Source organism: Actinomadura alba (assembly GCF_014323705.1).
Taxonomy (GTDB): domain Bacteria; phylum Actinomycetota; class Actinomycetes; order Streptosporangiales; family Streptosporangiaceae; genus Actinomadura_C; species Actinomadura_C alba.
In genome coordinates, this window is sequence record NZ_JABVEC010000011.1 from 1 (window position 1) to 55343 (window position 55343).

Annotated in this window: 60 protein-coding genes and 1 pseudogene (1 of these 61 running past the window's edge); 24 read left to right on the top strand and 37 right to left on the bottom strand. The window is 69.6% G+C overall.

The features are described 5' to 3' along the window. From HKK74_RS16030 to HKK74_RS16040, 3 genes are all read right to left on the bottom strand, one after another. A partial coding sequence (locus HKK74_RS16030; protein WP_187244026.1) for a DNA-3-methyladenine glycosylase I occupies window positions 1-557 on the bottom strand: 557 nt, incomplete at its 3' end. After that, a complete protein-coding gene (locus HKK74_RS16035) occupies window positions 554-982 on the bottom strand; it encodes an SRPBCC family protein (protein ID WP_222722349.1) in 429 nt (142 codons plus the stop codon). The genes HKK74_RS16035 and HKK74_RS16030, both read right to left, overlap by 4 nt. Then, window positions 979-1521: a hypothetical protein gene (locus tag HKK74_RS16040; protein WP_187244027.1), complete on the bottom strand. Its 543-nt coding sequence runs from the start codon at window positions 1519-1521 to the stop codon at window positions 979-981. The genes HKK74_RS16035 and HKK74_RS16040 overlap by 4 nt, the downstream gene beginning before the upstream one ends. 85 nt (window positions 1522-1606) lie before the next feature. Between HKK74_RS16040 and HKK74_RS16045 the strand changes: the two genes are divergently transcribed. After that, window positions 1607-2233 carry a hypothetical protein gene (locus tag HKK74_RS16045; protein WP_187244028.1) on the top strand — a complete coding sequence of 209 codons (627 nt, stop codon included), beginning with the start codon at window positions 1607-1609 and terminating at the stop codon, window positions 2231-2233. A gap of 102 nt (window positions 2234-2335) precedes the next feature. Next, window positions 2336-2851 (top strand): hypothetical protein, encoded by a 516-nt coding sequence (locus HKK74_RS16050; protein WP_187244029.1) that lies wholly within the window; start codon window positions 2336-2338, stop codon window positions 2849-2851. 597 nt (window positions 2852-3448) lie between these two features. Here HKK74_RS16050 and HKK74_RS16055 read toward each other — a convergent pair. The 4 genes from HKK74_RS16055 to HKK74_RS16070 form a co-directional block, all read right to left on the bottom strand. Further along, entirely contained in the window at window positions 3449-4042 is a 594-nt protein-coding gene (locus HKK74_RS16055) for an LOG family protein (RefSeq protein WP_187244030.1), read from the bottom strand. Next, entirely contained in the window at window positions 4042-4842 is an 801-nt protein-coding gene (locus HKK74_RS16060) for an LOG family protein (RefSeq protein WP_187244031.1), read from the bottom strand. The genes HKK74_RS16055 and HKK74_RS16060 overlap by 1 nt, the downstream gene beginning before the upstream one ends. A 152-nt stretch (window positions 4843-4994) precedes the next feature. Continuing rightward, window positions 4995-6050, bottom strand: coding sequence for a succinyl-diaminopimelate desuccinylase (dapE, locus tag HKK74_RS16065; protein ID WP_187244032.1), 1056 nt, complete (start codon window positions 6048-6050; stop codon window positions 4995-4997). Window positions 6051-6099: 49 nt separating this feature from the next. Further along, the gene (locus HKK74_RS16070) at window positions 6100-6936 is read right to left on the bottom strand and encodes a 2,3,4,5-tetrahydropyridine-2,6-dicarboxylate N-succinyltransferase (RefSeq protein WP_187244033.1); all 837 of its coding nucleotides are present in this window, start codon (window positions 6934-6936) and stop codon (window positions 6100-6102) included. A gap of 128 nt (window positions 6937-7064) precedes the next feature. Here HKK74_RS16070 and HKK74_RS16075 point away from each other — a divergent pair, with 128 nt between their 5' ends. The 3 genes from HKK74_RS16075 (at window position 7065) to HKK74_RS16085 (ending at window position 8571) form a co-directional block, all read left to right on the top strand. Beyond that, entirely contained in the window at window positions 7065-7838 is a 774-nt protein-coding gene (locus tag HKK74_RS16075; RefSeq protein WP_312881525.1) for a hypothetical protein, read from the top strand. A gap of 68 nt (window positions 7839-7906) precedes the next feature. After that, complete coding sequence (locus HKK74_RS16080) at window positions 7907-8161, top strand: CopG family transcriptional regulator (RefSeq protein WP_187244034.1); 255 nt, start codon at window positions 7907-7909, stop codon at window positions 8159-8161. After that, entirely contained in the window at window positions 8158-8571 is a 414-nt protein-coding gene (locus HKK74_RS16085; RefSeq protein ID WP_187244035.1) for a type II toxin-antitoxin system VapC family toxin, read from the top strand. The genes HKK74_RS16080 and HKK74_RS16085 overlap by 4 nt, the downstream gene beginning before the upstream one ends. Window positions 8572-8574: 3 nt before the next feature. Here the strand turns inward: HKK74_RS16085 and HKK74_RS16090 are convergent, their stop codons facing one another. The 9 genes from HKK74_RS16090 to fdxA all read right to left on the bottom strand — a co-directional run bounded on the left by HKK74_RS16090 (window position 8575) and on the right by fdxA (window position 15577). Next, window positions 8575-9717 (bottom strand): acyl-CoA dehydrogenase family protein, encoded by a 1143-nt coding sequence (locus HKK74_RS16090; RefSeq protein ID WP_187244036.1) that lies wholly within the window; start codon window positions 9715-9717, stop codon window positions 8575-8577. Between the two features lie 93 nt (window positions 9718-9810). Further along, window positions 9811-11442 (bottom strand): polyamine aminopropyltransferase, encoded by a 1632-nt coding sequence (locus HKK74_RS16095; RefSeq protein WP_187244037.1) that lies wholly within the window; start codon window positions 11440-11442, stop codon window positions 9811-9813. 22 nt (window positions 11443-11464) lie between these two features. Continuing rightward, entirely contained in the window at window positions 11465-11956 is a 492-nt protein-coding gene (locus HKK74_RS16100) for a DUF350 domain-containing protein (RefSeq protein ID WP_187244038.1), read from the bottom strand. Continuing rightward, the gene (locus HKK74_RS16105) at window positions 11956-12153 is read right to left on the bottom strand and encodes a hypothetical protein (RefSeq protein ID WP_187244039.1); all 198 of its coding nucleotides are present in this window, start codon (window positions 12151-12153) and stop codon (window positions 11956-11958) included. Before HKK74_RS16105 ends, HKK74_RS16100 begins: the two co-directional genes overlap by 1 nt. Next, window positions 12150-12557, bottom strand: a complete 408-nt coding sequence (locus HKK74_RS16110) for a DUF4247 domain-containing protein (protein WP_187244040.1) — start codon at window positions 12555-12557, stop codon at window positions 12150-12152. Before HKK74_RS16110 ends, HKK74_RS16105 begins: the two co-directional genes overlap by 4 nt. Window positions 12558-12615: 58 nt before the next feature. Next, on the bottom strand, window positions 12616-13101 hold the full coding sequence (locus tag HKK74_RS16115; RefSeq protein ID WP_187244041.1) for a DUF2617 family protein: 486 nt from the start codon (window positions 13099-13101) through the stop codon (window positions 12616-12618). Continuing rightward, on the bottom strand, window positions 13101-13697 hold the full coding sequence (locus HKK74_RS16120) for a DUF4178 domain-containing protein (protein WP_187244042.1): 597 nt from the start codon (window positions 13695-13697) through the stop codon (window positions 13101-13103). The genes HKK74_RS16115 and HKK74_RS16120 overlap by 1 nt, the downstream gene beginning before the upstream one ends. A 324-nt stretch (window positions 13698-14021) precedes the next feature. Further along, complete coding sequence (gene dapC, locus HKK74_RS16125; protein ID WP_222722350.1) at window positions 14022-15134, bottom strand: succinyldiaminopimelate transaminase; 1113 nt, start codon at window positions 15132-15134, stop codon at window positions 14022-14024. Window positions 15135-15253: 119 nt separating this feature from the next. Further along, window positions 15254-15577, bottom strand: coding sequence for a ferredoxin (gene fdxA / locus HKK74_RS16130; protein ID WP_187244043.1), 324 nt, complete (start codon window positions 15575-15577; stop codon window positions 15254-15256). A 96-nt stretch (window positions 15578-15673) separates the two neighbouring features. Between fdxA and HKK74_RS16135 the strand changes: the two genes are divergently transcribed. Then, window positions 15674-15934 carry a putative acetyltransferase gene (locus HKK74_RS16135; RefSeq protein ID WP_187244044.1) on the top strand — a complete coding sequence of 87 codons (261 nt, stop codon included), beginning with the start codon at window positions 15674-15676 and terminating at the stop codon, window positions 15932-15934. Window positions 15935-16013: 79 nt separating this feature from the next. Here HKK74_RS16135 and HKK74_RS16140 read toward each other — a convergent pair whose 3' ends face one another. Together HKK74_RS16140 and HKK74_RS16145 are read right to left on the bottom strand one after the other, a co-directional pair. Further along, window positions 16014-16922: a hypothetical protein gene (locus HKK74_RS16140; protein ID WP_187244045.1), complete on the bottom strand. Its 909-nt coding sequence runs from the start codon at window positions 16920-16922 to the stop codon at window positions 16014-16016. A gap of 246 nt (window positions 16923-17168) precedes the next feature. Continuing rightward, window positions 17169-17359 (bottom strand): annotated as a pseudogene (locus tag HKK74_RS16145) (enoyl-CoA hydratase-related protein); the annotation flags it as partial. 349 nt (window positions 17360-17708) lie between these two features. Between HKK74_RS16145 and HKK74_RS16150 the strand changes: the two are divergent. The 5 genes from HKK74_RS16150 to HKK74_RS16170 all read left to right on the top strand — a co-directional run bounded on the left by HKK74_RS16150 (window position 17709) and on the right by HKK74_RS16170 (window position 21938). Further along, window positions 17709-18554 (top strand): class I SAM-dependent methyltransferase, encoded by an 846-nt coding sequence (locus HKK74_RS16150; protein ID WP_187244046.1) that lies wholly within the window; start codon window positions 17709-17711, stop codon window positions 18552-18554. A gap of 64 nt (window positions 18555-18618) precedes the next feature. After that, window positions 18619-19287 (top strand): cysteine--tRNA ligase, encoded by a 669-nt coding sequence (locus HKK74_RS16155; protein WP_187244047.1) that lies wholly within the window; start codon window positions 18619-18621, stop codon window positions 19285-19287. Window positions 19288-19407: 120 nt separating this feature from the next. Continuing rightward, window positions 19408-20439: an LLM class flavin-dependent oxidoreductase gene (locus HKK74_RS16160; protein ID WP_312881526.1), complete on the top strand. Its 1032-nt coding sequence runs from the start codon at window positions 19408-19410 to the stop codon at window positions 20437-20439. 171 nt (window positions 20440-20610) lie between these two features. Beyond that, window positions 20611-21174 (top strand): hypothetical protein, encoded by a 564-nt coding sequence (locus HKK74_RS16165; RefSeq protein WP_187244048.1) that lies wholly within the window; start codon window positions 20611-20613, stop codon window positions 21172-21174. Further along, a complete protein-coding gene (locus HKK74_RS16170; RefSeq protein ID WP_187244049.1) occupies window positions 21168-21938 on the top strand; it encodes a hypothetical protein in 771 nt (256 codons plus the stop codon). Before HKK74_RS16165 ends, HKK74_RS16170 begins: the two co-directional genes overlap by 7 nt. Here the strand turns inward: HKK74_RS16170 and HKK74_RS16175 are convergent. The 3 genes from HKK74_RS16175 to HKK74_RS16185 form a co-directional block, all read right to left on the bottom strand. Then, complete coding sequence (locus tag HKK74_RS16175; RefSeq protein ID WP_187244050.1) at window positions 21879-22595, bottom strand: C40 family peptidase; 717 nt, start codon at window positions 22593-22595, stop codon at window positions 21879-21881. The two genes, HKK74_RS16170 and HKK74_RS16175, sit on opposite strands and share 60 nt — an antisense overlap. A 73-nt stretch (window positions 22596-22668) precedes the next feature. Continuing rightward, a complete protein-coding gene (gene rraA / locus HKK74_RS16180; RefSeq protein ID WP_187244051.1) occupies window positions 22669-23157 on the bottom strand; it encodes a ribonuclease E activity regulator RraA in 489 nt (162 codons plus the stop codon). A 59-nt stretch (window positions 23158-23216) separates the two neighbouring features. Continuing rightward, window positions 23217-23672: an Lrp/AsnC family transcriptional regulator gene (locus HKK74_RS16185; protein WP_187244052.1), complete on the bottom strand. Its 456-nt coding sequence runs from the start codon at window positions 23670-23672 to the stop codon at window positions 23217-23219. A gap of 174 nt (window positions 23673-23846) precedes the next feature. On the opposite strand from HKK74_RS16185, the gene rocD reads away from it, so the two are divergent. Beyond that, on the top strand, window positions 23847-25040 hold the full coding sequence (gene rocD / locus HKK74_RS16190; protein ID WP_187244053.1) for an ornithine--oxo-acid transaminase: 1194 nt from the start codon (window positions 23847-23849) through the stop codon (window positions 25038-25040). Window positions 25041-25169: 129 nt separating this feature from the next. On the opposite strand, the gene HKK74_RS16195 is transcribed toward rocD, so the two are convergent. The 4 genes from HKK74_RS16195 to HKK74_RS16210 are packed head-to-tail and all read right to left on the bottom strand — an operon-like array spanning window position 25170 to window position 28534. After that, window positions 25170-25688 carry a flavin reductase family protein gene (locus HKK74_RS16195; protein ID WP_187244054.1) on the bottom strand — a complete coding sequence of 173 codons (519 nt, stop codon included), beginning with the start codon at window positions 25686-25688 and terminating at the stop codon, window positions 25170-25172. A gap of 7 nt (window positions 25689-25695) precedes the next feature. After that, window positions 25696-26265: a DUF6113 family protein gene (locus HKK74_RS16200; protein WP_187244055.1), complete on the bottom strand. Its 570-nt coding sequence runs from the start codon at window positions 26263-26265 to the stop codon at window positions 25696-25698. Window positions 26266-26284: 19 nt separating this feature from the next. Then, window positions 26285-27169: an N-acetyl-1-D-myo-inositol-2-amino-2-deoxy-alpha-D-glucopyranoside deacetylase gene (gene mshB, locus HKK74_RS16205; RefSeq protein WP_187244056.1), complete on the bottom strand. Its 885-nt coding sequence runs from the start codon at window positions 27167-27169 to the stop codon at window positions 26285-26287. A 9-nt stretch (window positions 27170-27178) separates the two neighbouring features. Then, window positions 27179-28534 carry a serine/threonine-protein kinase gene (locus HKK74_RS16210; protein WP_187244057.1) on the bottom strand — a complete coding sequence of 452 codons (1356 nt, stop codon included), beginning with the start codon at window positions 28532-28534 and terminating at the stop codon, window positions 27179-27181. Between the two features lie 98 nt (window positions 28535-28632). Between HKK74_RS16210 and HKK74_RS16215 the strand changes: the two genes are divergently transcribed. Both HKK74_RS16215 and HKK74_RS16220 read left to right on the top strand, forming a co-directional pair. After that, window positions 28633-30711, top strand: a complete 2079-nt coding sequence (locus HKK74_RS16215) for a S9 family peptidase (protein WP_187244058.1) — start codon at window positions 28633-28635, stop codon at window positions 30709-30711. A gap of 84 nt (window positions 30712-30795) precedes the next feature. Further along, window positions 30796-31422, top strand: coding sequence for an arsenate reductase/protein-tyrosine-phosphatase family protein (locus tag HKK74_RS16220; protein ID WP_187244059.1), 627 nt, complete (start codon window positions 30796-30798; stop codon window positions 31420-31422). Between the two features lie 99 nt (window positions 31423-31521). On the opposite strand, the gene HKK74_RS16225 is transcribed toward HKK74_RS16220, so the two are convergent. Then, a complete protein-coding gene (locus HKK74_RS16225) occupies window positions 31522-32007 on the bottom strand; it encodes a hypothetical protein (protein ID WP_187244060.1) in 486 nt (161 codons plus the stop codon). A gap of 38 nt (window positions 32008-32045) precedes the next feature. Between HKK74_RS16225 and HKK74_RS16230 the strand changes: the two genes are divergently transcribed. Beyond that, window positions 32046-32195, top strand: a complete 150-nt coding sequence (locus HKK74_RS16230) for a hypothetical protein (protein ID WP_187244061.1) — start codon at window positions 32046-32048, stop codon at window positions 32193-32195. Between the two features lie 21 nt (window positions 32196-32216). On the opposite strand, the gene HKK74_RS16235 is transcribed toward HKK74_RS16230, so the two are convergent. The 3 genes from HKK74_RS16235 to HKK74_RS16245 all read right to left on the bottom strand — a co-directional run bounded on the left by HKK74_RS16235 (window position 32217) and on the right by HKK74_RS16245 (window position 37145). Next, window positions 32217-33944: an ABC transporter ATP-binding protein gene (locus HKK74_RS16235; protein WP_187244062.1), complete on the bottom strand. Its 1728-nt coding sequence runs from the start codon at window positions 33942-33944 to the stop codon at window positions 32217-32219. Window positions 33945-34107: 163 nt separating this feature from the next. Then, entirely contained in the window at window positions 34108-35913 is a 1806-nt protein-coding gene (locus HKK74_RS16240; RefSeq protein ID WP_187244063.1) for an ABC transporter transmembrane domain-containing protein, read from the bottom strand. Window positions 35914-36128: 215 nt separating this feature from the next. Beyond that, window positions 36129-37145 carry a LysR family transcriptional regulator gene (locus tag HKK74_RS16245; RefSeq protein WP_187244064.1) on the bottom strand — a complete coding sequence of 339 codons (1017 nt, stop codon included), beginning with the start codon at window positions 37143-37145 and terminating at the stop codon, window positions 36129-36131. A 78-nt stretch (window positions 37146-37223) separates the two neighbouring features. Here HKK74_RS16245 and HKK74_RS16250 point away from each other — a divergent pair, with 78 nt between their 5' ends. From HKK74_RS16250 to recD2, 7 genes are all read left to right on the top strand, one after another. Then, window positions 37224-37910 (top strand): succinate dehydrogenase cytochrome b subunit, encoded by a 687-nt coding sequence (locus HKK74_RS16250; protein ID WP_312881527.1) that lies wholly within the window; start codon window positions 37224-37226, stop codon window positions 37908-37910. A gap of 54 nt (window positions 37911-37964) precedes the next feature. Further along, entirely contained in the window at window positions 37965-39902 is a 1938-nt protein-coding gene (locus HKK74_RS16255) for a fumarate reductase/succinate dehydrogenase flavoprotein subunit (protein ID WP_187244065.1), read from the top strand. Window positions 39903-39913: 11 nt separating this feature from the next. Continuing rightward, a complete protein-coding gene (locus HKK74_RS16260; protein WP_187244066.1) occupies window positions 39914-40666 on the top strand; it encodes a succinate dehydrogenase/fumarate reductase iron-sulfur subunit in 753 nt (250 codons plus the stop codon). A gap of 100 nt (window positions 40667-40766) precedes the next feature. Beyond that, window positions 40767-41612: an SAM-dependent methyltransferase gene (locus HKK74_RS16265; protein ID WP_312881528.1), complete on the top strand. Its 846-nt coding sequence runs from the start codon at window positions 40767-40769 to the stop codon at window positions 41610-41612. Between the two features lie 101 nt (window positions 41613-41713). Then, window positions 41714-42724: an LLM class flavin-dependent oxidoreductase gene (locus HKK74_RS16270; protein ID WP_187244067.1), complete on the top strand. Its 1011-nt coding sequence runs from the start codon at window positions 41714-41716 to the stop codon at window positions 42722-42724. Then, the gene (locus tag HKK74_RS16275; protein WP_187244068.1) at window positions 42721-43785 is read left to right on the top strand and encodes a Gfo/Idh/MocA family protein; all 1065 of its coding nucleotides are present in this window, start codon (window positions 42721-42723) and stop codon (window positions 43783-43785) included. Before HKK74_RS16270 ends, HKK74_RS16275 begins: the two co-directional genes overlap by 4 nt. 170 nt (window positions 43786-43955) lie before the next feature. Next, on the top strand, window positions 43956-46229 hold the full coding sequence (recD2, locus tag HKK74_RS16280; protein ID WP_187244069.1) for an SF1B family DNA helicase RecD2: 2274 nt from the start codon (window positions 43956-43958) through the stop codon (window positions 46227-46229). A 335-nt stretch (window positions 46230-46564) separates the two neighbouring features. Here recD2 and HKK74_RS16285 read toward each other — a convergent pair whose 3' ends face one another. Beyond that, complete coding sequence (locus HKK74_RS16285) at window positions 46565-46933, bottom strand: ATP-binding protein (RefSeq protein ID WP_187244070.1); 369 nt, start codon at window positions 46931-46933, stop codon at window positions 46565-46567. Window positions 46934-47096: 163 nt separating this feature from the next. Here HKK74_RS16285 and HKK74_RS16290 point away from each other — a divergent pair, with 163 nt between their 5' ends. After that, the gene (locus HKK74_RS16290; protein WP_187244071.1) at window positions 47097-47906 is read left to right on the top strand and encodes a helix-turn-helix domain-containing protein; all 810 of its coding nucleotides are present in this window, start codon (window positions 47097-47099) and stop codon (window positions 47904-47906) included. Further along, a complete protein-coding gene (locus HKK74_RS16295) occupies window positions 47903-48094 on the top strand; it encodes a DUF397 domain-containing protein (RefSeq protein ID WP_187244072.1) in 192 nt (63 codons plus the stop codon). Before HKK74_RS16290 ends, HKK74_RS16295 begins: the two co-directional genes overlap by 4 nt. A 60-nt stretch (window positions 48095-48154) precedes the next feature. On the opposite strand, the gene HKK74_RS16300 is transcribed toward HKK74_RS16295, so the two are convergent. From HKK74_RS16300 to HKK74_RS16330, 7 genes are all read right to left on the bottom strand, one after another. Beyond that, window positions 48155-48793: a hypothetical protein gene (locus HKK74_RS16300; RefSeq protein WP_187244073.1), complete on the bottom strand. Its 639-nt coding sequence runs from the start codon at window positions 48791-48793 to the stop codon at window positions 48155-48157. Beyond that, window positions 48778-50466 carry an IQM protein middle domain-containing protein gene (locus HKK74_RS16305; protein ID WP_187244074.1) on the bottom strand — a complete coding sequence of 563 codons (1689 nt, stop codon included), beginning with the start codon at window positions 50464-50466 and terminating at the stop codon, window positions 48778-48780. The genes HKK74_RS16300 and HKK74_RS16305 overlap by 16 nt, the downstream gene beginning before the upstream one ends. 260 nt (window positions 50467-50726) lie before the next feature. Next, on the bottom strand, window positions 50727-51497 hold the full coding sequence (locus HKK74_RS16310) for a succinate dehydrogenase/fumarate reductase iron-sulfur subunit (protein WP_187244075.1): 771 nt from the start codon (window positions 51495-51497) through the stop codon (window positions 50727-50729). Continuing rightward, a complete protein-coding gene (locus HKK74_RS16315; protein WP_187244222.1) occupies window positions 51494-53380 on the bottom strand; it encodes a fumarate reductase/succinate dehydrogenase flavoprotein subunit in 1887 nt (628 codons plus the stop codon). Before HKK74_RS16315 ends, HKK74_RS16310 begins: the two co-directional genes overlap by 4 nt. A gap of 8 nt (window positions 53381-53388) precedes the next feature. Continuing rightward, window positions 53389-54195 (bottom strand): succinate dehydrogenase subunit SdhC, encoded by an 807-nt coding sequence (gene sdhC / locus HKK74_RS16320; RefSeq protein WP_187244076.1) that lies wholly within the window; start codon window positions 54193-54195, stop codon window positions 53389-53391. 400 nt (window positions 54196-54595) lie between these two features. Then, on the bottom strand, window positions 54596-55036 hold the full coding sequence (locus HKK74_RS16325; RefSeq protein ID WP_187244077.1) for a hypothetical protein: 441 nt from the start codon (window positions 55034-55036) through the stop codon (window positions 54596-54598). Next, window positions 55033-55343: the final stretch of a hypothetical protein gene (locus HKK74_RS16330; protein ID WP_187244078.1), read on the bottom strand. The gene runs 325 nt beyond the window's last position; 311 of the gene's 636 nt are visible here — the last part of the coding sequence; the start codon falls outside the window, past its right edge — the gene reads right to left on this strand; the stop codon is at window positions 55033-55035. The genes HKK74_RS16325 and HKK74_RS16330 overlap by 4 nt, the downstream gene beginning before the upstream one ends.

The following is a 55343-nucleotide window of genomic DNA, read 5'->3' on the forward strand; positions in this document are numbered from 1 at the left end:
CGGCGGAAGCAGCTCTCGAGATGGTCGTCCACCAGACCGCACGCCTGCATGAGGGCATAGGCGGTCGTCGGGCCGACGAACCGGAACCCGCGCTTCTTCAGCTCCTTGGCCAGCGCCTTCGAACCGGGTGTGGACGCGGGCACGTCAGCGGAGGTCCGCGGCACCGGGGCCGCTGGATCGGCATACCGCCAGGCCACCGCGGCCAGCCCCTCGGGCAGCTCCAGCGCCGCCCGCGCGTTGGCGATCGCCGCCGTTATCTTGGCGCGGTTACGGACGATCGCCGCGTCGGACATCAACCGGTCGACGTCGTCGGCCCCGAAGCCGGCCACCTTCTCCGGATCGAACCCCGCGAACGCGGACCGGAACGCCTCCCGCTTGCGCAGGATCGTCAACCAGGACAGCCCGGACTGGAACGCCTCAAGGCACAGCCGCTCGTAGACACCCTGATCGTCGCGGATCGGGCGGCCCCACTCCTCGTCGTGGTAGGCCACGTAGTCGGGTGTGGAGATCCCCCATGGGCAGCGCGACAGCCCGTCGGCACCGGTCACCGCGTTCATGCGGCCAGTCTCCCGAGGCGCCGCAGCCCGAGCCGCATGAAGGCGCGGGCGATCGGGCCGATCACGACCCAGCCGACCCGGCCGAGAGGCCCGAGTGGGAGATCCAGGTGCTCCGCCCACACGACCACGCAACCGCCTTCCGGCAGCGGCGTCGTCTCGAACCACGCCTCACCGCGGACGAGCCGGCCGGTGTGACGCACCGCCACCCGCCGCCCGTCCCGCCACTCCGTAATGATCATCGTGTCGAGGAAGCCGATCGGGCCGGCGCCCGTCCTGCCCTCCAGGGTGGCACCGACCTCATGCCCCCCGCGTGCGGTCGTGAACGGCATCCACTCACCGTGCCGGTCCCAGTCCGTCAGCACCTCGAAGGTCCGCTCGGCCGAGGCCGCCACCCCCTCACTGACGCGTGCGAGGACCCGGCTCAACGGTCGCGCCCCGGCTCGTCCGCCGCGGTGTCGTCCTTCGAGGTGACCGGCGGGTCGAGCTCCGGGGTCACCGGCTGGTCGAGCTGTTGGTCGTAGGGCGAGTAAGTGCCGTACGACTCATGATCCGTACCCGCCGGCCGGATCTCGGGAGGCGACCACGCGGGCAACTCGGCGGTGGCACTCGACGAACTCTGCGGCTCTCGCGTGAGGTTCCACCGGATCGGCTCCTCCCTCTCGTCCCCGAGCCGCCGGCGCAGTTCCGCGAGCTGCTGTTCGAGCACGGCGATCCGGGTGTCGCGCTGCGTGACCGCGATGGCGAGCCGATCCAACGCCTCGTTGGTGATATTGGCGTGGTAGCCCCACACGCCCATGGGAAGGCGCAGCAGCGCCGCGTCGGGCCCGGTGAGCCGATCGTTGCCCGGCAGCGCGAGCGGCGGGTGATCGGGATGGGTCTCGGCCAGCTCACCGCCCATGCCCATGGCAAGGATGATCACCGCGCCCAGTACGGCCATGCCCGCCAGTGCGATGGCGAGAACCACGATCAGACTCCTAACTCACGCTCTGGTGACGCCTGCCGGCTCGGCCTCGCGCCCTCGGCGCGACGATCGTGCCACGATCGGAGGCATGGAGTTGCGGCTTGGGTCCCATGCGTTCAGTATCAGCGATTTCATAATCTATGTCGCTGATGTCGACGCCGACGCGATGCCCCGGGCCGCCCAGCTCGCCGAGGTCGCGCCAGACCCGGAACTCGTCACACGGGTCCGCACCGAGCACCCCGATCTGGTGATCGCCGTGGCGGCACCGACACCCATCGCGCACGCCTGCGTGGAGGCCGGTGCCGCGCTGCTCGTCGGTGACCACCTGACCACAGTCGCCGCCGCCACCGGCTCCGGCCTGGTGTCCTCCGAGCCGGAACACGCCATCTCGCAGGGCGTACGTCCGGACGGGTTGATCGTCGAGGCGCGGTCGGTCTCGGACGCCGAGGAGCACGTGCGAAGCGGTCACCCGGTCCTCGTCACGCCCGCGAGCGCATCGGGTGTGGGATCTCCCTCGACGCGGGTGCCGGCCGCCCCGGCGACCTCGGACACTGACGCCGCGGCGCTGGCGGCCGTGACGGTGTACGCCTGGATGGGCGCCCGGATCTTCCGCGTACCGGCCCGCGACGCGGCGGCGACGAGGGAGTCACTGGACATGATCGCTTCGATCAAGGGAAGCCGCCCGCCCAGCGTGTCCCGCCGCGGCCTGGTCTGACCCACCTCGGCAGGCGAGCCGCGTGGCACTCGCGCATGGGCATGGGGCCCCACGCCACCTGGCGCGAGGCCCCGATGCCCGGCGATCTCCTGGCACAAGATCATGCCGTTGTCGACCAGATCAGTCGATTATGGGCATCTCTTCGTCTCCCATGGGCATCTCTTCCTCTCCCATGGGCATCTCTTCCTCTCCCTGGCCTTGCTGCTGGGCCTGCTCCTGCTGCTGACGCTGCGACTGTTCCTGGGCCTGCTCCTGCTGCTGACGCTGCGACTGCTCTTGCGCCTGCTGCTGACGCTGGCTCTGCTCCTGACGCTGGGCCTGCTGCTGACGCTGGAACTGCTGCTGAGCCTGCGCCTGCGCCTGCCGCTGAGTCTGCGCCTGCTGCTGACGCTGGAACTGCTGCTGAGCCTGCCGCTGAGTCTGCGCCTGCTGCTGACGCTGGAACTGCTGCTGAGCCTGCCGCTGAGTCTGCGCCTGCTGCTGACGCTGCATCTGCCGCTGCGACTGCTCTTGCGCCTGCTGCTGCCGCTGGAACTGCCGCTGAGCCTGCCGCTGAGCCTGCCGCTGCGTCTGCCGCTGCGTCTGCCGCTGCGTCTGCCGCTGCGTCTGCCGCTGTAGTTGCGATTGGCGCTGTCTCTGCGCCTGTCGGTCACGAGGGTTGGGTGGGGGCTGTATCCGCCATCCCGCAGCGTGGTTATGGGATACAGCGATCTCGGCTTCAGAGTTCGCCGAGGCCGTGGCCACGGCCGGATCCATCATCAGCGCAGTCGCTCCGGCGAATACGAGGCCGGAAGTGAAGACTGCCATGCGCTTGCGAATTCCCATGGAAACTACCTCCTCAGGAATTTCGAGCCCGCACAGGTCGAGCATCGGAGTGTTGCAGAACAGGGTCTCTTTCGAGGACCCTGAAAATGGGTATCGTATCTACTCAACGCACCCACTTAGCTTCATTTGAGCCCACCCGACATATGTTCGCAATCCCCTGCCCCGCATCGATTCCACGAAACCGGTGGCGTACGACTTTGCTTCGTTTTTCGGCCGCTCGACGGCATGACTCGTCACCGGTTGGCCATCTGAACGTAAGACTATTGACCCGGAATTTACCCATTACCGTCGTGCGGAACATCGCCGCATGACAAAGCACCATGAAGTGTCAAGGACGGCGAGAAAGCGAGCGCCGTGCGCCGATCGGAAGGGGATCGCGCCGAATGACGATCAACCGGTTTCGGATTCGGCGTAGTCCTCAGCGGTCGGTTGGATCGACACGGGAGACTTCGCCAGCAGGTCGAAAGCCTCGTCAATCGACGCGGTCCAGCCGACCGCGTCGAACACCGTCGGTCGATTGAAGCCCTCTTCCAGCAAATGCGTCATGAGGCCGCGCAACGGCTCGTACAGCCCGTACGGATCCAGGATGACGAGCGGCCGGTCGTGCACGCCGAGTACCCGCGTCGTCCAGATCTCGAACAGTTCCTCCAGCGTGCCCAGACCACCGGGCAACACCAGGAAAGCGTCCGAACGGCGATCCATCTCGGCCTTCCGGGAGCGCATGTCCTCGGTCACGACCAACTCGTCGCTGTCCTCGTCGGAGATCTCAATGCGAACCAGGTTCTCGGGGATGACACCGACGGTACGGGCGCCACCGGCCCGGGCGGCACCGGCCACCGCGCCCATGCACGACACCGTGGCCCCGCCGCTCACGAGCGTGTGCCCCCGGCGGGCCAGCTCAGCGCCGACCTCGGTCGCCAGCTCCAGATAGCGCTGATCGATCCGGCTGCTCGAGGAACAGAACACACATACGGCCAGGCCCATCAGCTTCCGTTCCCACCGGCCTCCGCGGCCTGCCTCACCGCGTTCTCCTCGGCCTCCATCTGCTGCGCGCGGGCGTCCGTGATGATCCGTACGACCTCGGCGGGGTCGTCCGTGAGATGCAGCAGGTCCGGGTCCGCCGGCGAGATCTTGCCGCTGGGCAGGAGGGTGCTGCGGACCCAGTCCAGGAGCCCGCTCCAGAACTCGGTGCCGACCAGGACGATGGGGAACTGAGTGATCTTCTTGGTCTGAACGAGCGTGATCGCTTCGAACAGCTCGTCGAGCGTGCCGAAACCGCCGGGCAGGACGACGAACGCCTCGGAGTACTTCACGAACATCGTCTTGCGGACGAAGAAGTAGCGGAACTCGATGCCGATGTCGACATAGTCGTTCATCTTCTGCTCGAAGGGCAGCTCGATGCCGAGGCCGACCGAGACCCCTCCGCCTTCCAGGGCGCCCTTGTTACCGGCCTCCATGATGCCGGGGCCGCCACCGGTGATCACCGCGAAGCCGGCCTGGACGAGCTGCTTGCCGATGTCCACCGCCAGCTCGTACTCGTCCGAGCCCGGCTTGGTGCGGGCGGAACCGAAGACGCTGACCCCCGGGCCGAGCTCTGCGAGCAGCCCGAAGCCCTCGACGAACTCGGACTGGATGCGCATGACCCGCCATGGGTCGGTGTGCAGCCAGTCCGGCCGGCCCTGGCTGTCGAGCAGGCGCTGGTCCGTCGTGGTCTTGGGCACGGCTTGACCGCGCAATGTCGCAGGCCCCTGGCGGCGGGTGCCGGTGTTCACGTCCGATTCCATGCCCCATACCGTAACCCTCGGGCAAGGGAATGCGGCGGCCGGATCGAGGAGCGAGCGAATACGCGCAGCGAACGCTCATGGAAGATCCGGCGAAGCACCCCTCGGGGGTCCGCACCGCCTAGACCGACGCGCCGCAGCGGAGAGCGACCGGCTCAGGACAGCCAGGTGTGCATGCGTTCCTCGCAGGCGAATATCCGCGGGATCTCGACGTACTCGCCCTTGGTGTGGGCGAGGGTCGGTTCTCCGGGCCCGTAGTTGACGGCCGGAATACCGAGCTCGGCGAAGCGGGCGACGTCGGTCCAGCCGAGCTTGGCCTTCGCTCCCCCGCCGACGGCCTTGACGAAGGCGTCCGCCGCGGGGTGATCGAGCCCGGGACGGGCGGCCGGCGCCCCGTCCGTGACCGTGACCTCGAAGCCCGAGAAGACATCGCGCAGATGTGCCTCGGCCTCGTCGAGGGACTTGTCGGGCGCGAAGCGGTAGTTGACGGTGACGACGCACTCGTCCGGGATCACGTTGCCCGCGACTCCCCCACTTACGAACACGGCGTTGAGACCCTCGTGGTACTCCAGCCCGTCCACGACGGGGAGGGCGGGTTCATATGCGCGCAGCACGTCGAGGATCGCGCCGGCGTTGTGGATGGCGTTGGAGCCCATCCACGCGCGGGCGCTGTGCGCCCGTTCCCCCGGGGCCCGCACCTCCACCCGCATGGTGCCCTGGCAGCCGCCCTCGACCTGGGCGGACGTGGGTTCCAGCAGAACCGCGAAGTCGCCTTGGAGCAGCTCGGGACGGGTACGGGCGAGCCGGCAGAGCCCGTTGCGCTCCGCCTCGATCTCCTCACAGTCGTACACGACGTAGGTGATGTCGCGGCTCGCCTCCGGTAGCGTCGCCGCGAGCCTCAGCAGCACCGCCAGGCCGCTCTTCATGTCCGTCGTGCCACAGCCGTACAACCGGTCGCCCTCGACCCGCGACGGCAGATTGGCGTTGATCGGGACGGTGTCGGCGTGGCCGGCCAGCACGACGCGCTCGCCGTGGCCGTACGAGGTGCGCGCGACGAGCGAGTTCCCGTCCCGTTCCACCGTGAGGTGTGGCAGCGCCACGAGCGCTTCCTGTACCGCGTCGACGAGCGGCCCCTCGCGGCCGCTCACCGACTCGATGTCAACGATCGCTCTGGTCAGCGTCGCCACGTCGGCAGAAAGATCGAACCGCATGACGGCCAAGCCTACTGGAGTCCGTCTCGCCGGCCGCGGGCCCGGTGCGTCAGGCGTTCACGCCGTGTTCGCGAAGGATGTCGTTGAGAGCGAGCTTGTCGTGCTGCTGACCCTCCTCGAGCCGCTTGAGCACGAGCAGGCACGGCATGCCGAACTCTCCGCCCGGGAAGCTCTTGGTACGGGTACCGCCCACGCAGACCGACCAGGAGGGGGCCTCGCCGCGAGCGAGTTCTTCGCCGGTCTCGACGTCGAAGACCCTCGTGGTGTTGGTGAGGATGGCTCCGGCGCCGATCTTGGCGCCCCGGCGCACTCGGGCGCCGTCGACGACCATGCACCGCGAGCCGACGAACGCGTCGTCCTCGACGATGACGGGCACGGCGTTCGGCGGTTCGAGAACGCCCCCGATGCCGACGCCGCCGGACAGGTGGACGTTCTTACCGATCTGCGCGCAGGAGCCGACCGTCGCCCAGGTGTCCACCATCGTGCCGCTGTCCACATAGGCCCCGATGTTGGTGAACGACGGCATGAGCACGACACCGGGGGCGAGGTAGGACCCCCAGCGGGCGATCGCCCCGGGAACGACCCGCACGCCGTCCAGCCGGGTCTTGAGCGGGATCCGGTCGTTGTGCTGGAAGTCGCCGACCTGGGACCGCACCATGCCGAGGACCTTGAAGCTCATCAGGATCGCGCGCTTCGCGCGCTCGTCGACGATCACCTCGTCGGAGGCCGGATCGACGAGGGCCACGCGGGCCTCACCGGTGTCGATCTGGTCGACGGCGGCCACGATGGCCGCCCGGGCCTCACCGTCATCGGGCGTGAGCTCGGTCCGCCGCTCCCACAGCGTGTCGATGTCGCTGGAGAGGGGGCTGGTGAACGTTTCGGTCATGGCGCGAGCCTATCGGGAGGCGAGGATCGCACAGACGGCGTATCCGCCCGGCGGCCAACTCCCGGTACGGTCGTCTCGTGGGTCGTTGGGACGCGCGCCGTTTGCGCCTTATTGGAATCACTCTCGCCGTGGCAGTCGGTCTGAGCGTGGGCGGCTATGCGCTGTTCAACCGGGTCCGCCCGTACCTCCATGGGTCCAACTGCGAGGTGCAGACCGCACTCGGCAAGGAACCCCTCGACCTCGAGCAGGCGGCCAACTCCGCCACCATCGCCGCGGTGGCCTTCCGCAAGAACCTTCCGGAGCGGGCCGTGGTGATCGCCTACGCCACCGCCATCCAGGAGTCGCGCCTGCGCAATCTCGCCGGCGGCGATCGCGACTCGGTCGGCCTCTTCCAGCAGCGCCCGTCCCAGGGGTGGGGCGCCGTCGAGCAACTGCGCGACCCGGTCTACGCCTCGGGCCGGTTCTTCGACTCGCTGAAGAGGGTCAAGGACTATCTCGACCGGGACCTCCACGACGCCGCACAGAGCGTCCAGCGCAGCGCCGACGGCACCGCCTACGCCCAGCATGAGGATGAGGGCAAGATCCTGGCTCAGGGCTATACGGGCCGACGCCCCGCCGCCGTGCGCTGCTGGTTCTCACCGGACAAGCGCACCAAGCCTCGGCGCCCGGAAGCGATCCGCGAGCTGCGCCGGGCCTTCGGCCGCCTGAAGCTGGCCGGCGACGCGGTGATGATCGAAAGCCCGCGGTCGGGCTGGTCGGTGGCCTCGTGGGGCGTGTCCCATGCCCAGGCGTACGGCCTGAGCGAGGTCCGGTACGCCGGCAAGCGCTGGGTCGCCGAGGACGGCCACTCGGGCTGGCACGACGACCCCAAGGCTCCGAAGGACCGCGTCATCATCCGCTGAACCAACTACGCTCCGAGGACCGCGACGGCGCGCGACCCGCTGGTAGCATTCGAGGTAGGATAAATCGCATGAGCGAACCTACCCAGAAGTACTCGATCACACTGCCGCGGGACATCGCCGAGGCGGCGCGTGCTCGCAGCGGCCCGTCGGGCTTCTCCGGCTACATCGCCTCCGCCGTCGCCCGCCAGATCGAGCGCGACGACCTCAACGAGCTCATCAGTGTCGCCGAAGCCGAGCACGGGCCGATCAGCGACGAGGAGATCCAGGCCAAGCGCGATCTCTTGCGCGAGGCCCGCCGGCAACACGGGTCCAGCGCGGCATGACCCGTCCTCGTGCCGTTCCCGGCGGCACGCTCGTCCTGGACAGCGAGGGTCTGGCCAAGGCGGTGCTGCGCGACCGCGAGGTGACCGGATGGCTCGCCCTCGCCCTGGCCGACGACCTGCGGGTCATCACCAGCGTCGCGACGCTCGTCGAGGTCGTCCACCCTCGCATCAACCGCCCCGCCCTGGAGTGGACGCTCTCCCACATCGTCGTCGAACCGGTCACCGAGGCCGTCGCCCGACAGGCTGCCGCGCTGCTGTCCGAGGCGGGGCGGCATGGCCACAGGCACGCCATTGACGCCATGCTGTCGGCCACAGCGCTGGCGGCCCCCGGCCCCATCACCATCCTGACCTCGGACCCCGACGACATCGCGGCCCTGTGCGGTCGGCACGCCACCGTCATCAAGATTTGAGGATCAGACGCCGAGGCTACGACCGATGATCTCTTTCATGATCTCGGTGGTGCCGCCGAAGATGGTGTGGATCCGGGCGTCCTGGTAGGCCTTGGCGATCGGGTACTCGGTCATGTAGCCGTAACCGCCGTACAGCTGAACGCACCGGTCGACCACCGTCTTGAGCAGCTCGGTGTTCCAGTACTTCAGCATCGCGGCCTCTTCGGCGGTCAGCTCGCCGGCGGCGTCGGCCAGGACGCACTTGTCGGTGAACGCCCGCGCCACGGTCAGTTCGGTCTTCATCTCGGCCAGCGTGAACCGGTTGTGCTGGAACTTCCCGATCGGCCGGCCGAACGCCTCACGGGTCTTGCAGTACTCGAGGGTCCGCTCGAAGGCGGCCTCCGCCCCGGCCACCGCGGCGGCGCCGATCGACAGGCGCTCGCGCGCGAGGTTCTGCATCAGGTAGATGAACCCCATGCCCTCCTCGCCGAGGAGGTTGGCGCTGGGGACCCGCACGTCGTCGAAGAACAGCTCGGCGGTGTCCTGGGCGTGCAGGCCGACCTTGTCCAGGTTGCGGCCGCGCTCGAAGCCCGTCATGCCGCGCTCGACGATGAGCAGGCTGACGCCCTTGGCGCCGGCCGAGGGGTCGGTCTTGGCAACGACGATGACCAGGTCGGCCAGGATGCCGTTGGAGATGAAGGTCTTGGACCCGTTGAGGATGTAGTCGTCGCCGTCCCGCACGGCGGTGGTCTTGATGCCCTGAAGGTCCGAACCGGCCGACGGCTCGGTCATGGCGATGGCGGTGATGATCTCGCCGGAGCAGTAGCCGGGCAGCCAGCGCTGCTTCTGCTCCTCGGTGCAGAGGCGGATGAGGTAGGAGCCGTTGATGTCGTTGTGCACCGCGAAACCCGGGCCGTGCGCCCCGGCCCTGGCCAGTTCCTCGTCCAGGATCAGGTAGTAGCGGAAGTCGGTGTTGCCGCCCCCGCCGTACCGCTCGTCGACGTCGATGCCCAGCAGCCCCTGGCGGCCCGCGGCGAGCCACACGTCGCGGGAGACGACGCCGTCCCTCTCCCACTGCTCGTGGTGCGGCGTGACCTCCTTGGCGATGAAGGACCGCACCATGTCGCGGAAGGCCTCGTGCTCCTCAGTGAAGATCTCGCGCCGCATCGTGGGTCCCTTCAGGCCGAACGACCGGTTCATCGGTAACGTACCAGTTACCTCTCGCGAAACCGAACAAGATTCGGGTGGTGGGCGACCCGGTCAGAGGTCGCGCCACTCCTGGCGCTCGTAATCGATGATCCGCGGCTTGACCAGCGTGTTCACCTCGACCTCGCGATGGCGCAGATCCCGGCCGAACACCATGGCGGCCGTGAGCACGCTCTGGTCGAGGAAGCGCAGCGAGGGGGCGTCGGCCGCGAGCCGCAGCGGCGGCCGCGACGGCCCGGTCACGGCGAGGACGTAACCCCAGTCGCCGAAGCTCGGGACGTCCACGTGGTACGGGGTGGTGGCGAATCCCGCCGCCCGGATGCTCTTCTCGATGCACCAGTACGACGTCGGAGCGAAGAACGGCGAGCCGGACTGGACCACCATCCGGCCGCCCGGTGCGAGCACCCTGCGGACCAGCCCGTAGAACTCCACCGAGTACAGCTTCGCCGTCGGCACGTCGTCGGGGTCAGGCATGTCCACGATCACCGCGTCGAAGCCGGCGGCCGCCCCGGCCGCCGCGGCCTGGTTCCCGGCGGCCGCCTGGACCCCCGAGGGCCCGGGATTCGCTCGCAGCCAGCGGAAGGCGTCCTCGTTGACCACCCGCACCCGGGGATCTGCGAGCGAGCGGCCGTTCAGATCCGCCAGGCCACCGTACGACCTGGCCAGGCCGGTCATCTCGGGATCGAGCTCGACCAGCGTCACGGCGCGCACGTCCCGGTAGCGCAGCACCTCACGCAGCGCCAGGCCGTCGCCGCCGCCGAGGATGAGCACCCGGCCGCGAGACCCGGCGAGCGCCGGGTGGACCAGCGACTCGTGGTAGCGGTACTCGTCGACGGACGAGAACTGCAGGTCCCCGTTGAGGAACAGGCGCAGGTCGGGGCGGCCCGAGAGCGCCACCGACCGGGTGATGACGATCTCCTGGTACTGCGTGCGGCGGGCCAGCGCGATCGGGTCCCGGTAGAGCGCCTGACGCGCGTTGACCTCGAAACCGTCCGCCAGCGCGTACGTCCCGGACAGCACGGCGATGACGACGGCCATGCCGCCCCACAGGAGCAGCCGGGCACCACGGCGCACCTGGCCGCGGAACAGCCACAGCACGACGGCGATGCCCGCGACGGCGTTCACCATCCCGACGATCAGCGCGCCCTTGATCTGCCCGAACACGGGCAGGAGCAGGAACGGGAAGGCGAGCCCGCCGACGAGCGCGCCCACGTAGTCGGCCGCGAACAGATCAGCGACGGCGCTGCCCGCCTCCTGCCGCCTGATGCGCTGAAGGAGCGTCATCAGCAGCGGGATCTCGGCACCGATGAGCCCGCCCACCACGAACGCCACGACGACGAGCGCGGGCGTGTAGAGGTCCAGCCAGGCGAACGCGGCGTACAGGCCGAGCACCGACAACCCGCCGAGCAACGCCAGCACGCCCTCCACCAGCGCGAAGGCGGCGACGGCGTGTTGCTGGAACGGCTTGGCGGCCAGCGACCCCACGCCCATGGCGAAGACCATCACCGACAGCACGATCGACGCCTGCGTGATCGAGTTGCCGACGAGATAGCTACCGAGCGCGACCAGGGCCAGTTCGTAGACCAGCCCGCACGCAGCGCACACGAAGACCGCCGCGAGCACGAACGCCCTGGCCGGTCGCATCGAGACCCGGACGGCCTGGTGCGTCGCCCCCGATTCGGTCATCGCGTGATCCAACGAGAGGAGGTCAGGAGATCGCGGCGGCGATGATCGCCGCGGTGGCCAGGTCGGTCGCGGCGACGACCCAGCACGCCGGGTGGATCCCGGTGCCGGCGGTGGCCCGCGACGTCGCGGCCGGCGCGTCGCGCTCATCTCCGGCGTCGCCCGCCACGGTCTCCACGACGATCGCACCGAGCCGGCCGGGAGTGATCGCGTCGAGCACGATGAACGCCAGGCTGGTCAGCACGATGCCGAGCACGCCGTAGACGACCGTCGAGACGAGACCCTCACCGAGGGTGTCCTCGCTGGTGAGGATCGCGGTCGTCACGATGGCCCCGACACCGAGCAGCTTGGCGGCGAGCACCAGGCCGGCGCCCCGGTTGCGTTCGGCCCAGATGAGCTGGCCGAGCTTGCCCGGCGTCAGCAGGTCGACCACCAGAAAGCCGAGCGCCATCAGGCCGACGCCGACGGCGCCGTACGCCAGGGCGGCGCCTCCTTCGTTGATGAGGTCTTCGAGCATCAGCGCGCACTCCTGTCGTATCCGGTCCCGCCCCGCGTCGTGGCGCGGCGGCTGTGCATGACGGCGCCGGCGCTCCACGCCGGGCCGCCGACGATCATGATGGTCCCGGCCCCGAGCGGTTCCGCGATGGCCGTTCGGTGGGCGAGATCCGAGGCGACGTCCAGGTACGCCCCTGGTGAGCGGCCGGCGTCACTCACTTGCCCGCTCCCGGCCCGCCACCGCGGAAGCTCGAGATGCGCCCGTCGGGGCCGCCCCAGCGCGCGCCGACATAGCTGTAGTACCGCCGGAAGCCCCGGTCGGCGTCGTCGACCGTGATGCGGCTTCCCTGCACTCCGTCGGGGAGCACCGCGACGATCACCTTGGGATAGCGCAGGAACACCCCGGACGGGTCGTAGATCCGGTCCGCCGGCCGGTGCTTACGAGAGATGTCCGACGCGACCTTGGTCGGCATCCCCGAGGCCCGGAAGGTGTCCGCCGCCGTGCGGGTGTAGTTCTTGGCGATCCAGCCGCGCGGAGAGGAACCACCCGAGACAAGCGCACCCACCAGCGCGATGACTCCCAGGCCGGCCACCAATCCGCCCGCGATATACCACTTCTTCACTGTCGGGTTCCCGTCTCTCGCTTCCCGCTCCTGGTGCGCGGTGTCGTGCTCCGGTCGGTCATCCCGTGGCCTCCAGCCGGGTCCGGGTCTCGACGATCTCCATGGTCTGCGGGTAGGCGTGCCAGGTGCGCCAGCCGAGACCCGCGGCCATGGCGATCGCCGTCACGGCGTACGGCGAGCCCGGGAACGTGCCCGTCAACGCGTCCGCACGGCCGGTCAGCCGCCGCCCCACCTCGTCCACCGCCGCCTCGAAGCCGGCCCGGTCGTACGCGCGGGTGCCGGCGGTGAAGTCGTACGACCAGTCGCCGACCGTCCGGATCACCTCGCCCGGCAGCGGCCCCGAGAGGCCGGGCAGGCACGCGACCGTCTCGCTGATCGGGCCGGCGACGACCTGGTGCGAGGCTCCGAGCAGGCGCAACTCCACCCGCACCGGCCCGCGGGTCACGGTGAGGGTGGCGAGGGCGTCGACCGGCGGCAGGCCCAGGGCGAACCCCAGGGCGTCGGCCCGCGTGTCGACGTAGACCGCGTCGAGATCAGTGAGCATCAGCTGCCCGGATAGATGGTCATCGTGCCCCGAGGCACCCGTTCCCCGGTGCCCGCCTCCCAGGCTCCACCGTTGAACCGCTCGAAGGAGAGGAAGCGGCCACCGGACGCCTCGTAGTCGGCGTACTCGACCCGGCCGTCCTGGCCCAGCCCCGTGGTCCCCTCGGTGCGGTATCCGGCGGTGCCGTGCTCGTCGCGCCGGTACTCCACTCCGTCGAACGTGATCGTCGGTTGGTCGGGCACGAGTTCGCCGATCTCTGCCTCGGTCCACCAGACCACCTCCAGGTCGGGGTCCTCCTCGACCGAGACCCACACCTTGTGGCCCGCCGTGGTGTCGGCATCCAGCAGGTGCTCATCCCAGGTGAAGCCGCCCTCACGCAGTCGTACGGACCCCCGGACGAAGTAGCGGACGCCGAGGTACTCGACCATGTCCCCCGCCTTGAGCGCACGCGGGTCGCCGGCGACCTCTCCCACCGAGGCGAACGGGTCCCGTGGAGCCGGGGGCGTCTCCTGCGGCTCGCGGCGCCTGCCGCGGAGGACGATGACGATGAGCGCGGCCAGGATCAGCACGAGCAGGATCGCGATGAAGACTTCCATTACGCGTGCCCCCCACGCAGAAACGAACAGCACTGAGCCGGATACCGGATTTCCGCCGGATCCTATCGACATCCGTCGCTATAAGCCCAGCCGGCACCAGACGATGGCACTTGTCGGCCGCGATATGCCGTTATTCGACCGATTCGCTTGACTTCCGTCCGTTGGGGCGCACGTCAGCATCGGCCCACCACGGAGACGAACCGGCCTTCCGGGGCACTCAAGCCGCCCGGTGTCGTCAGAGCCGACCCGGCCCCGTCAGCGCCGCCGGGGGCCGGGTCAGAACGCCCGGGGCGGGGTCAGAACGCCCGGCGCCGCCCGGTGCCGTCAGAGCCGCTCAGCGGCGGCGGCCACGCGATCGTCGGTGGCGGTGAATGCGACCCGGACGTGGCGGGCGCCGTCGGTGCCGTAGAAGTCGCCCGGCGCCACGAGGATGCCGAGCTCGGCGAGATGCGCGACGGTGTCCCAGCAGGGCTCTTCGCGGGTCGCCCAGAGGTACAGCGACGCCTCCGAATGGTCGATCCGGAACCCGTGGCGCTCGAAGGCGATCTTGAGCGCCGCCCGGCGCCGTGCGTAGCGGGCCCGCTGCTCCTCGGCGTGCGCGTCGTCGTCGAGCGCGACGGCCATGGCCGCCTGTACGGGGGCGGGCATCATCATCCCCGCGTGCTTGCGCACGGCCAGCAGCCGCGCGACCACGTCCGGGTCGCCCGTGACGAAGCCCGCGCGGTAGCCCGCCAGATTGGAGCGCTTGGACAGCGAGTGCAGGGCGAGCAGCCCCTCGTGCGACCCCCCGCAGACGTCCGGGTGCAGGATCGACACCGGCTGCCGTCCGGGCGCGGTGTCCCAGCCGAGCTCGATGTAGCACTCGTCGTTGACGACGAGCACGCCGCGCTCGCGCGCCCATGAGACGACCTTGCGCAGATGCTCCGCGGGCAGCACCGCCCCGGTGGGGTTCGACGGTGAGTTGAGCCAGATGAGTTTGGGGGCGACCGGTCCGAGCGACAGCAGCCCGTCGGTGGCGACGGGATCGGCTCCGGCGAGCCGCGCTCCCACGTCGTACGTCGGGTAGGCCAGCCGGGGGAAGACCACCTGGTCGCCGGGCCCCGCGCCGAGGAGCGTGGGCAGCCAGGCGACCATCTCCTTGGTGCCGATGGCCGGCAGCACGGCGGCCGGGTCGGCGTGCACACCGAGCCGCCGGCGCAGCCACCCCGCCGCGGCCGCACGAAGCCGCGGCGTGCCGTACGTCAGCGGATAGCCGGGCGCGTCGGACGCCTCGCTCAGCGCCCTGCGCACCGACTCGGGCGTCGGATCCACCGGGGTGCCGACCGACAGGTCGACGATGCCGCCCGGATGCCGGCCCGCGATCTTCTTGTACGGCTCCAGCCGGTCCCACGGAAAATCGGGCAGCGCCCTGTTCATGACCGCATCGCTTCCGTTCATCGCCTCGCTCCGCGCACGGCCCGCCCCCACATAACTCAAGGCCGTGACCTTGCGATCCTACCCAGGGCAGGCTGCAAGATCACGGCCAAGGTGAGCGCGCTCCGAGAGGAACCCGGTGCCTACTCCGTGGTCTGCGGAGGAAGCGCGGCAACGATCGGGTGGTCCTTATCGATCTTTCCTACCTTGGACGCGCCGCCTGGCGAGCCCAGGTCGTCGAAGAACTCCACGTTCGCCTTGTAGAAGTCCTTCCACTGCTCGGGAGTGTCGTCTTCGTAATAGATCGCCTCTACCGGGCACACCGGCTCGCAAGCACCACAGTCGACGCACTCGTCGGGGTGGATGTAGAGCATGCGCTTGCCCTCGTAGATGCAGTCGACAGGGCACTCTTCAATACATGCCTTGTCAAGCAGATCCACACAGGGCTGCGCGATGACGTACGTCACGTCATGACTCCTCTCGGGCCTCGTCTCGGCTCAACGCAAGCCTATGTACCTAATATTGCCGTGCCCAACCGGTAGATTCGACCTGGGGGTTGCCACATGTCCTACCGTTTTGCGGCCCGGCTCGTCGTCACCGTGACACCATCCGATGTGGGTCAGCGGGTCTCGCTGCGTCGTCGGCTGACCACCGGAGAGTACAGCGATGTGGTGGGCATACTCGAATCATGGTCCGACGGGATCCTGCAGGTGCGGAGGCGCACCGGTGAGCTCATAGAGGTTCCCGAGAACATCGTCGTCGCGGGCAAGGTCGTCCCCCCGGCACCACCCCGCCGCCGTCCCCGCACCGAGCCGTCCGGATGATCGCTCGGCCGCACGCCCTGTGCGGCACGATGCGCAACCGGCGGCCCCGCGCTCACCCGCATCGCGGGCCCCGGGCGGTTCAGGATCTGCCTCTGGTCAGCCGCCGAGCAGGCAGGCGACGACCTCGCGGCGCCAGTGCCCGGGCGGCCCGCTGAAGGCGCGCGGCGGCACGACCGTGAGGAAGGACGCCGCTCCGGGCGCCACGGGATCGAGGCGTAACCGGATCTCGACCGCCGCCCCAGGCCGGCCCGCGTGACCGGTCGTCCTCGGACGTCACGGTGACCACCTCGGCGATCTCACGGAAGGCACGCCCCGGCTCGGCGTCGAGATCGGCCCAGTGCGCTTCCAGCAACGTCTGCGCGAGCCCGTTGAGCACATCGCACCAACCCCCAGCGAGGTCGGGCGGGATGCGGTCGGCCAGAAGCTCGGGCAGGCCGAACCGGGCGAGCCCGCCGGTCGTCATCCGCATGCCGCGGCGGATGTCGGTCTCGTCGGCCGAAACGGCGACCTCCAGCCAGTCGGCCACGCCGAAGCCGTCGCGGTGGCGCAACGCGCACGGCGCCCACCGGATCCGCCGGAGGAGCGGCGACTCGGGGTCGAGCAGGATTCCGCCGGTCGAGACGGCGAGTGCCTCTGCGGTCGTGGCCGCCGTGTAGACGTGCAGCGGCGGCCAGGCCGGGCCGTGCGTCGCCGTGACCAGGAGATGCCGCTCCGCCGAGCACAGCCTCGCGAGCGCCGCCGGAGCGAGGTGCGGGCCACAGTCGGAGCAGCCCAGCAGTTCCACCATGTGCGCGAACCACGGCTCACCGGATGCGATCACATCGACTCGCGGGGCGACGTCGACGAGCGTGCCCTCACCCCGGCATAACGCCGTGGTGGCGCGTCCGCCCGACCGCTCGGTCAGGCCGCACGGCATCCGCTCGGGCGCTGCGACGACGTACATGGCCAGGAGTTTCTCCGGCACGGTGAGGATCACGGTGTTCGCCATGCCACGAAAGCTACGCCGTGGATCCGACAGTCTGTTCGATCGGCTGCCACTCGTGTACAGAGGCGTTTACTCTCGTCTTGACGAATCATCGGACTTGACTCCCAGAGCCGGACCGACACCTCCGGCCTTCTCATCTGTTCGAGCGGTTCGAATCGTATGTTCGAATTACAGCGGCACTGACTCCCCCGGTCGCCGAGACGACCGGAGCGGCTCGGGCGGCGACGCCGGCCGCTTCTCCAGGAACCACGGCAGGAACCAGCTCGACGCGGCCTCGGTGACGACCCCCGGCGGGCGAAGACGGAGCCGAACCGAGCGGTGTCCGACGCCGGCCGCACGTCCATGGGCAACGTCATCGTGACGCCGGCGCCGACGGCCGGCCCGTTGATCGCGCCGATCACCGGCTTGAGGCAGCGCGCGATGCGCAACGCGACCGTGCCGGCGCGTGCCGTCCGCCAGCAGATCATCGTCTCCGGCGAACATGTCATGCCGCTCCGCGGCGTGCGACGTGTCCGGAACCACCCTTGAGGCACGGATCCGAACGAGATGCCAGGGGCGCGGTGGTTCCGGTGTCCCGATACCGATCTTGAACTCGGCCGGGCGACCGGCACGTGGCGTCGAGGCTCCCGCGCCTCCACGGCCGACCCTGCGCGGGGCGCGGCACTCGCCCGTCCGGTCCGGCCCGCACGGCGTCGTCGCACCGCGGACGGCCTGTGAGAAACGTCATGACACCGGGTGGCGAATGTGAACTGTAGGTCACCAGCATGAATTGTCGGATATCTTTCGGATATGAACTGGGCCGTCGCGACATATGACTCCGCCTTCGGGTATGTCTCCGCGCACGGCGCACCCCTCATCGACCTGCTCGACCCGCAGCCGGGGGAACGCGTCATCGACCTGGGCTGCGGCACGGGCACCTTCTCCGCCGAGATCAACGCGCGCGGCGCCGAGGTCCTCGGCATCGACGGCTCCCGGGAGATGATCGCTCAGGCAGCGTCGCTCCACCCATCGATGTCGTTCGCGGTCGGCGACGCGCACGACTTCACGGTGGCCGAGCCGTACGACGCCGTGGCCTCGAACGCCGCCCTGCACTGGATGACTCGCGACCCGGACGCGGTGATCGCACAGACCCACGCGGCGCTGCGCCCCGGCGGCCGGTTCATCGCCGAGATGGGCGGCGCGGGCAACTGCGCCGAGCTGATCACGGCCATGCAGACGGCTTGGCGGGTGTTCGGCCTGGACGAACCCGAGCTGCCGTGGTACTTCCCGACCCCCGCGGAGTACGCGACCCGGCTCGAGGAGGGCGGGTTCACCGTCCGGCTCCTGGAGTTCTTCGACCGGCCGACCCGCATGAGCGAGGGCCCGAACGGTGCCGCCGACTGGGTGCGGCTGTTCGCACCCGAGGCGCTCGCCGAGGTGCCACCCGAGATCGCCGAGCCGCTGCTCGACCGGATCAACGTGCTGGCCGCACCCGCACTGCGCCGCGAGTCCGGCTGGGTCGCCGACTACGTACGGCTGCGGTTCGCGGCGATCCGCAAGCCCAACAGCAGCGGCCCGCTGCCCGAGCCGGGCGGAGCCGACGCCGAGACCTCTTGGCCGAGCAGCGCGCCCACCCCCGCACTCGACCCGATGTAGGTCCCGGACGTCACGGCCGGGCTCAGCCGCGCCGGGTCGCCGGCACGGGTCCTACGCTGAGGGCATGCTCCGGTTGTACGACGCTCGCACGGGCCAGGTCGAAGATCTCCCTCGGGCCCGCTTCCTGCGGGTCCACGTCAGCGGGGGCGACCTGCGCTCGCGCATCCTGGGGGACGTCATCCGCAGATTGGCGGAACGGCATCGCCGGCAGATCCTGCTGACGGCCTCGGACGGCCGCGACCTCACGGCGCTCAACATCCCCCCGACCGATCAGGACGCTCCCGGCGATGCCGATCTGAACGTCGGACGAGGCCCGGGCCGTCTCGTGGCCGTCGCCCCCACCTCCGAGGAGCCGTCGCTGACGGAGCTCGCCGAGCGGGGGCTCGATCCGCTGTCGGTACGACTGGCGATGCTCGAACGTCCCTACCGGGAGCCGTTGGAACTGGACTCGAGACAGGTCGAGACGGCCGACCGGGAACTGCGGCGGCTCCGCGAGAGCGTCGCCGGATGGGCCGAGGAGCCGTCCAAGCCGGTGCACGGGGACTACCGGGCCGAGCTGATCGAGGCGCTCGACTCGGACCTGGACACGCCCAAGGCACTGGAAGCGCTGCGCCGGCTCGCCGCGGCCGAGGTCCCGCCGGGGTCGAAGTTCGAGACCTTCGCCTATGCCGACATGGTGCTCGCACTGGATCTCGTCCGTGACGTCGGCCGCTCCCGCACACCGCCGCGTTAGGCGTTCCCGACCGCATCGGCGGCCGTCTCCGGCACGGCGCACCTGTCACTCGGAAGCGTCGGCCGACACCGACTTTAAGATCACGGGAATCGGACATGGACGGCACCGGTTATCCGGTACGTGGCAGACCAGGCTGACTTCCGCATGTCCGTACTCGACCTCGCCCCGGTGAGCAGCGACTCGACACCGGGCGCGGCGTTGCGCGCCAGCATCGATCTGGCGCGGGCGACCGAGGCGCTCGGCTACCACCGCTACTGGGTCGCCGAGCATCACAGCATGCCCGGCATCGCGAGCTCGTCCCCCGCCGTGCTGATCGGCTACCTCGCCGAGGCGACGAGCACCCTGCGGCTCGGCTCCGGCGGCGTCATGCTGCCCAACCACGCCCCGCTCGTGGTGGCGGAGCAGTTCGGAATGCTCGAGACCATGCACCCCGGGCGCATCGACCTCGGGATCGGGCGGGCGCCGGGCACCGACCAGGTCACCGCCCACGCCCTGCGGCGCACCACCGACCTGTCGGCCGACGACTTCCCGCAGGAGCTCGCCGAGCTCATGGCGTTCATGGACGGCACCTTCCCCGAGGATCACCCCTACCGGCGGATCAAGGTCGTCCCGGGCGGGCGACCTGCGATCTGGCTGCTCGGCTCCAGCGGCTTCAGCGCGCAGCTGGCCGGGGTCCTCGGCCTGCCGTTCGCGTTCGCCCACCACTTCAGCGCCCAGAACACCGACGCGGCTCTGGAGCTCTACCGCTCGTCCTTCCGTCCCTCGGAGACCCTCGACCGTCCCTACGCGATGGTGACCGCCGCCGTGGTCTGCGCCGACACCGCACAGGAGGCCGAGCGGCTGTCGGCCCCGATGGGGCTGTCCATGCTGCGGCTGCGCAAGGGCGAACCAGGGCTGCTGCCCACCCCGGAGGAGGCGCTCGCGTACCCGTACACGCCGCAGGAGGCCGGGCTCGTCGCGTCGATCACCGAGTCGCACGTGATCGGCGACCAGGAGACGGTGCGGCGCGGCCTCGCCGGGCTTCGCGAGCAGACGCGCGCGGACGAACTGATGATCTCCAGCAACATCGGAGACCCCAAGGCCCGGCTCCGCTCGTTCGAGCTCGTCGCCGAAGCCCATCCGGAGGTTTTGCGGGGAATCGCCGACGCTTGACCGGTCCGAGAGCCCACCGCGCCGATGCTTAGAGCGGCGGATGGCATTTCATCGTGGCTTCATCAAGGCGGAGCAACGCCAGGCTGACGAATCCCTTTTCTCGCTTCCTGCACATCTGTAAGCTTTCGCGGGTACTCCGCCTTGGTGTCGGCCAATTGATCAGGGGTTTCGATGAGCTCCCGGTTCGCCCCCCTCCTCGGCGGGCTCGGGTTGGCCATCGCGGTCGCGGGCTGCGGGGGTTCGGGCTCAGCGGGCACGTTCCGCCCCTCCGGCGACGCCGGCGGCCGGTCCCCGACCGGCGCCGCTCCGGCCGGAACCCCGGGTCCGGTCGACACCGCCGCGCTGTCGCCCACGATCATCGCCCAGTACAAGCGCTTCCAGAAGGTCTACGAGACCTCCTTCGCCGACAACGACACGAGCGAACTGGCCGGGGTCGCGACCGAGCCCATCCTTGGCCAGCTCATGCGGACGGCAGAGCGCGCTCGGAGCCAGGGAATCGTCTGGCGCTATCACAACGTCCTCAACCCCAGGCTCGCGTTGATCACCAAGGACGGGCGGCAGGCGGTCGTGCTCGACTGCGTGTACACCCTGGGCGCGTTCAAGTACGACGCAAGGACCGGCAGGCAGCTCACCGCCAACAGGACGGGCGGGCACACGAGATACCGAGCGCTCATGCGGCTGGTCGACGGCACCTGGAAACTCTCCGACTCCCGATCCGAGGTCAGGAAATGCTGATCAGATCCTCCCTGCTGATCACGGCGATGACGGTGGGCGCCGGGGCGACCGGCCTCGTCGCCCCGGCGGCCGCGTTCGCGCCGCGCGTGACGGCGCCCAAGCCCCCGCCCAATCACTGCAGCACGACCACCTGCACCGCCGGCGGGACGATACCCGGCCGGGACGGCAGCGGAGGCGACACTCCCTCCGGCGGCGGAGGCGGCACGATCGTGCAGGACCCGTGCGGCGGCGACCCGCAGTGCGTCATGGGCAGCGTCAGCGGCCCACAACCGGCCGGGACCCCCACCGTCGCCGATGTGGTCCAGATGGCCATGGACGGCCTGGAGCGGCCCGTCATGAAGATCCAGACGAGCCCCCGCACCCGGAGCTACGTCGGCCTCCGGACCTTTCTGTGGGTCGACCGCGGGCAGTGGACGCCGAAATCGAACCCCGTCTCGGCCGGCGGCCACACGGTGACCGGCACGTCCACCCCGGTGGAGGTGGTCTGGAACCTCGGCGAGAAGACGATCACATGTACCGGTCCCGGCACCCCGTACAACCCCAAGCGTCCGGAGAACCAGAAAGGCACGTGCACCCACGTCTACCAGAAGTCCTCGGCCGGTCAGCCGGGCGGTGAATACCAGATCAGTGCCACGGTCAACTGGCGTGTGACCTGGGTTTGCGAGCCCGCCTGCGGAAGTGGTGACGCAGGCATGGTGGCGGGCCTAAGCGCAGTAGAACAGCTGCCCGTCGGGGAGATCCAGACCGGCTCCCGGAGCGGATGAATCGAGGCACGGCGCACCGGGCACCATGGGCTCCAATGGCTCGACGATGCTGCGCTCACGCAGGTTCTCTGGTGGCTGCACAGGCCGCCGGCCACGCCATACATAAGGCCGGGCGGGCCTGACCGCCCCGACCATGCTGCGCGCGTAATGGCCCCTCAACCGGGCCACCCGCACGGTCTTTCCCGCACGCGGCGAATGGATGAATCTACCATTCCCGACGTACATCCCCACATGACCGAATCCATGGAAGAAGATCAGGTCGCCCGAGCGCAGCCGGGAACGGCGGACCTTCTTGTGGATGCGGCGGTACTGGCTTCTGGCCACCCGTGGGATATACACTCCGGCCGACCGCCAAGCCCGCTGGACAAGGCCGGAACAGTCATAACCACGCGGCCCGGTGCCGCCCCAGCGATAGGGCTTGCCGCGTTGCCGATAGGCGAATCGCACCGCTTGTGCCGCCTGATCCTGCGCGGTCATGAAGCGGTGCGACCGATCTCGCCACGCCAGGGCCTGGCGAAAGGCATCGGCTTGTGCCGTCATGTCTATATGACGCAGAGGTATGTGCGCTTTGTACTCCTTGGCCCAGGCCACCGGTCCCGAAGCGACTGCCAGTGCGATACCGGTCGCACAAGCGACAACCTTTAACGGAATGGTCATACCTGACTTCCTTCTCTATGGGTTGAGCGCGGTTAGGTAATTACCCAAGATCCAAAACATAAACCCATAATCTTCAGCGCAGACGGCGATGCGCCACGACGATTCCGTCCTCATCGCTGTAGAGCCAGTCTTCGGGGCGGAACTCCACACCGCCGAAAGACACCGGCACATTGACGTCACCGACACCGTTTTTGGCACTCTTGCGAGGATTGGAACCGAGGGCTTTCACACCCAGATCCAACGCGCGGAGTGCGACCACATCGCGCACCGCTCCATTGATCACCACGCCGGCCCAGCCCCGCTCCACGGCGGAGGCGGCGATGAGATCGCCCATCAGTGCCGAGGCGAGCGATCCTGCCCCGTCCACGACGAGAACCTTGCCCGCACCCGGCGTGCCCAGCACATCCTTGACCAGCGCGTTGTCGCGAAAGCACCGCACGGTGGCGACGGGCCCCGCGAAGGCCGGTCGGCCGCCGTACTGCCGGAACTGCGTCTCGCAGCTCTGAAGCTCGTCTTCGAAGTCGTCGATCAGGTCGGCCGTGGCGAACTCGATGGCGGTCATGCGACCGGAGGGTAACAAGCCGGGGCGTCCCCTGCGTGAGCGTCCTGTCGTACGGCGGTCTAGGACGTGGGAGCGTCGGTGGGGCGGCCGATCAGCCGGGACAGGACGATCGTGGTCTTGGTCTGCACGATGTTCTGCTCGCGTCGCAGCCGTTCCAGCACCGCTTCCAGGTGCTGGATGTCACGCGCCCGCAAGTGCACGAGAGCGCTCGCCTCCCCGGTGACGGTGTAGGCGGCGACCACCTCCGGATGCTTGCGGACGCTGGCGTAGATCTCCTCGGGTGCCGTCGCCCCGGTACAGAAGATCTCGATGAACGCCTCGGTCGTCCAGCCGAGCGCGGCGGGGTCGACGACGGCCGTGTATCCGGTGATCACGCCGTCGTGCCGCAGCCGATCCACCCGTCGCTTCACCGCCGGAGCGGAAAGTCCGACGGCATCGCCGACCTGGGCATAGGACGCACGAGCGTTCTGGAGCAGCTGCGCAACGATCTGATGGTCAATGTCGTCAAGACGCAACGATCAGCCCTTTCTCAGCGCGGGTTCGTTCTTGGTCGTCCCTCGTTGCCGAACCTACGCTGGTGGAAGTACACCACCATCTCGCGGGGGTGCGATCACGCCCGGCATCGCCCGGGCGGCGACCCACCGCACGGCAACGCATCGAAACACACAGCAACGCACCGAAGGAGCGCCGTGACCCAGTCGGCCCAGCTACGTGCCCTCTCCGAGGCGCACAGCGCACACAACTACCATCCGCTTCCCATCGTGATCGCCGAAGCGGACGGCGCGTGGGTGACCGACGTCGAGGGCCGTCGCTACCTGGACATGCTGGCGGCGTACTCCGCGGTCAACTTCGGCCACCGCAACCCGCGGCTCATCGCCGCCGTCAAGCGGCAGCTCGACAGGGTCACGCTGGTCAGCCGGGCCTTCGACCACGACCAGTTCGGCCCGTTCTGTGCGGAACTCGCGGAACTCGTCGGCAAGGACATGGTCCTCCCGATGAACAGCGGCGCCGAGGCGGTCGAGACGGCGCTCAAGACCGCGCGCAAGTGGGGCTACGAGGTCAAGGGCGTGCCCGCCGACCAGGCGAACATCATCACGTTCGAGGGCAACTTCCACGGCCGCACCACCACGATCGTCAGCTTCTCCACCGATCCGGACGCCCGGAACTCCTACGGCCCCTTCACCCCGGGTTTCCGCACCGTGCCGTACGGCGACATCGACGCCCTGCGCGAAGCCGTCGACGACTCGACGGTCGGCGTTCTCATCGAGCCCATCCAGGGTGAGGCGGGCGTGAACGTCCCGCCGAGCGGCTTCCTCACCGCCGTCCGGCGGCTCTGCACCGAGGCCGGCGCGCTGATGATCGCGGACGAGATCCAGTCCGGTCTCGGCCGTACGGGCACCACGTTCGCGGTCGAGCACGAGAACGTGATCCCGGACGTCTACATCCTGGGCAAGGCGCTCGGCGGCGGCATCCTGCCGGTGTCCGCGGTGATCGCGGACTCGGACGTCCTCGGCGTCTTCAAGCCCGGCCAGCACGGATCCACCTTCGGCGGCAACCCGATCGCCTGCGCCGTCGCCCGCGAGGTCATCGCCATGCTGAGGACGGGCGAGTTCCAGGAGCGCTCCGCCAGGCTCGGCGCGCACATGCACGAGCGGCTCGGGCACCTGCCCTCCGACCTGGTCCACGAGGTACGCGGCCGGGGACTTTGGGCCGGAGTCGAACTCGGCGTCCGGGCGCGTCCGGTCAGCGAGAAGCTGATGGAGCTCGGCGTACTCGCCAAGGAGACGCACGAGACGACCATCCGGCTCGCGCCGCCGCTGACCATCGGTGAGCAGGACCTCGACTGGGCGCTGGACCAGGTCGAGATCGCGCTCAAGGCCTGACCCGACCCGGCCGCGGCGCCCCGGCAGGGGCGCCGTGGTGCGTCGTCGGGGGCCACACGAGCAAGGCGCACCCGCTGGAGCGGAACCCGGCCCGCCCAGCGGGTGCTCTGGGCGCTCAGACCGCCCGTCCTAGGTGAGGCCTCGGTAGCGGCCCTCGTAGTACACGAGGGGCCGGCCGGCCGGGTCGGGGCGCGAGACGCCCAGGACCTCGCCCACCACGATGCTGTGGTCGCCACCGTCGTGCACCGCGTGCGTGCGGCACTCCAGCGCGGCGAGGGCGTCCGAGAAGATCGCCGCACCCGTGTGCGCACCCCGGACGGTGTTCCACCCCGACAGCCGCCCGTCCAGCGGGCGACCCCTGATGGCGAACCACTGGGACGCGTCCCGGCCGCCCTCACCGAGGACCGACACGGCCCACTCGCCGGCCGACACGACCACGTCGTGGAACCGGGCGACCTTCTCGGCGCAGAAGAGCACGAGCACGGGATCGAGCGACAGCGAGGTGAACGCGCTCACGGTCATCGCGTGGTCGACACCGTCCGCGCGGGTGCTGACTATGGTGATCCCGGTCGCGAAGCGGCCGACCACCCGGCGGAACTCATCGCGGTCGACGGCGCCCTCGGGCGGCGGGAGGGGCCCGGCGTCCACCACCGGATCACCGCGCCCGTGAGTCGACGTCGACTCCTCTGAGCAGCCAGGAGCCGGCCGACCGGGAGAACGCCGCGACGACGGCGACGAGCCCGGCGATCATGCCTCCGACCATGAACAGATAACCGGGCGTCGTGCCCGTGATCACGAGATCGCCCTCCGGGCGTCTGGCCGACATGAGTACGACGACGACCAGCCAGGGCACCGCCGGCGCCAGCGCGCCGAGTGGCGAGCACATCGCCCAGGCCGCCAGCCGGAAGCAGGCGAAGTTGAGCAGTACGAGGACGATGGCGGCGACCGGCACCGAGCCGATCGTGCCCGAGAACAGGAATGAGCCGATCAGCCCGAGGACGAACCCGAGGACGGCGAGCACGCCGTAGGCCGCCCCGCTCACGAACGCCTCGAGCCGTTGCCCCAGGGCCCCGGAGCCGGGAGCGTGCGGGTCGTCGGCCTGCGCGCCCTGCTCCCGCATCGGCGGTCCGTACGACAGCGGCGGCTGGGGGGACGGGACCGGCGGTTTCCGGCCGTCACCCTCGTCCGGAGACGGATCGACCCGCTTACTCTCGTCCTCGCCCACAAACGCCCAGATTAATAGATCAATGAAGCCCGGCGAACAGATCTGTCTCGCGCCCGTTCGCCGCCGCGAATCCACGGGGACCGGCGAGCAGGGTGTAGTACTCCGCCCCGAAGGCCTGCTGGCCCACGTTGTCGGACAGCGCGAAGAACGGCTCCTCGACGATGACCTGGGTACGGTGCGCTCGGAGCGCTGCGAACTTGGCCCGCAGGTGATCGCGGGCGTCCACCACCGTCGTCACCTGCTCGTCCGGCACCCCGAACGGCAGTTCGTCGACGCTGCAGGCGGTCTCGAACGGCACGTCGACGTCCCGCGCCACGGCGACGGACCGGGCCAGAACCGTACGCGGCATCGCGGTGGCGTAGAACTTCGCCACCTGCCATGGCGGACCCTCACCGAACGAGGCGTCGGCCGCCTTCTCGAACGCGGCCCAGGCCACCCGATGGGCCTGGATGTGATCGGGATGACCGTAGTAGCCCCGGTCGTCATAGGTGACCATCACGTGCGGGCGCTGCTCCCGTACGACCGCGACCAGTTCCCGGCATGCCTCGTCCAGGTCGGCGCGCCAGAAGCAGCGCGGATCGTCGTTGGTGGCGGCGCCCATCATGCCGGAGTCCCTCCACCGCCCCGTGCCGCCGAGGAAGCGATGATCCTTCAATCCGAGCGCGGTACAGGCGGCGGCCAGCTCACCGACGCGGAACTCGCCCAGCCGATCCTCCTTGTCCGAGGCGAGATAGCGCAGCTCGTCGGGGATCACCTCGCCCTCTTCGCCCAGAGTGCAGGTGACCAGGCGGACGTCGGCGCCCTCGGCGGCGTACTTCGCGATCGTGGCGCCCGTGCCGATGGACTCGTCATCGGGATGCGCGTGCACGAACAGGATCCGGCGGTCGGTGTCCGTGGAACTCATACCCCGAGCCTAGGGCGTCAGCGCTCCGATCGAGGGCGGCGGCTCCGTGGTTTCGGAAGTCGGGCTGGGGGGCGGCTCGCTGGTCGGGGGCGGTGTGGTCCTCGTCGGTGTCACCGGCGGGTGAGTGACCGGCGGAGCCTTGCGCGTCGGGGTCGAGGACGTCTGCGGGCGGGTCGGCGTCACCTCGCCGGGAGAGTCCGTTTCCCCTCCCGTCTCGGGCGCCGTGGTGCTCGCGCCCGGGCCGGTCACCGTCACCGTGGGCCCCGGGTCGCCGGTCGCGCCATCGCCACGGGTCAGGGCCCACGCGCCGACGCCGGCCAGGCCGAGCGCCGCCACCAGGACCAGCACGGCGAGCACGGCCCGCCGCCGGCCGTCGGCCGGAGCGGCGCGCGGGTCGGCCGCGTAGGCGCCGGAGGCGGGAGAGGTCGCCAGCGGGAGCGGGTTCACCCCGGCCCAGCTCGTGGTGCCCCCCGTCGCGCCCGCCTGGTCGACGCCCTGGGCGAGAACGGTCGTCGGGACGACGTCTCCGTTCTCCAGCCGGGTCTCCTGCCCCGGCATCGGCTGCCCGAGCAGGCGCATCAGCAGTTCCCGGGCGTGCGGGCGCTGCTCGGGCTCCTTGGCCAGGCACGCCCGGACGAGCTCGCGCAGCTCCGCCGGGAGAGAGTCGAGCGGCGGCTCCTCGTTGAGGATCCGGTTGACCACGGCGGGGATCGTGTCCTGCCCGAACGGCGCGCTCCCCGTGGCGGCGTACACCATCGTCGAGGCCCACGAGAAGATGTCGACGGCCGGCGTGATCCCCTGACCCCGCACCTGCTCGGGTGCCATGTACGCCGGCGTGCCGATGGCCGCCGTGGCGACCGTCGAACTCGCGTCGAGCGCCCGCGCGATACCGAAGTCGATCACCCGGGGGCCGTCGGGCGCCATGAGGACGTTGTGCGGCTTGAAGTCCCGGTGGATGATGCCGGCCTGGTGGATGGCGGCCAGTGCCGTCACGGTGCCGATCGCGAGCCGTTCGAGGTCGGCACCCCCGCGCGGGCCCGCCTCGATCACCTGCTGCTGAAGCGACGGCCCGGGGACGAACTCGCTCACGATGTACGGCCGGTCTCCGGCCACGTCGGCGTCGAGCACCTGGGCCGTGCAGAACCGCGCCACCTGCTTGGCCGCGCCGACCTCGCGCACGAACCTCGAACGGGCGGCCTCGTCACCGGTCAGGTCCGCGCGCAGCAGTTTGATCGCGACCTGTCCCCCGTCGGCGTCCTGACCGAGGTACACCACGCCTTGGCCTCCCTCACCGAGGCGGCCGACCAGTTCGTACTCGCCGAGCCGTCGCGGATCACCAGACTGCAGCGGGGGGGTGTCAGGCATGTCTCTCCTGTGCGTGGTGGACCGTCGGGGAAGCCGAGTACCGAGGGTACGTCCGGGCGGCGCGCCGTGACCACCGGAACGGTGGGAGGATCGGGAGCATGAGCTATCCCCGGCAGAGCGCCCGCACCCGGCGGTTCACGCTAGGCGTCCCGCGCGGCTTTCAGATCTCACCCGACGGGTCGCGCGTGGTCTTCCTGCGCTCGCGAGGAGGCACCGATCCGGTGACCTGCCTGTGGACGCTCGACCTCGCCACGGGAGAGGAACGGCCGGTCGCGGATCCGCGAACGCTCGACGCCGGTGACGAGAACCTGCCCGCCGAGGAACGGGCGCGCCGCGAACGAGCGCGTGAGTCCGCCGGGGGAATCGTCGGCTACGCCACCGACCGGGACGTGACGCTAGCCGCCTTCAGCCTGGCCGGACGACTTTTCGTCGCCGATCTGGTGGACGGTGCCGTACGTGCCCTGGACGCGGCCGCCCCGGTCTTCGACCCGCGGCCGGACCCGGCCGGGCGGCAGGTGGCGTACGTTTCCGGGCGCACGGTGCGCGTCATCGACCTCGGGAAGGACGGCGGAGCGGGCCGAGACGACCGGGCGCTGGTGCAGCCCGAGAGCGAGCAGGTGTCGTACGGGCTGGCCGAGTTCATCGCCGCCGAGGAGATGGGCCGCATGCGCGGGCACTGGTGGGCGCCCGACGGCGGGTCACTGCTGGTGGCACGGGTCGACGAGACCCCGGTCGTCCGCTGGCACATCGCGGACCCGGCCGAACCGGCCGCGCCGCCCGTCGAGATCGCCTACCCGGCCGCGGGGACGCCGAACGCGTACGTGGGCCTCGTCCTGCTGAAGGTCGACGGCCGCCGCACCGGGGTGGCGTGGGATCGCGGCGAGTTCCCGTATCTGGTGGCCGTCCACTGGGACGAGCACGGCCCCCTGATCGTCGTCCAGTCGCGCGACCAGCGGGTGATCCGCGTGCTGGCCGTGGACCCCATCAGCGGCGACACCGAGCTCGTCCACGCGTCGCACGACCCGGTGTGGCTGGACATCGTGGCCGGCGTGCCCGCCCGCACGAAGGCCGGCGAGCTCGTGTGGACCACCGACGACCGCGAGACCGACACCCGCCGGCTGACCGTCGGCGGCGTGCCCGTGACGCCGCCCGGCCTGCAGGTCCGCTCGGTGCTGGGCGTCGACGGTGACACGGTGCTGTTCACCGCCTCCGAGGAGCCGACCGAGATCCACGTGTGGTCCCACACCCCGGACGGCCTGACCAGGATGACCGACGGCTCCGGCGTGTTCAGCGGGCTCCGCGCAGGCGGCCGCACCCTGCTGACCGGCTCGCGGCTCGACGAGGCCGGCGTGAGCACCTGGCTGACCGGCTCGGACGTGCGGATCCCCTCACTCGCCGAGACCCCCGTGATCACCCCCTCGGTACGGCTGGTGACCGCCGGCGAGCGCGGCGTGCGGACCGCCGTCGTGCTGCCGGCCGGGTGGGAGCCGGGCGCGGACCCGCTGCCGGTGCTGATGGACCCCTACGGTGGCCCGCACGCCCAGCGGGTGCTCGCCGCCCAGCGCGCCTACCGCGAGGCCCAGTGGCTGGCCGACCAGGGCTTCGCCGTCGTGATCGCCGACGGCCGCGGCACGCCCGGGCGGGGGCCCCGGTGGGAGCGCGCGATCCGCGGCGACTTCGCCGGCCCGGTCCTCGAAGACCAGATCGCCGCCCTCGAGGAGGCGGCGAGGCTGTACCCCGGCGCGCTGGATCTGAGCCGCGTCGGGATCCGCGGCTGGTCGTTCGGCGGCTGGCTGGCCGCGCTCGCCGTACTGCGGCGCCCGGACGTGTTCCACGCCGGCGTCGCGGGCGCGCCGGTGACGGACTGGGCGCTCTACGACACCCACTACACCGAGCGGTACCTCGGCCATCCCGACGAGGAACCGGAGACCTACGCGCGCAACTCGCTGCTGAACGACGCGCCGAAGCTGGAACGGCCACTGCTGATCATCCATGGGCTGGCCGACGACAACGTGGTCGCCGCGCACACCCTGCGGCTGTCGTCAGCACTGCTCGCCGCAGGACGCCCGCACACCGTGCTGCCGCTGTCCGGAGTCACCCACATGACCCCGCAGCAGGTCGTCGCCGAGAACCTCCTTCATCTCCAGGTCGACTTCCTGCGCAGGTCACTGAGCTGACCGCCGACGGCTGATCGCGTGACGGACCGTCGTCCTCCGGCGGCCACGGTCCGTCACGTGATCATGTCCGCCTAGGATGCGGGCATGGTCGACGGGTTCCGCATTGTTTTCGTGTGCACGGCCAACATCTGCCGGTCCCCGATGGCCGAGGCGATGACCAGGATGTCCATGAGCTCGTACGGCACGGCTTTCGTCGTGACGAGCGCGGGAGTGCACGGGCACGAGGGCAGCCCGATCGCTCCCGGCTCGGGCTCAGCGCTCGACGCGCTCGGAGTCGTGCACGCGGGCCATCGCGGCAGGATGCTCACCCGCGAGATCGTCGACGGGTCCGACCTGATCCTGACCATGGAGGCGGCGCACCGAGACGTCATCGCCGCGCATCAGCCCGAAGCGGCCGGCCGGACGTTCACGCTGCGCGAGTTCGCCCGGCTCGTCGACGGCGAGCCCGCACCAGGCGGCAGGCACACCCCGACACCAGGCGGCGGGCACACCCCGGCACCAGGCGGCAGGCACACCCCGGCACTGGACGGCGGGCACCTCACCGACCGCGCCAGAGCACTGGTGGCGGCGGCGCACCGGCGACGCGGGCAGCGCCCCGGCATCGACGACGTGTCCGACCCGTACGGCGGACCGGACGAGGGCTACCGCACCTGCGCCGCCCTCATCCGATCGGAACTGGACACCGCGCTCCGGCCCTTCCTCACCTCGTGACCTCGCAGTGGCCCGCGTGCGCACAACTGCATGATCACGGCAGAAGGTCCTCTGCCGTGATCATGCAGTTGTGCACACCAGTCGCCCGCCGTGCCGGGACTACTCGGACGCCGCCCGGAGGGTGGTGGGGGTGAACCTCACCGATGACCGGCCGTCCGTCCGGGACGCCGTGCTGACCGGGGTGTAGACGCGCACGGCCTCCGTGTGGTCGCGGACCACGAACGCCCACGTCGGACGATCGGGAAGGAGATACTCGAAGGCGGTCGGATCGGTGGCGGCTCGGAACGAGTCGTCGGCGGGCTGGGTCCTCGCCCAGTCGCCCCAGACGCCGGAGAAAGTGTCGGTCTCACCCGTGTGGTGGATGATTCCGTCGGCCGCGCGGGCGACCACCTGGATCCGTCCGTTCGGGCCGAGGTCGGCGGATGGCGGACCCGCCGCGGTGAAGGTCCCGATCCGTACGGCGGACCGGCCGAGGGCTACCACACCTGCGCCGCCCTCATCCGATCCGAACTCGACACCGCCCTCCGAGCGTCCCTCACCTCGTGACCTCGCAGTGGGCCGCCGTGCGCACAACTGCATGATCACGGCAGAAGGTCCTCCGCCGTGATCATGCAGTTGCACCGATGACGGGCCGCCCGTCCGGGAGATCCCAGGTCTCCGAGAAGGTGCCCTGGTTCCTGACCGGCACCGGAGTGCCGGTGAGTCCGGTCATGCCCAACGTGAACCAGCAGCCGTACGCGCCGTTCGGGCCGTCCTGCTGCGACGCCCATTAACATTCACCCGAACAACGGCCGTCAATGTGTGCGGCCGTGCCAGGAGGTCCAGAGCGCGGCGTAGGAGCCGCCCGCGGCCACGAGCTCGTCGTGGCTGCCCAGCTCGGTGATCCGGCCGTCCTCGACGACCGCGACCCGGTCGGCGTCATGGGCGGTCTGCAACCGGTGCGCGATCGCCACGACCGTACGGCCGTCCAGGACGGCTCCGAGAGAGCGTTCGAGGTTCCTGGCCGCCCGCGGGTCGAGCAGCGAGGTCGCCTCGTCGAGCACCAGGGTGTGCGGATCTGCCAGCACCAGCCTGGCGAGCGCGAGTTGCTGGGCCTGAGCCGGGGACAGGGCGAGCCCGCCCGCCCCGACCTCGGCATCGAGGCCGGGTCCGGACCAGTCGACGGCCTCGAGCGCGGCGCGGATATCGCCGGCCGAGGCGTCGGGACGGGCCATGACGACGTTGTCGCGCACCGTGCCGCGGAAGACGTGATGTTCCTGCGTCACAAGGGCGACATGGCCGCGGAGGTCGTCGAGTGGAAGCTCCACCAGCGGGACGGAGCCGACCGACACCGAGCCGGTCCGCGGCCCGTGGATCCCGGCGAGCAGCCGTCCCAGGGTGGACTTGCCCGCGCCGCTCGGGCCGACGACGGCGAGGCGCTCGCCGGGGCGCAGCGTCAGGTCGACGCCGTGCAGGACGTCGGTGCCCTCGCGGTAGGCGTACCGCACGTCACGGACGTCGATCCGCTCGCAGTCCGGCCGCGCGGTCGTGGCCGCCTCGCGGTCCTGGGGCACGGCGGCGACGCCGAGCAGCCTGGCCAGTGAGGCGCCGCCCACCTGCAGCTCGTCCAGCCAGGTCAGCAGCATGTCGAGCGGCTCGATGAGCTGCTGCACGTACAGCGTGGCGGCGGTCACCTGGGCGAGCGACGCCATGTCGTTGATGTACAGGAGGCCGCCGAGCAGAAGCGTGCCCACCACGGGGATCACGTAGCCGGTCTCCACCATCGGGTAGTAGATGGTGCGGAGCCTCAGCGTGTAGCGCTCGGCCGCCCAACTGCCCCTGATGCCGACGTTGCAGCGCCGCTGCCGGTCGTCTCCCAGGCCGAGCGCGTCGACCGTGCGGGCGCCCTTGACGGTCTCGGCCAGGCTGTCGGTCAGCTCGGCCCACGCGGCGTTCTCTCGCAGGTAGCCGTCGCGGGCACGGGCGAGGTACCACCGCGTACAGCCCCACAGCAGCGGGGCCACGACGAGGCAGGGCAGGATGAACACCGGCCCGACCAGCACCAGTGCGCCCAGCGTGAACGACACGGTGACCAGCGCGATCAGCGTCTCGGGCACGGCCATCCGGACCGTACGGGCCAGCGCGTCGACGTCGCGCGACGTGCGCGTCACCAGATCGCCGGTACCGGCCCGCTCGACGGTGGACAGCGGCAGGTCCAGGACCCGGTCGACGAACTCCTCCCGCAGCTCGGCGAGCACTTTCTCGCCGAGGCGCGTTGAGGCGTAGTAGGCGAAGCGCACGAAGACGCCCTGTGCGATGACGAATCCGGCGATGACCAGCGCGACCAGGTCGACGTCGGCGGTACCGGACCGTACGCCTTCGACCAGGTCTCCGAGCAGCCAGGGAGCCACCAGCCCGGAGACCGCGGCCAGACCGTGCAGGGTCAGCGCACCGGCCAGCGCCCGCGGATGCCGCAGCGTGAGCCGGCGCGCGTACGCGCGCACCTCGGCGCGCGTCGCGACCGGCAGGATCTGCGCGCTCATGTCCGTCTCCCCTCGAATGCCCGTCTCCCCGCCGATACCCGCGCCGCGGTGAACACCCGTGCCACGGTGAACACCCGTGCCGACGCGAACGCCCCTGCTCCCGCTCGCGCCCGCGAGTGCGCCCGTCGGCAGCGGTGCCGGCGAGAAGGGCCGCGCCAGGTCATCAGGTCGCTCCTCTCGTGACGGTGGCGGCGTAACCCGGATGTGTCTGCAGCAGGTCGCGGTGGACGCCCTCGGCGACGACGCTGCCGTTCTCGACGTAGGCGACGTGATCGGCCTGATCGAGGATGAGCGGGCTCGTGGTGCAGACGACGGTCATGCGGTCGATGTCCGCGCCCCGCGCGCCGCCGCCCCTCGGGACGTTCCTCGCCTTCCCGAGCCGCTCGGCGATGCGGGCCTCGGTGTGCGCGTCCACCGCGCTCGTCGGCTCGACCAGGATGAGCACGTCGGGGTCGGCGGCGAGGGCGCGGGCCAGCCGCAGCCGCTGCTGCTGGCCGCCGGAGAACTCCCGGCCGGCCTCGGCGACGTGAGCGTCCGGCCCCACCATGTCGACCAGGTCCTCGGCACAGGACGCGTGGAGCGCCACGCCGAGGTCTCCGTTCCACGCCGGGATCCCCACCTCGTCTCCGTCTCCGGCCTCGACGGCCTCCCGGGCCGCGCCGGCGGCCGCGAGATCGTGGCCTGCGGCAGGGGGCGGCGGTGGCAGCAGGACGTCCCGGAGGCGGCCGGAGAACAGCACGTCCTCGTTGATCGCCACGAGCACCCGCCGACGTACGTTCGCGACCTCGCTCAGCGGTATCCCGCCGTAGGTCACCTCGCCGTCCGCGTACCGGCCGAGTCGGTCCGCGATGGCCTGCGCGTCGGCCGGGTCCGCGGCGGCGACGGCCGTGAGCCGCCCGGGCAGCACGGTGAGACCGGACGCCGCGTCGGACAGTTCCGCTCCGGGCGGCGGGATCCGGGTGCCGGTGTCGGGCAGGTCGGGGACCATGGACAGGATCCGGATCACCCGCCCGGATGCGACGTGCGCCTTGGTTATCCTGTCGGCCGCCTCGCCGATCGTGCGCATCGGCTGGATGAGGAACACCGCGTAGCCGTAGAAGGCGACGAGCTGGCCCACGCTGATGGTGCCGTTCATCGCGAAGCGCGCGCCGACCCAGGTCACCAGCGCGATGAGCAGCCCGGGCAGCAGGACCCCCGCCCCCGTCAGGAGCGACTCGGCCCTCGCCACGTCGACGCCGGCCCGCCGGACGCGCTGCGACTCGCCGGTGTAGCGGTCGGCGAAGACCTGTTCGCCACCGATGCCCCGCAGGACCCGCAGACCGGCCACGATGTCGGTGGCGCGGGTGTTGAGCTCACCGGCGAGCTCGCGATGGCGGCGCTGGCGGTGGTGCAGAGGGCGCAGCAGAGGCGCCGAGGCGACGAGGATCAGCGGCACCCCGATGACCACGATCAGCCCGAGCGGAAATGACGTGGTGAGCAGGATGGCCGCGATGACGACGATCGCCACGATGGAACCGGCCCCACGCGCGGCGATGTCCATGGCTCCGCCGATATGAGACACGTCGGCGACGCTCACGCTGACCACCTCACCGGCGGTGAGCCGGTTGAGCAGGGTGGCGCCGAGGCGACCGGACTGCCGGTGGACGACCTGCACAGTGCGGTAGGCCGCCGCGAGCCAGTTGAACACCGCGAACCGGTGCCTTGCGATACCGCTTGCGGCCTGCACCACCCCGAGTGCGAACAGCACGCCGGCCCATACGAGCAACGCGCCCGTGTCCTTGCCCGCGATGCCCTCGTCGACGGCGCGGCCGATGGCGGCGGGCATGAGGGCCTGGCTGAGCATCCAGACGACGCCGAGTGCCATGCCGCCGGCCAGTGGCCGCGCCTGTGCCCGGGCCACCCAGGCCAGGTAGCGAAGCGGCGAGCCGTGGTCGGGCTCACCGTGGTCGGGCAGAGGTAGCGCGCGCATGGCAGTCCGGTCGGAGAAGGCGATCAGATGGGATTCAGTCCCGACGGTATCCAGCCGGTCCGGGAGATCGCGAGCCGTTTTCCGGCCGGATGATCTTGGCGATGGCCGTCCCACCTGGGAACTCGGCCGTCCCGTGGGCCGTCGCGCCCGGCACGACATGGCCACCGCCGCAGCGGCGAGCAGCGCCCACCGCCCGACTCGGACCTACCTGAGACCTACCCGGGAACGAGGACCTCGACGCCGGGCGGCAGAGCACCCGCCGCGGCGGCGTCGCCGAGGAACGATTCCAGCGTGGCCTGGAAGGCGCGCGCGGCATGAGTGGGGGCGACGTCCTTGCGATGCGCCACCGCGATCGTCCGCAGCAACCCCGACCGGGGCTCGCCGCCACCGGTGTTCCCGCCCCCGTCGATCACCGCCCCCGATGATCGCTGCTCCGACACGATCAGCGGAGTGCCCTGGAGGCCGGGCCGCCCGGCCAGGACCATGCTCGGAACCACGGCGAGGCCGAGACCGGTCTCGACGAAGCGGAGCACGGCGTCCATCTCGCCGCCCTCCACGGCGAATCGCGGCTCGAAGCCGGCGTGCCTGCAAGCGCTGATCGTCGCCTCGCGCAGGTCGTACCCCGGCCGGAACATCACGAGCGGCCGGTCGCGCAGGTCCTCGATCCGCAGCGACGCCCGCCGTGGAAGGGCGGTCCCCGACATCCTGGCCGGGTGGGACGGTGCCGCGACCACCAGGTTCTCGCGCAGGATCGGACGGGTCACGAGAGGCGCGTCCCCGCTGAGCGGCAAGATCACCAGGGCGAGGTCGAGCGAGCCGCGGGTGAGGTCCCGCACCAGGTCGCGTGACCCGCCCTCCTCGACGAGCAGCCTGACCCCCGGGTGATCATCATGGAACCGCCGCAGCACGTCGGCGAGCAGCCCTGCGAACAGCGAGGGCGTCGCGCCGAGCCGTACCCGGCCGCGACGCAGCCCGGTCAGCTCCCGCACCTCCAGGCGGGCGGTGTCGACATCGGCGAGGATCCGCTTGGCCAACGGCAACAGGATCTCGCCCGCCGGGGTGAGCGCGATGTTGCCGCGCGCCCTGCTGAACAGCGAGGCGCCCAGCTCGGACTCCAGCGCCTTGATCTGCTTGGACAGGGACGGCTGAGCGATGCCGAGGGCCTCGGCGGCCTGTGTGAAGTGCCTCACCTCGGCGACCGCGACAAAGTACGCAAGTTGCTGTAGCTGCACGGTTATAGCCTACGGCTATCGAAACGAGTTCCATCATGACTTGGACCGGTAGTCCGTCATAGACGTAATTTGCGGCTTGTGGCAGTCGCGATCCCCGCTCTTTACCGTTCGACCGTCGGTAAGAAGGCCGTCATGGCCGTCTCCGGCGGCCTCCTCGTGCTCTTCATCGTCGTCCACATGGTCGGCAACCTGAAGATCTTCTTTGGGCGGGAGGAGTTCGACGGCTACGCCGCCTGGTTGCGGGCCATCGGAACGCCGGCCCTGCACGAGACATGGTTCCTGTGGATCCAGCGGGCCGGCCTCACGCTGTGCGTGCTGCTGCACATCGGCACGGCCGCCGACCTGGCCGTACGGGCCAAGAGGGCGCGACCGGTGCGCTACCGGCACCGGCCGAAGGTCCAGGGCGGCTACGCGGCGCGCACCATGCGGTGGGGCGGTGTGATCCTCGTGCTCTTCATCGTCTGGCACATCCTCGACCTGACGGTCGGCACCGTGAACCCCCGGGGCGTGCACGGGGAGCCGTACGGAAACGTCGTGGCCGGCTTCCAGCCCGAGCGCTGGTACATCACGTTGTTCTACGCGCTGGCCGTCATCGCGCTCGGCTTCCACCTGCGGCACGGCCTCACCAGCGCGCTGCAGAGCCTGGGCCGGGGCAACGCCGTCCGAGAGCGGGGCCTGTCCGCCGCCGCGGCCGTCTTCGCCGTCGCGATCGTCGTCGGCTATCTGTCCGTGCCGTTCGCGGTCACGACTGGGCTGGTGACCTGAGCCGTGAGCGAGAAGGGACGAGCGAACCGTGATCGGAGTGAGGGAGCGATGGGCATGAGCGAGACCCTCTACGAGACCGGCGAGCCGATCGCCGACGCCAAGGCACCGGGCGGCCCCATCGAGGACCGCTGGACCACGCGCAAGTTCGAGGCCAGGCTGGTCAACCCGGCCAACAAGCGCAAGCGCACCGTGATCATCGTCGGTACCGGCCTGGCCGGCGGCTCCGCCGGCGCGACCCTGGCCGAGCTGGGCTACAACGTGATCCAGTTCTGCTTCCAGGACAGCCCGCGCCGGGCGCACTCGATCGCCGCACAGGGCGGGATCAACGCCGCGAAGAACTACCGTGGCGACGGCGACAGCGTGCACCGGCTGTTCTACGACACGGTCAAGGGCGGCGACTTCCGCTCCCGCGAGTCCAACGTGCACCGGCTGGCCGAGATCAGCAACGAGATCATCGACCAGTGCGTCGCCCAGGGCGTGCCGTTCGCCCGCGAGTACGGCGGGCTGCTCGACAACCGCTCCTTCGGCGGCACCCAGGTGTCGCGTACGTTCTACGCGCGCGGCCAGACGGGTCAGCAACTGCTGCTCGGCGCTTACCAGGCCCTGCTACGGCAGGTCGACGCGGGCCGGATCGAACTGCACGCGCGGCACGAGATGCTCGACCTGGTCATCGCCGACGGCCGGGCACGCGGCGTGGTGGTCCGGGATCTCGTCAGCGGTGAGATCAAGACGTACACGGCGGACGCGGTCGTGCTGGCGACCGGCGGGTACGGCAACGTCTTCTTCCTGTCGACCAACGCCAAGGGCTCGAACGTCACCGCCTCCTGGCGAGCGCACCGCAAGGGCGCGTTGTTCGCCAACCCCTGCTACACCCAGATCCATCCGACCTGCATCCCGGTCAGCGGCGACCACCAGTCGAAGCTGACGCTGATGTCGGAGTCGCTGCGCAACGACGGCCGGGTGTGGGTGCCGGAGACGGCCGGCGACTCACGGGCCCCCGGCGACATCCCCGAGGACGAGCGCGACTACTACCTCGAACGGATCTACCCCTCGTTCGGCAACCTCGTGCCCCGGGACATCGCCTCGCGGGCCGCCAAGAACGTCTGCGACGAGGGCCGCGGGGTCGGCCCCGGCGGGCTCGGCGTCTATCTCGACTTCGCCGACGCGATCGAGCGGATGGGCCGCCCCGCCGTCGAGGCGAAGTACGGCAACCTCTTCGAGATGTACGAGCGCATCACCGGCGAGAACCCGTACGAGGTTCCGATGCGCATCTACCCCGCCGTCCACTACACCATGGGCGGGCTCTGGGTCGACTACGACCTGCAGGCCACGATCCCCGGCCTGTTCGTCGCCGGCGAGGCCAACTTCTCCGACCACGGGGCCAACCGGCTCGGTGCCTCGGCGCTGATGCAGGGCCTCGCCGACGGGTACTTCGTACTGCCCAACACCGTCGGCGACTACCTCGCCGGAGCGCCGTTCGGCGAGGTGCCCGCCGAGGCGGTGGCCGAGGCCGAGTCCGGGGTCCGCGCCCAGATCGACCGCCTGCTGTCCATCGACGGCGATCGTACGGTCGACTCCTTCCACCGCGAGCTCGGCCACATCATGTGGGAGTACTGCGGCATGGAGCGCACGGACGAGGGGCTGCGCAAGGCGCTCGACCTCATCCCCGCGCTGCGCGAGGAGTTCTGGCGGCGGGTCAAGGTGCCCGGTGACGGCGAGGGCCTCAACCAGGCGCTGGAGAAGGCCGGCCGGGTCGCCGACTTCTTCGAGCTCGCCGAGCTGATGTGCGTCGACGCGCTGCACCGCCGTGAGTCGTGCGGTGGCCACTTCCGCGCCGAGAGCCGGACCGAGGACGGCGAGGCCCTGCGCGACGACGACGAGTTCGGCTACGTCGCCGCGTGGGAGTGGGCGGGGCCCGAGGCCCTGCCGGTCCTCCACAAGGAGGCCCTCGAGTTCGAATACGTCAAGCCGAGCCAGCGCTCGTACAAGTGAGGCCGGAAAGCATGAAACTCACCCTGCGCATCTGGCGCCAGAACGGCCCTTCGGACAAGGGCGCGATGGTCGAGTACAAGGTCGACGACGTCTCCCCGGACATGTCCTTCCTGGAGATGCTGGACGTCCTCAACGAGCGGCTGATCCTGGACGGCGAGGAGCCGGTCGCCTTCGACCACGACTGCCGTGAGGGCATCTGCGGCATGTGCTCGCTCGTCATCAACGGCGCGCCGCACGGCCCCGAGCGGGCCACCACGACCTGCCAATTGCACATGCGCAAGTTCAAGGACGGCGACACGATCGACATCGAGCCGTGGCGGGCCAGGCCGTTCCCGGTCATCAAGGACCTGGTCGTGGACCGCACGGCGTTCGACAAGATCATTCAGGCGGGCGGCTACATCTCGGCGCCCACCGGTGCCGCGCCCGACGCCCACGCCATGCCGGTGCCCAAGCCGGACGCCGACAGGGCCTTCGAAGCCGCCGAGTGCATCGGCTGCGGAGCGTGCGTCGCCGCGTGCCCGAACGGTTCCGGGATGCTGTTCACCGCCGCCAAGGTCATGCATCTCGGGCTCATGCCGCAGGGCCAGCCGGAGCGCTACGACCGGGTGGTCGACATGGTGGAGACCCATGACGACCTCGGCTTCGGCGGCTGCACCAACACCGGCGAGTGCACCGTGGCCTGCCCCAAGGGCATCTCGCTCGACACCATCGGCATGCTCAACCGCGACTACCTGAGGGCCACCGCCGGCGGCGCCAAGAAGTAGCCCGATCCGATCGACGACAGGCCGGCTCTCGTGGAGTGAAGCGGTTCCCGCCAAGTCGGATTGGCTGACACAATCGGTCAAAAGCCCTGGGCGTGTGGAGGTGCGACGGTTGAGTCCGGCTGCGTGGTGGCGTGATGCGCTGGCGCCCGAGTGGCGGCACAGGGGGCTTGACTTGTCCAAGCCGAGCCCGGCGCGGATGTACGACTACTACCTGGGCGGCAAGGACAATTTCGAGGTCGACCGGGTGGCGGTCGAGGAGATGCACCGGGTGATCCCGGAGCTGTTCCAGACCGCGCGAGAGAACCGGGCGTTCCTCGGCCGTGCCGTACGGTATATCGCGGGCCGGGGCGTGCGGCAGTTCATCGACTTGGGAACCGGGTTGCCGACGCAGGGCAACGTGCACGAGATCGCCCAGCAGGTCTCCGGTCAGGCACGGGTCGTCTACGTCGACCATGACCCGGTGGTGGCCGCGCACGGCCGCGCCCTGGTGGCCGAAGACGGCTCCACGACGATCATCGAACGCGATGTCCGCGACCCCGACGAGATCCTCGGCCACCCGGCGCTGAAGAAGCTGGTCGATCTGCGGGAGCCGGTCGCTGTGCTGTTCGTGGCGGTACTGCACTTCATCTCCGACACCGAGCATGCCGCGAGGATCGTCCAGCGGTTCCGTGAGGTGATGGCACCGGGCAGCTACCTGGTGATCGCGCACGGCACGCGCGCTGCGGGCACCGCGGCGGTGTCGAAGATGACCGAAACCTACGACATGGCGACAGAGAAGGTGTCGCTGCGCGACCCGGCGGAAATCGTGCGGTTCTTCGACGGGTTCGACCTGGTCGAACCAGGCGCGGTCCACCTGCCCTGGTGGCACCCCGAGATCGAGCCGCACCCCGAACCCCACCCCACGAAGTGGCACTTTGGCGGCGTCGCCCGGCGCCCCGCCGATTGATCCCACGATCATGAAATGACCGATTTTTCTGCCCCGGGCGCTGATTTGTGACACCTTTGAGCCCGCATCTCGGCTGCGAGCCTGAAACGAAGGGCGGGGACGTGGGATTCGGTGTCGTGTTCACCCAGGGTGTTGCCTCCGGCGATCCGCATCAGGTGATAGGCGAGATCTTGGAGCAGGCCGAGGCCGCCGACCGGCTCGGGTACTTCGCCGCGCTGACGACGGAGCACAAGTACTCCGAGGAGTACTTCGGTTCGCCGCTGCACCTGGCATACGCGATCGCCGCTCGCACCGAGCGTGTCAAGGTCGGCACCAGCATCGCGATCGCGCCGCTGTACAACCCGGTGGAACTCGCCCAGGACGCTGCCATGCTCGACCAGATGTCCGGTGGGCGGCTGTTCCTCGGGCTCGGCGCGGGCTACCTGCCGGAGGACTACCAAACGGTAGGAGTGCCCTGGCAGGGACGGATCCAGCGATTCGACGAGACGGTGCGGATCATCCGCCAGGCCTGGACCAGCGACCGGTTCTCCTTCACCGACCGCATCTATGACTTCCAGGACGTTTCGGTGATCCCCCGTCCCGTGCAGTCCCCGCCGCCGATCCACCTGGGCGCGTGGTCGCCGGGCGGGCTGGCCCGCGCCGGCCGCCTGGGCGACGGCTGGATCAGCAACGCGCTGATGTCGGTGGACACCATGCGCCAGATGGGCGACACGTACCGGGAGGCGGCTCGCGAATCCGGCCGGCCCCAGCGTGTCACCGCGATCCGGTTCTGCTGGACCGCGGAAAGCCGCGAGGACGCCGTCCGCGACTTCGGCGCCACCGCCATCGACATGGTGCGCACCCTGTGGACGTACGGTGCGATCACCGACATGCCGGGCGTCACCGCCGCGGACCAGATCACCCTCGACGACCTGATGCGCGACCGGATGATCTTCGGCACGCCGGACGACTGCCGGGCCGCGATCGCCGACTACCGCACCAAGGCCGGGGTGGACGACTTCCTGCTGATCTTCCGGCACCCGTCCGGGCCGGCCCAGGACCGCGTGCTCTCCGCGATGGAACTGTTCGCCTCCGAGGTCATGGACAAGGATGCGGACCCGGCCCTGACATGACCGGCCGCCACCTGCGGGTCGGCGTGATCGGCGCCGGTTACGCGGCCGCGAGCCACCTGCCGGTGTACGCGCGGCTCCCGGAGATCGAGGTGACCGCGATCGCCACCGCGCACCGCGACACCGCCGAGGCGGCGGCGCGACGCTTCGGCGTCCCCGCCGCCTACGACGACTACCGGCAGCTGTGTCGATCCGACCAGGTGGACCTGGTCGACGTGGTGACGCGGCCCAGCCTGCACCCGCCCATGGCGATCGCCGCTCTGCAAGCAGGCAAACACGTCCTGTGCGAGGCCCCCCTGGCGCCCGACACCGTCAGCGGTACCGAGATGGCCGAGGCCGCACATGCCGCAGGCGTGCACGCCGTCGTCGACCTGCAGTCACGCTTCTCCCCCGGCCTGTGGCACCTGCGCCAACTCGTCCACGACGGCCGGCTCGGACGAGTGCACAACATCCACGCCACCGCCTTCTACCCCACCTTCACCCGTCCCGAGCAGGCCGCCGCCTCTCTGTGGTGCGCCGACGCCACCAACGGCGCCAGCTCCCTGCGTGTCCACGGCCTGCACACCGCCGACCTGATCACCTGGATCTTCGGCCCCCTCACCGACGTGACCGGCCACACCACGACCCGCGAATCCACCTGGCCCGGCCCGGACGGACCGATCACCGCCACCAGCACCGACAGCTCCACCCTCACCGCCCGCACCACCGACGGCGCCCTCTGCTCCATCCACACCTCATGGATCGCCTGGCACGGCAGCGGCTGGCGCCTCGAGGCCTACGGCAGCCACGGACACCTGCGCGCCGAGGCCCCCGGCCACACCGGTCATCACACCGTCACCCTCCACGGCGCCCGCCACGACGAACCCACCCTGACCCGCCACACCCCGCCACCCGACGACGACCCGATCACCGACCCGCCACCACACGCCCCCGGCCACGCCTTCGCCCACCTGGCCCGACGCCTCGCCCGCACCATCAACGGCGACCTCGACCCCGACCTCCCCACCTTCGACGACGCCCTTACGCTCCTGCACATCGCAGACACCGCCGAAACGCGCACCTGACCACTCCTGGGCAACTCCATCCACGCCGCTGATGCCTGTGGGTGCCCAGAATTCGGCGCCACCACCTGTGACCTGGGGCTTCTCGTTTGGCATACGAGCCCTGCCTGGGCACGGGCAGAATGCAGGTTCGTGGTGATCCGCAGCCGTACCTACCGCTGGAGGTGGTGCCCGTGCCCCACCCGGTGCCCCTGGATGCTCCCGAGGTGGTCGAGGGCGTCGTCGATCATCTGCTGTACGTCAGCTACGACGAGCGCACGGTGCTGCGGCTGACAGCTGTTACGGGTGATGAGGAGGGCATTACGGCGGTCGGCAGGGCGCTCTTCGGTGTGCGGCCCGGAGAAAGCCTGCGATTGCATGGCAATTGGGTTCACCACCCGCGTCACGGGCGGCAGTTCAGAGCCGAGCAGTGCGAACGGACCATGCCCGCCGACGAGCGGGCGATCCGTTTTTATCTCGGCTCGAGCATGATCCGCGGGATCGGGCCGGTTCTCGCTTCGGCGATCGTGGACGTCTTCGGCGAGCAGACGCTGAAGGTCATCGACGCCGACCCGCAGCGGCTCCTTGAGGTGCACGGCATCGGTCAGATCCGGCTGGGCCGGATCACGGCGGCCTGGCAGGAGCAGAAGGCCATCGCCGAGATCATGGTGTTCCTGCAGGGACTCCAGATCACCCCTGCGCTCGCTGTGAAGATCTACACGACGTACGCCGACACTGACGACGACCCGATGCGCATCGTCCGCCGCACCCCTTACCGGCTCTGCCGGGACGTGCGTGGAGTCGGCTTTATCAACGCCGACAAGATCGCCCTCGCAGTGGGCATCCCCAAGCACAGTGACGCACGACTCCAGGCCGCCCTGCTGCACGAACTCGATCAAGCCGGAGCGAACGGCCACTGCCACCTTCCGGTGCGCTTGCTGATCGCCCGTACCCGTCAGCTGCTGACCGATGACGACCCGGCGAGTGTTGAGATCCTCGACGACGCGGTTCTGCGCCAAGCCTTGGCGGCGCTGCATGGCCAGGGTGAGGTGGTCATCGAGACGCTGCCGCTGCCAGTCCTGGATGGCACTGACGCCCTGACGGACACCGAGATCGCCATGCTGCCGCACCGGCACCGCGACGAGACGCAACTCGCCTCCCACGTACGGCGCCTGCTCACTTCCACACCGGCACTCTCCGGCCTCGCGCCGTGGGCGGAACATGTGGCCGCACTGACAGGCGCGGAGACCGCCGGGCTGACCGACGAGCAGCACAAGGCGATCCTCACCGCGCTGACCCGCCCCTTGTCGATCCTGACCGGCGGCCCCGGCTGCGGCAAGACCCACACCCTGCAGACCCTGGTCGACCTCGCCGAACAGGCAGATGCGGTCGTCGCCTTGGCCGCTCCCACCGGGAAGGCCGCCAAACGCCTGGAAGAGACCTGCGGCCAGCCGGCGATGACCGTGCACCGGCTGATCAGGCCGGCCGACGGCGACTCCCTCTTCGACCACGCCAGCGTGCTCGAGACCGCAGACCTCGTCATCATCGACGAGGCATCGATGCTCGACCTCGCCCTGGCCCGAAGGCTCTTCGCCGCCCTCCGCGACGGCTGCCACCTGCTGCTCGTCGGCGACACCGACCAACTCCCCAGCGTCGGCCCCGGTCGCGTCCTGCGTGATCTCCTCGACGTCGAGGGCATTCCGCGCACCCGGCTGACCAAGGTCTTCCGCCAACTCGATGAAGGCGCAGCGATCACCCTCAACGCGCACCGCATCCTGCGCGGCGAACGCCCTCGGGAGGACCCCAAGGTCTTCTGGAACCGGCCCGTATCCAGTGCCGAGGACATCGCCGAGCGTGTGGTGGACCTGGTCTGCGAGCTCATGCCGAAGCACTTCGGGGCCGGCCCGGAGGACATTCAGGTGCTGTGCCCGGGCAAGAAGAACGTCGCCGGCATGACCGACCTCAACCTGCGCCTCCAGCAGCGCCTCAACCCGCCATCCGACGACAGGCCCCAGCACTACCACGGCGGGGCCGCCTTCCGTCTCGGCGACCGTGTCCAGCAGGTCCGCAACAACCCCCACCGCGGCGAAACCGGAGTCTTCAACGGCAGCAGCGGCAGCATCTCCGCCGTCGACACCGAGACCCACCAGCTCACCGTCACCTTCCACGACGGCGAGGTGGCCACCTACCCCTTCATCGACCTTGACGAACTCGTGCACGCCTACGCACTGACCGTCCACCGCTCCCAGGGCAGCGAATATCCCTACGTCATCGTCCCCATGGTCAGCGCCGCCGGGATGATGCTGCTTCAGCGCAACCTGCTCTACACCGCCGTCACCCGCGCCCGCCACGGAGTCATGCTGATCGGCCAGACCGACGCCGTCGAACGCGCGATCGCCAACAACCGCACCCAGCGCCGCAACACAGCCCTCACCCACCGCATCACACACGACCCCGCCGCCGTATGAGCACCACGAGCCCACACCGCGGACGGCCGACTCGCCTGGGACCGAGCGTGGCTCTGCGGCCGGAGACCGACCAGCAGAGTGCGAGTGCCAGACCACCCATCGCGCTTGGGAATGGGGTGGCGGTGGCACGATCCGGGGGCTGATCGTGCCACCGCCGGTCCGGCTCGTCCTCAGCCGGACCGTCCGGCCCTTCCCCAGCCGGACTTGAGGTGCGCGCGCCCTCCCTGGTCGACGCGCGCACGTCTATTGTCTCCGCCCACCACAGCGGCGGGTCGGTCCACACCACGCCCACTACCGAACCGCCCTCTCCTGCGGACCAAGCCGGATCAGAACACTCATGGCCTGACCGCCAGCCGGGCCCAGACCCACTTGCCGGTCGGGGTGGTGCGGTGTACGCCGCACTCGGTGGCGAGCGCCTGGACGAGCGGAAGTCCCCAGCCGCCGTTGTCGTCGAAGTGCTCCGGCGACAGGTCCAGGTCCGCCGGCGTCAGCTCCCGGACCGGCCGTACGGCGGGCATCCGGTCACTGGCGTCCCACACGCTGAGCAGTACCGCGGCGGGCTCCCGGCTGAAGCGGATGCGGATCTCGCCGCCAGGGGTCGCCTCGCAGGCATTCACGATCAGCTCGGTAGCGATGAGACAGGTATCGTACGCGATGCACGGCAGCCGCCATGCGGTGAGCCGGTACTCCACACGCCTGCGCATCTCCCCCGCCACATTTGGGACGGCCAGGCATGTTACGTCCAATTCGTCAGTACCGATGACCCGCATTTCACCTGCCTCATTTCCGCGTTCTCACGACAAGCGTGGCCGCTTCGACAATCCTTGACCAGGCGAGTTCTTCAAATGCAACAGGAAGAAGGCGATCATGGCCCCCAGAATCGGCTTCGCCCCAGACGGGAATCTCTGGGATTTAATAGCCGTCCAGCTGCGGCAGCGACGGCACGAATACAACCTCTCGCTCGCCGACGTCGGCCTCATAATCGACCGCGATCGATCATTGGTCGCACGGATTGAGTCCGGGCATACCAAGATGCAGGCTCGCCACGCCGAGAAGCTCGACAAGGCATGGGACACCGGCGGTCTCTTCCGCTCTCTGGTCAAATTCGCCAAAGCCGGACATGACGTCGAGTGGTACAAGGCCCACCTGGCGCACGAGGCCAAGTCCACGCAGCTCCGGATCTGGGAGCTCGCCTGGATCCCCGGCCTGTTCCAGACCGAGGCCTACGCCCGCGCCGTCTTCGAGGCCTTCGGAGCCGAGAACGTGGAGGAGGCGGTCACGGCGCGGCTGGACCGGCAGAGCTGCCTGCACCGGACGCCCCGGCCGCGGGTCTGGGTGCTCCTGGACCAGAGCGTCATCGAGCAGCCGGTCGGCTCGACCGAGATCATGCATGAGCAGCTCGCCCAGCTGATCGAGCTGGCCCGGCTGCCGCACATCACCGTACGCGTGGTGCCGAGATCCGCGGGCGCACATGCCGGCCGGGAGGGATCATTCAAGATCATGACCGTCGACGGCACGGACGCCGTCTATGTCGCCGCCCACGGCGGCGGGCGGCTCGTCCAGGACGCGACGGAGATCCCTTCGTACCGGGTATGGTTCGATTCCGTCAGCGACGTGGCGCTGCCGAAGGACGCTTCGTTGCGCATGCTCATCGAGACGATGGAGCGATTCTCATGACCATCTGGCGGAAGTCCAGCCGCAGCGGTGGCAGCTCGGAGCACTCTGACTGCGTCGAGGTCGCCCGGCTGCCCGGCACCATCGGTGTCAGGGACTCCAAGGCCCCCGAGACCGGACACCTCACCCTCTCCGTCCTTGCCTTCGCCGGCCTCGTCGCCCGCGTCAAGCGCGACGAGCTGAACCTCTGACTCCCACACTCAATCGTCTGCACCATCGGCTGACCGGGCACCCACCCCAGATGGGATCCGCTACCCGTTCGCCGTGTCCTCCGACAGCACGGCGACCTCATCCGGGCGGATGCCGGTGGCCGTGAGGAACTCCTCCACCGCGTCGTCCGCCGGCCGACGCCGACGATCTCGCCGGAGTACGGCGACATCGTCGCTGCCCGGCCACCACGGGGTGACGAGAGCGACCTCGTCACCCGATCTCAGCCGCAGGATCAGCAGGATGAGGCGGCGTCCGCCGTCGTCCACCCGCCGGAAGACCCTGTGCAGCCTGTCCTGCGTCCGTACATGATCCATATGGACACGCAGCAAGGGGACGGGCGCCACGAAGCCCGTCCACCGTGCCTCACCGAGCGTCCGGAAGGGCGGCTCCGGCCATGGGCGGGCCGCGTCCATGCCCCTCAGGAGCCGACGCAGGAAGTCGCGGAACTCACGCTCACCGTGCGCCTGCGTGCCGGGCTCCGTCAGTGCGCTCCCCGACCTCAGCGCTTCGGTGATCGCTTGGTACTCCTCCGCCTCGGTGAGATCGAGCAGCGGCTCTCGCAGCAGGGCACGAGTGATCCGTTCCACCACCGCTTCGGTGAGCTCGCGGTCGAACTGGACGCTGTAGTCGATGGCGTCGATCAAAGCCCGCCAGGGCTCGGCAGTCACTGGGTGTTCCAACTCTTGATCATGTTCGGATCAATTTTAACGCCCTGCTCTCGCAGCGACTGGACGACCTGCTGCAGGTACTCTGCCTCGGGCAGGTAATGACCGCTCTTGTCGCTGATCGATACGAGCACACCGTTCTCTATCTTCAGCTCACCCGCGCCGGAGACCGGGCCGCCCCGGAGAAAGCTGGAATGATGGAAGCGCCCGACCTCATGAGAGGGTGAGGCGTAGAGATTACCGCGGGAGTCCATCACGAAGATGGCGTTCCCGGCACCGCTCCAATGGCTTCCTCCGCCGGACGTGTCCAAGAGCCGACCGTCGGAGGTGTAGAAATGGCCGTCACGTACGACTATGCGATACTTCTCCAGTTCGACATCGTCGAGGTAGACGACCCCGCGACCGTCCTCGCCTCTGTGCCCCGGCTTCATGTCGGTGGTCTTGTAGATGGCCTTGCCCGTCTTGGGCGGAGGAACATCCGTGATCACCGGAGGAACGACCGCCGTCTTCGGGGGCACAACATTTTCGACCGGGTTTTTGAGGGGATTCGGACTCTTGAGCCGGTTGATGCCCTTACCGCCGAAGATGGTACTGAGAACGGTGGGAACAGTGCGCCCCACGGAACGCCAGCCCTGGCCTTGGTTCCAGTCGTTGCCGATGTCCTTGGTGGACTCGTCCCAGATGGACTTGACCGTGTCGACCGGATTGGTGGTGACGAGTTGCCGCCACCCGTCCCAGGTCTCGTTGAACCGTTCTCTGCCACAGCCGATATGGGCGGTACAGGCCACCATGTTGACCCCGTCGGCGAAGCTGTTGTACGCGTCGCCGCCACCCAGCCAGATCCCCTGGCCCAGGTCGCAGAGTCCCTGTGTCAGTTCCCAGCAGTTCAGACGCGCGTCATAGTCCTCGGCCGGGACAAAGTTGTGGGGCAAGCCGATCACCGGACTCGGCTTCGGCAATGGCGGCGCCGGCGTCGCACCCTGCCCGGGCGGTGCCGAAGGCGCGCCCTGCCCCTGCGGCGCAGAAGTCGCGCCCTGCGCCTGCGGCGCCGGGGTCACGGCCCGCCCGTAGGGAGTCGGTGCCGACTTCTGCGCAGGAGGTCCAACGGCCTGACCTGATTTCGGCGACGGGCAGGATTCCTCGAGAATGCCGCACACGGCCGACTTGACACCGTCCGACACCGACCCCGGGATAACCGCGGCCAGTGCGACGGCAACTGCCGCGACGAGAACCAGCACCGCCACATATCCGACGGCGCCCTCTCCCGCGTCTCCTCCCGCCCCTTTCCGAAGAGCGGATCGCAGCCCCTGCCATCTGGCCGGAGCCATCCACTCCCGGCACCGGCGCCTGAAGACGAGGATCAGAATCGCAACCGGAAATGCCAACCCCAACAACCCGAAAGGGTCACCCGCCGGTAGCCGCCCGATCTGCCAGACCAAATAGAAGACCTCGAGAGCCACCACGCCCCACCACAGCCACCGCCCAGGACGGGCCGACCGCCAAGCAGCAAGGGCGCCGGCCAGGGCAGGCAACAGAAAGACGACCGCGACGCCTACGCCGCGGGCACCACCCACGACCATCCATGCCTGCAACGCCACCATCGCCGTCAATCCGGCGGCGACGTTCAATAGGACGCGGACGGCACGCGCCGACGAAGGCCTCTCCCCTGTGACGGCCCAGTAAGACAAGGCCACTCCTGTTCAGCGCGTACACGCGGCGGCGCATGGACAGAAGCCGATCCACCAACGAGCGTGCATTGCGATAGGCGTCCGAGGACAGTACTTCGGGCCTCGCAGAATCGACCAGGGCCCAAAGGCCCAGAACCACGAGAAAATGACTTCGGCGCCTGCCCCTACCGATTGCCGGTAGAGGAAGGCGCCGAGGTCATTTCCCTACGGAGTGAGCGGCCGCGCCGGCGACGGCGACGACCGCCCTCCTGTGATCGCGGTCAGGCCTTCGGGGTGTCCTGGCCCTTCCGGACGATGCCCAGCTTGGAGCCGAGCCAGACCACCGGGTCGTACCGCCGGCCGACCACCCGCTCCTTCAGCGGGATCAGCGCATTGTCGGTGATCTTGATGTGCTCAGGGCACACCTCGGTGCAGCACTTGGTGATGTTGCAGAACCCGAGCCCGAAGTCCTCCTGCGCGATCTCACGCCGGTCGGCGACGTCGGCCGGGTGCATCTCCAGTTCGGCCACCCGCATGAGGAAGCGGGGGCCGGCGAACGACTCCTTGTTCTCCTCGTGGTCGCGGATCACATGGCACACGTTGTTGCACAGGAAGCACTCGATGCACTTGCGGAACTCCTGCGAGCGCTCGACGTCCTGCTGCTGCATCCGGAACTCGCCGGGCTTGACGTCGCCCGGGTCGAACGAGGGGACCTGCCGCGCCTTCTCGTAGTTGAAGCTGACGTCAGTGACCAGGTCACGGATCACCGGGAAGGTACGGATCGGCGTCACCGTGACGACCTCGTCCTGGGCGAACGTCGACATGCGGGTCATGCAGAGCAGCCTCGGCATGCCGTTGATCTCGGCCGAGCAGGACCCGCACTTGCCGGCCTTGCAGTTCCACCGCACCGCGAGATCGGGGGCCTGTGTCGCCTGGACCCGGTGGATGATGTCGAGGACGACCTCACCCTCGTTGACCTCGACGCTGAAGTCCTCCAGCGATCCCTCGCCGGCGTCACCGCGCCAGATCCGGAACTTCGCCTCGTAGCTCATGCGTCCTGCTCCTTGGGCAGTTCGTCCTCGGTGAGGTACTTCTTCAGCTCGTCGGTCTCAAAGAGGTCGATGAGGTCCTCGCGCATCGGCTCGGCGGGCTGCCGGTGCAAGTCGACCGACTCGCCGGCCAGCCGGCAGATCAGGTTGACCTTGCGCCATTCGGCCGACATCCCCGGGTGGTCGTCGCGGGTGTGCCCGCCACGGCTCTCCTCCCGTTCCAGCGCCGCCTTGGCGATGCACTCCGACACCAGGAGCATGTTCCGCAGATCGAGTGCGAGGTGCCAGCCGGGGTGATAGCCGCGGCCACCCTGCACGGAGACGTTCGCCACCCGCTGGCGCAGCTTCACCAGGGCGTCGAGGGCCTCCTTGAGCTCCTCCTCCTTGCGGATGATGCCGACGAGATCGTTCATCGTCTGCTGCAACTCGGCGTGCACCGTGTAGGGGTTCTCGCCGCCCTCGCGCTCGAAGGGGGCGAGTGCCTCCTCCGAGGCGGCCGCGACCTCGTCCTCCAGGACCGCTGGCCGGTCCTCGCCGAGCGCGTCGACGTACTCGGCCGCGCCGACACCCGCGCGCCGGCCGAAGACCAGCAGGTCGGTCAGCGAGTTGCCGCCGAGGCGGTTCGACCCGTGCATCCCGCCCGAGCACTCACCTGCGGCGAACAGCCCGGGCACGAGCGCCGCGCCGGTGTCCGCGTCGACCTCCACGCCGCCCATGACGTAGTGGCAGGTCGGGCCCACCTCCATGGGCTCGGCGGTGATGTCGACGTCGGCCAGTTCCTTGAACTGGTGGTGCATCGACGGCAGCCTGCGCTTGATCTCCTCGGCCGGCATCCGGCTGGACACGTCGAGGAAGACCCCGCCGTGCGGGGATCCCCGTCCCGCCTTCACCTCGGAGTTGATCGCACGGGCCACCTCATCGCGGGGCAGCAGCTCGGGCGGGCGCCGGTTGTTGTCCGCGTCGGTGTACCAGCGGTCGCCCTCCTCCTCGGTGGTGGCGTACTTGTCCTTGAAGACGTCGGGGATGTAGTCGAACATGAACCGCTTGCCGTCGGAGTTGCGCAGCACCCCGCCGTCGCCGCGAACCGACTCGGTGACGAGGATGCCCTTCACCGACGGCGGCCAGACCATGCCGGTCGGGTGGAACTGCACGAACTCCATGTTGAGCAGCGTCGCGCCGGACAGCAGCGCCAGCGCGTGGCCGTCGCCCGTGTACTCCCACGAGTTGGACGTGACCTTGAACGCCTTGCCGATGCCTCCGGTGGCGAGCACGACCGCGGGTGCCTCGAGCACCACGAACTTGCCGGTCTCGCGTACGTAGGCGAACACTCCAGCGATCTTGTCGCCATTCTTCAGAAGCCGGGTGACCGTGGTCTCGGCCCATACCTTGATACGGGCGTCGTAGTCGCCGAACTCGGCGTGGTCCTCCTGCTGCAGCGCGACGATCTTCTGCTGGGTCGTACGGATCAGTTCCAGGCCGGTGCGGTCGCCGACATGCGCCAGGCGGGGGTACTCATGGCCGCCGAAGTTGCGCTGGCTGATCTTGCCGTCCTTCGTACGGTCGAACAGCGCACCCCACGCCTCGAGCTCCCAGACCCGGTCCGGCGCCTCCTTGGCGTGCAGTTCCGCCATCCGCCAGTTGTTCAGGAACTTGCCCCCGCGCATCGTGTCGCGGAAGTGCACCTTCCAGTTGTCGTTGGGGTTGACGTTGCCCATGGCGGCCGCGGCGCCGCCCTCGGCCATGACGGTGTGCGCCTTGCCGAACAGCGACTTGGAGATGATCGCCGTCTTCTTGCCCTGCATCCGGGCCTCGATCGCGGCACGCAGCCCGGCGCCGCCCGCACCGATGACGACGACGTCGTACTGGTGCCTTTCGATGTCGGTCATCATGGCCCCTAGTTGAAGATTCGCAAGTCGGAGATCGCACCGCCGGACACCAGCGCGACGTACAGGTCCGCGACCACCAGCGAGCCCAGCGTGATCAGCGCGAACTGCCCGTGCCGCTCGTTCAGCTTCGAGACCTGACCCCACGCCCAGTAGCGCACGGGGTGCTTGGAGAAGTTCTTGAGCCGCCCGCCCACGATGTGCCGGCACGTGTGGCAGGACAGGGTGTAGGCCCACAGCAGGATCACGTTGGTGACCAGGATCAGCGTGCCCAGCCCGATGCCGAATCCGCCGTCCTTGCCGTGGAACGCCTTGAGCGCGTCCCAGGTGTTGACGAGCGAGATCAGGAATGCCGCGGCCCAGAAGTAGCGGTGCAGGTTCTGCCCGATCAGCGGGAACCGCCGCTCGCCGGTGTACTTGCCGTGCGGCTCACGTACGGCGCATCCCGGCGGCGAAGCCCAGAACGAGCGGTAGTAGGCCTTGCGGTAGTAGTAGCAGGTCAACCGGAAGAGCAGCAGGAACGGCAGAGAGATCGCCGCGAAGGGAACGAAGAACGGCAGCTCGGGAATGAACCTGCCGAAGTCGGCGGCCTCCGGAGCACACGCCTCACTCACGCACGGCGAGTAGAACGGGGTCAGATAGTGATACTCCTCGACCCAGTACCACTTGCCCATCATCGCCCGTACGGTCGCGTACACCACCCAGCTCGTGAAGATCACGAAGGTGATGATCGGCGCCTTGCGCCAGTTGTCCGTGCGGAGCGTGCGCTCCTTTATCTGGGCCCGTTTCTTGGTGACGGGCGCTTCCAGGGTGCTCATCGCCCGCTCACCGCCCCCCGGTCGACGCCCGGACCGATGAGCGCCGCGCGCGTCGGCCGCAGGCCATTCCGCTCGCTGCGTCCGGACCCGCTCGCGCTCATCGCTCACGCTCCTTTGACTGGGTCATCGGGGACCTCTCCACCTCCCAAGACGCGCCGTACCGGCGCGTTCCCTGGGCCATTCGAAGGGGACGCGTCAGTCTGCCGCCGTCTCATCGCGGCTACAAGCCGTACATGCGTCCGTAACACGGAAACGTTAGGGCACCAGCCTGTCACTGTGACACGGGCGACAGGGCCCTGGGGGTGTGAACCTGACCACACCGATCAACCCCGGCGCTGACAAGGGCGCGGATCCGCCGCTGCGGACGCGGCAGCCTCAACAACACCGCCGGTATCGGAGGTCAGTATCCGGCGAAGGACTCGCTTCGACGGCGGCGGGCCACCGTGCGCACGCCCACCACGGTACCCACGGCGGCGGCCGCGATGGGCACGACCACCCCGGGCACCGGGGAGATGCCTTCCACTGGGCGTGCGTTGGTGAGCAGAGCCACCGCCACGGGCCCGGCCGCGGCGATGGCATGGCTCCGCCATCCCTCGGCCATGCCCGCCCGGCCGAGCCGGGGCGCCGCGAGCCGCCCGGCGACCACTCCGCACAGCAACTGCATGATCACGACCGCGGCGGCGGAGGCCCAGAAGAACCCGTCCGACAGAGCGAACGCGGTTGCCGTCACACTGACGACCACCACCACCGCGAACAGCGCGATCACACCGAGCAGCGTGACGCCCGCGGTCAGGCCGATCACTCTTGCGATCCGAAGCCGGTCACCAATCCGCTCGCTCATCCGCCTCCCTCCGTCACCCGCAGCGACATGAGCGCCTCCGAAAGACGAGTCGCGGCGATGCCGCCTTCCGGCGCACGGACGACGAAGTCCAGGTGGGCTCCGTCCTCGGTCCGTACATAGAGATCGATGACCTCCATCTGGGAGGTCTCGCCCGCGTCCACACCGATCGTGTACAAGCCCTCGAAACGGTGCGCCCGCTCGGCTCCCGCCACCTTGACGGCGCGGTCGACGCGCACTCGACGTCCTGTGATCGCGCTCAGCGCCCGGTACTGGCCGAGTTGGTCACCGAACGACAGCCGCGCGGGCC

Bases quoted from the DNA above. Each gene is read 5' to 3' on its own strand.
- rraA (WP_187244051.1), bottom strand. From the start codon at position 23,157: ATGACCGCCATCGAGTTCGCCACGGCCGACCTGATCGACGACTTCGAA.
- HKK74_RS16315 (WP_187244222.1), bottom strand. From the start codon at position 53,380: ATGACCGACATCGAAAGGCACCAGTACGACGTCGTCGTCATCGGTGCG.
- HKK74_RS16155 (WP_187244047.1), top strand. From the start codon at position 18,619: ATGCTCCGGTTGTACGACGCTCGCACGGGCCAGGTCGAAGATCTCCCT.
- HKK74_RS16120 (WP_187244042.1), bottom strand. From the start codon at position 13,697: ATGGAAGTCTTCATCGCGATCCTGCTCGTGCTGATCCTGGCCGCGCTC.
- HKK74_RS16115 (WP_187244041.1), bottom strand. From the start codon at position 13,101: ATGCTCACTGATCTCGACGCGGTCTACGTCGACACGCGGGCCGACGCC.
- HKK74_RS16235 (WP_187244062.1), bottom strand. From the start codon at position 33,944: ATGAGCGCGCAGATCCTGCCGGTCGCGACGCGCGCCGAGGTGCGCGCG.
- HKK74_RS16275 (WP_187244068.1), top strand. From the start codon at position 42,721: ATGACCGGCCGCCACCTGCGGGTCGGCGTGATCGGCGCCGGTTACGCG.
- dapE (WP_187244032.1), bottom strand. From the start codon at position 6,050: ATGCGGTTCGATCTTTCTGCCGACGTGGCGACGCTGACCAGAGCGATC.
- HKK74_RS16165 (WP_187244048.1), top strand. From the start codon at position 20,611: ATGAGCTCCCGGTTCGCCCCCCTCCTCGGCGGGCTCGGGTTGGCCATC.
- HKK74_RS16285 (WP_187244070.1), bottom strand. From the start codon at position 46,933: ATGCGCAGGCGTGTGGAGTACCGGCTCACCGCATGGCGGCTGCCGTGC.
- mshB (WP_187244056.1), bottom strand. From the start codon at position 27,169: ATGAGTTCCACGGACACCGACCGCCGGATCCTGTTCGTGCACGCGCAT.
- HKK74_RS16240 (WP_187244063.1), bottom strand. From the start codon at position 35,913: ATGCGCGCGCTACCTCTGCCCGACCACGGTGAGCCCGACCACGGCTCG.
- HKK74_RS16050 (WP_187244029.1), top strand. From the start codon at position 2,336: ATGCCGTTGTCGACCAGATCAGTCGATTATGGGCATCTCTTCGTCTCC.
- HKK74_RS16055 (WP_187244030.1), bottom strand. From the start codon at position 4,042: ATGGGCCTGGCCGTATGTGTGTTCTGTTCCTCGAGCAGCCGGATCGAT.
- HKK74_RS16135 (WP_187244044.1), top strand. From the start codon at position 15,674: ATGTCCTACCGTTTTGCGGCCCGGCTCGTCGTCACCGTGACACCATCC.
- HKK74_RS16210 (WP_187244057.1), bottom strand. From the start codon at position 28,534: ATGCCTGACACCCCCCCGCTGCAGTCTGGTGATCCGCGACGGCTCGGC.
- HKK74_RS16140 (WP_187244045.1), bottom strand. From the start codon at position 16,922: ATGGCGAACACCGTGATCCTCACCGTGCCGGAGAAACTCCTGGCCATG.
- HKK74_RS16310 (WP_187244075.1), bottom strand. From the start codon at position 51,497: ATGAGCTACGAGGCGAAGTTCCGGATCTGGCGCGGTGACGCCGGCGAG.
- HKK74_RS16290 (WP_187244071.1), top strand. From the start codon at position 47,097: ATGGCCCCCAGAATCGGCTTCGCCCCAGACGGGAATCTCTGGGATTTA.
- HKK74_RS16325 (WP_187244077.1), bottom strand. From the start codon at position 55,036: ATGAGCGAGCGGATTGGTGACCGGCTTCGGATCGCAAGAGTGATCGGC.
- HKK74_RS16215 (WP_187244058.1), top strand. From the start codon at position 28,633: ATGAGCTATCCCCGGCAGAGCGCCCGCACCCGGCGGTTCACGCTAGGC.
- HKK74_RS16080 (WP_187244034.1), top strand. From the start codon at position 7,907: ATGAGCGAACCTACCCAGAAGTACTCGATCACACTGCCGCGGGACATC.
- HKK74_RS16295 (WP_187244072.1), top strand. From the start codon at position 47,903: ATGACCATCTGGCGGAAGTCCAGCCGCAGCGGTGGCAGCTCGGAGCAC.
- dapC (WP_222722350.1), bottom strand. From the start codon at position 15,134: ATGAACGGAAGCGATGCGGTCATGAACAGGGCGCTGCCCGATTTTCCG.
- HKK74_RS16095 (WP_187244037.1), bottom strand. From the start codon at position 11,442: ATGACCGAATCGGGGGCGACGCACCAGGCCGTCCGGGTCTCGATGCGA.
- HKK74_RS16230 (WP_187244061.1), top strand. From the start codon at position 32,046: ATGACGGGCCGCCCGTCCGGGAGATCCCAGGTCTCCGAGAAGGTGCCC.
- HKK74_RS16100 (WP_187244038.1), bottom strand. From the start codon at position 11,956: ATGCTCGAAGACCTCATCAACGAAGGAGGCGCCGCCCTGGCGTACGGC.
- sdhC (WP_187244076.1), bottom strand. From the start codon at position 54,195: ATGAGCACCCTGGAAGCGCCCGTCACCAAGAAACGGGCCCAGATAAAG.
- HKK74_RS16045 (WP_187244028.1), top strand. From the start codon at position 1,607: ATGGAGTTGCGGCTTGGGTCCCATGCGTTCAGTATCAGCGATTTCATA.
- HKK74_RS16255 (WP_187244065.1), top strand. From the start codon at position 37,965: ATGAGCGAGACCCTCTACGAGACCGGCGAGCCGATCGCCGACGCCAAG.
- HKK74_RS16260 (WP_187244066.1), top strand. From the start codon at position 39,914: ATGAAACTCACCCTGCGCATCTGGCGCCAGAACGGCCCTTCGGACAAG.
- HKK74_RS16085 (WP_187244035.1), top strand. From the start codon at position 8,158: ATGACCCGTCCTCGTGCCGTTCCCGGCGGCACGCTCGTCCTGGACAGC.
- HKK74_RS16090 (WP_187244036.1), bottom strand. From the start codon at position 9,717: ATGCGGCGCGAGATCTTCACTGAGGAGCACGAGGCCTTCCGCGACATG.
- HKK74_RS16070 (WP_187244033.1), bottom strand. From the start codon at position 6,936: ATGACCGAAACGTTCACCAGCCCCCTCTCCAGCGACATCGACACGCTG.
- HKK74_RS16060 (WP_187244031.1), bottom strand. From the start codon at position 4,842: ATGGAATCGGACGTGAACACCGGCACCCGCCGCCAGGGGCCTGCGACA.
- HKK74_RS16175 (WP_187244050.1), bottom strand. From the start codon at position 22,595: ATGACCATTCCGTTAAAGGTTGTCGCTTGTGCGACCGGTATCGCACTG.
- HKK74_RS16170 (WP_187244049.1), top strand. From the start codon at position 21,168: ATGCTGATCAGATCCTCCCTGCTGATCACGGCGATGACGGTGGGCGCC.
- HKK74_RS16220 (WP_187244059.1), top strand. From the start codon at position 30,796: ATGGTCGACGGGTTCCGCATTGTTTTCGTGTGCACGGCCAACATCTGC.
- HKK74_RS16150 (WP_187244046.1), top strand. From the start codon at position 17,709: ATGAACTGGGCCGTCGCGACATATGACTCCGCCTTCGGGTATGTCTCC.